We start from the raw sequence: 45,232 nt of genomic DNA on the forward strand, positions 1-45,232 counted from the left end.
TTGATAGGTCAGAGGTGGAAGCGTGGCGACATGTGTAGCTGACTGATACTAATCGATCGAGGACTTAACCAAACTTTTAAAAGCGTAAGCTTTACTCAGCAAACTGTTACCTAGTTTTGAGAGAGCAATCTCTTGTCTGGTGGCGATAGCGAAGAGGTCACACCCGTTCCCATACCGAACACGGAAGTTAAGCTCTTTAGCGCCAATGGTAGTTGGGACTTTGTCCCTGTGAGAGTAGGACGTTGCCAGGCCAATAAAAAGACTAGTCATTCAATGACTAGTCTTTTTTGTTTCTAAAAATTACAGCATGAATTTAACTTTTAAATTATGTTACACTATAGTGGATTCATTTAATTTTTGTTATAAAAGCTCTTTTTGACGCTGTAAGAAACTTTTTTCGAACTGGAGGCTGCATTTTGGGTAAGAAATCAAAAAAAGTACTGTATGAATTACAAGAAAATGAAACAATCGCAAGTTGTTTAGATCGGATGAAAAAAGATGGGTATATGCCTATTCGACGAATGGAAAAGCCTATTTTTGAAGAAAAAGAAATAAATGGTAAAAAGGACTATGTTCCGGTAAAGCAACAGATTGTTTTCGAAGGGAAAAGTCTCTAAATACGAACATTTTAATGATAAAAATAGTAAACATTCGATTTTTAGGTTGACTTTTTTCTAGTTTGGCTGTTATTATTAAGTTGTCAATTGAGATATCCGAAACCTCATATAATAGTGGGAATATGGCCCACGAGTTTCTACCCGATGACCGTAAATCATTGGACTATGAGGAGAGTACAATTACTAAATAGGTAAACATGATTCCTTTTCAAAAGGAATGTTGATACATGAAACCTAGGGTAGTTGTGGCTTTCCTTTAGTGAGCCATAACTTACCCTAGGTTTTTTTATAACGTGAAAAAGGAGCTTTTATTCATGAATGTAAAAGTTGCTGTTGTAATGGGCAGTCAGTCAGACTGGAGCACTATGAAATATGCGTGTGACATTTTAGATGAATTAAATATTCAATATGAAAAGAAAGTTGTATCAGCACATCGAACGCCGGATTATATGTTTGAATATGCTGAAACAGCGAAAGAACGAGGGATTAAAGTTATTATTGCTGGCGCTGGGGGTGCTGCGCACTTACCTGGTATGATTGCCGCAAAAACAATTTTACCTGTAATAGGAGTACCCGTTAAATCAAGTAACTTAAACGGTTTAGATTCACTTTTATCGATTGTTCAAATGCCAGGCGGCGTACCGGTAGCTACAGTAGCTATTGGGAAAGCTGGTTCTACGAACGCTGGCCTGCTAGCAGCACAAATCTTAGCAACACAGGATCCAACGTTAAGTGATCAACTTGAAAATCGTAGAGAGTCTATTAAATCATCTGTGTTAGAAAGTAGTGATCAACTTGTCTAATTTACTTATACCTCCTGGTAAAACAATTGGAATCGTAGGCGGTGGACAGCTAGGAAGAATGATTGCACTATCTGCTAAAGAAATGGGTTATTACATTGCAGTGCTTGAACCAACAGAAGATTCTCCTTGCGGTCAAGTAGCAGATATTAAAGTCATTGGCAACTATGATGATAGAAAAGCGGTTGAACAGCTTGCTGAAGTGTCAGATGTCATCACCTATGAATTTGAAAACGTTGATGTTGAGATGATGAAATGGCTAGAAACAAAATGCTACGTGCCACAAGGCAGTCATTTACTAGCCGTTACACAAAATCGTCGTTTAGAAAAAGAAATGATTACAAAGCTTAATCTAGACGTTCCTGATTACGCAATCGTTACGACTGAAGAAGAACTTTTAAAAGCTGTCGAAACAATTGGTTATCCATGTGTCGTAAAAACTTGCCGAGGCGGATATGACGGTAAAGGGCAAGTTCTAGTGAAAAATGAGAATAATATTCGTGAAGCAGCTGAGCTATTAGCACAGTCGGAATGCATTGTAGAACAGTGGATGAACTTAGATAAAGAAGTATCAGTTATTGTACACCGCAATGCAAAAGGCGAAACGGTATGTTTACCAGTAGCTGAGAACATTCATAAGCATCATATTTTGCACCAAACGATTGTTCCGGCACGTATTACAGCAGATCAAGAAGCGAAAGCTCTTCAATATGCGCAAGAAATAGCAAAAGGATTAGATTTAGTTGGTACATTAGCAGTTGAGATGTTCCTAACTGAAGAAGGTCAGCTTTATATAAATGAAATGGCACCTAGACCTCATAACTCAGGTCATTATTCAATCAATGCTTGTGATCTTTCTCAATTTCAGCAGCATGTAAGAGCCATTTGTAACTGGACCCTAGCACAGCCGACTTTATTAAAACCTGCTGTGATGGTTAACCTATTAGGGGAACATATTGAGAACACAATGGCAAAAATCGAATGTTTAGATGATATGCACTTACATTTGTACGGAAAAAAAGTTGCAAAAGAGAAGAGAAAAATGGGACATATCACGGTATTAGCTGATAAGATAGATGAGGCGATAGAAAAAGCCGAATCTCTAGGAATTTGGGAAAGAACGGAGGAAGTAACAACATGATTGAACGTTATACAAGACCAGAAATGGCAGCTATTTGGACAGAAGAAAATAAATTTAAAGCTTGGTTAGAAGTTGAAATTCTAGCTTGCGAAGCATGGTCAGAATTAGGACATATTCCGAAAGAAGATGTGAAGTTAATTCGTCAAAATGCATCTTTTGATATTAACCGCATCAATGAAATTGAACTAGAAACGCGTCATGACGTAGTAGCTTTCACTCGTGCAGTATCTGAAACGCTTGGTGAAGAGCGCAAGTGGGTACACTACGGTTTGACTTCAACTGACGTAGTTGATACAGCTCTATCTTATTTATTAAAGCAAGCTAATGAAATCTTGCTAAGTGACGTAGAGCGCTTTGTAGAAGTACTAAAGGAAAAAGCTCAAGAACATAAATATACGGTTATGATGGGACGTACGCACGGTGTACACGCTGAGCCAACGACATTTGGTTTGAAAATGGGATTATGGTATGAAGAAATGAAGCGTAACCTAGAGCGTTTAAAACGTGCTGCAGCTGAAGTGGAATTCGGTAAAATGTCAGGAGCAGTTGGAACGTTCGCTAACATCGATCCTTTCGTTGAAAAATACGTATGTGAGAAGTTAGGAATTTCACCAGCACCAATCTCTACGCAAACATTACAGCGTGACCGTCATGCACACTATATGTCAGTACTAGCGTTAATTGCGACATCTATTGAGAAATTTGCAGTAGAAGTTCGCGGTCTTCAAAAAAGTGAAACACGTGAGGTTGAAGAATATTTTGCAAAAGGTCAAAAAGGCTCATCTGCAATGCCTCATAAACGTAATCCAATCGGTTCTGAGAACGTAACGGGACTTGCTCGCTTAATTCGCGGCTATATGGTTACAGCTTATGATAATGTACCGCTTTGGCATGAGCGTGACATCTCTCATTCATCGGCAGAGCGTGTCATCTTACCTGATGCAACGATTGCTTTGAATTACATGTTAAATCGTTTTGCAAATATTGTTAAAAACTTAACAGTATTCCCTGACAACATGAAGCGCAACATGGATCGTACACTAGGGCTAATTTACTCACAGCGTGTACTTTTAACATTAATTAACAAAGGTATGGTACGTGAAGAAGCATACGACTTAGTACAGCCAAAAGCAATGGAAGCATGGGAAACGCAAGTTCCTTTCCGTTCTTTAATTGAAGGCGAAGAGCGCATTACTCGCCACTTATCGCCAGAAGAGATTGAAGATTGCTTCGATCATAAGCACCATTTAAAAAATGTAGATATGATTTTTGAACGTTTAGGTCTTTAATAAAAAAGGCAAGGCACGTCCTTGCCTTTATCTAAGAAAGTTTATCTGAATATTCTGTATGTAGAGGTGACAGCATGGAAAAGCAAGAGTTACTTTATGAAGGAAAAGCGAAAAAAATTTACGCTACTGATGAGCAAGATGTACTGTGGGTTGCTTATAAAAATGAAGCTACAGCATTCAACGGTCAGAAAAAAGCAGAGATTAGCGGAAAAGCACAGCTGAACAATCAAATTAGTAGTTTACTATTTTCAATGTTACATGAGCAAGGGATTACAACTCACTTTGTGAAGCAGCTTTCAGATCATGAACAGGCGGTTAAGAAAGTAGAAATTGTTCCGCTTGAAGTCGTTGTACGAAATGCTACAGCAGGAAGCCTTGCGAAGCGAATTGGCGTAGAAGAAGGTATTCGTTTTGAACAGCCAATCGTTGAACTTTACTACAAAGATGATGCGCTTGGTGACCCATTAATTCTTGCAGAACATGCGATTTTCCTTAAGGCTGCAACTCAAGAAGAGATTGATAGTTTAAAGGCACAAGCACTTCAAATCAACGAAGTATTATCGAAATTTTTCAAAGATAAAGACATTTTCTTAGTGGATTTTAAATTAGAATTCGGCCGTACTTCTCAAGGCGACATTATTTTAGCAGATGAAATTTCACCTGACACTTGCCGCTTCTGGGATGTTCATACGAACGAAAAATTAGATAAAGATGTATTCCGCAGAGACTTAGGCGGTTTAACAGAAGCATACGAAAAAATCTTACAGCGAATCGGAGGATAACCCAACCATGTATAAAGTAAAAGTATTTGTCACATTAAGAGAAAGTGTATTAGACCCTCAAGGAGTAGCCGTTAAAAATTCATTGCACCGTATGTCTTATGAAGAAGTTCAAGAAGTACGCATCGGTAAATTTTTAGAGCTAACAATCGACAGCACAGATTCATTAGATGAACGCGTAAAAGAAATGTGTGAAAAGCTTTTAGTTAATACAGTAATTGAAGATTACCGTTACGAGGTTGAGGAGGTTGTCGTACAGTGAAATTTGCTGTAATTGTTTTTCCAGGATCAAACTGTGACGTAGATATGTATCATGCTATCAAAGATGAGCTTGGTGAAGAAGTAGATTACGTTTGGCACGATACAGAATCATTAGATCAATATGATGGTATCTTGCTTCCAGGTGGTTTCTCATATGGAGATTACCTTCGTTCAGGTGCTATCGCTCGCTTCTCAAATGTAATGGATGCTGTAAAAAAAGCAGCAAGCCAAGGAAAGCCAGTACTAGGTGTATGTAATGGATTCCAAATTTTATTAGAAGCAGGATTACTGCCAGGTGCTATGCGCCGTAATGAAAACTTAAAATTCATCTGTAAAACAGTGAATTTGAAAGTAGCTAATAACGAAACAATGTTTACAAATGCTTATGGCAAAGATGAAGTAATTGCTATTCCAGTGGCACACGGTGAAGGCAACTACTATTGTGATGAACATACGTTACAAAACTTGATTGAAAACAACCAGATTCTTTTCCAATACGCAGGTGATAATCCAAACGGAAGTCTTCAAGATATTGCAGGGATTACGAACGAAACAGGCAACGTATTAGGAATGATGCCTCACCCAGAAAGAGCGGTAAGCGATCTTTTAGGAAGCGCGGACGGACTTAAATTATTTCAATCAATCGTAAAGCAGTGGAGGGAACAAAATGTCGTTACTTCTTGAACCAAATGTAGAGCAAATTAAAGAACAAAAGTTATATCGAGATATGGGATTAACAGACGAAGAGTTTGCGAATGTAGAGCAACTGCTTGGTCGTACTCCTAACTATACAGAAACAGGCTTATTCTCTGTTATGTGGTCAGAGCACTGTAGCTATAAAAACTCTAAGCCTGTACTGAAAAAATTCCCTATCACGGGTGAAAAAGTATTACAAGGTCCTGGTGAAGGAGCTGGTATCGTTGATATTGGTGATAACCAAGCCGTTGTATTTAAAATCGAAAGTCATAACCATCCATCAGCGATTGAACCTTATCAAGGAGCAGCAACTGGTGTAGGTGGCATCATTCGTGACGTCTTTTCAATGGGAGCAAGACCGATTGCACTTTTAAACTCTTTACGTTTTGGTGAATTAACATCTCCAAAGGTTCGTCATTTGTTTGAGGAAGTAGTAGCGGGAATCGCAGGTTACGGTAACTGTGTAGGAATCCCAACAGTAGGTGGAGAAATTCAGTTTGAAGCTTCATATGAAGGAAATCCGCTTGTTAACGCTATGTGTGTTGGTTTAATTAACCACGAAGATATTCAAAAAGGTCAAGCTAAAGGCGTTGGCAACACGGTTATGTACGTAGGAGCAAAAACGGGACGCGACGGTATCCACGGCGCTACATTTGCTTCTGAAGAGCTATCTGATCAGTCAGATGAAAAACGTCCTGCTGTACAAGTAGGAGATCCATTTATGGAAAAACTTCTTCTTGAAGCTTGCTTAGAGCTTATCAAGTGTGACGCTTTAGTAGGTATTCAAGATATGGGTGCTGCGGGCTTAACAAGTTCTTCGGCAGAGATGGCAAGTAAAGCAGGTTCTGGTATTGAAATGAACCTTGATCTTGTACCTCAGCGTGAAACGGGTATGACACCATATGAAATGATGCTTTCAGAATCTCAAGAGCGCATGCTCATCGTTGTTGAAAAAGGCCGTGAAAATGAAATCGTCGAAATCGTTGAAAAATACGGATTAGAAGCTGTTTCAGTCGGTCACGTAACCGACGATAAGCGCCTTCGTTTAACTCATAACGGAGAAGTAGTAGCAGATGTTCCTGTAGATGCATTAGCAGAAGATGCACCGGTATACCACAAACCATCTCAAGAACCAGCATACTATCGTGAGTTCCAAGAGCAGTCAGCATACGCTCCTACTGTTGAAAATCACAGTGATATGTTAGTAACGCTTTTAAAACAGCCTACGATTGCAAACAAAGAGTGGGTTTACAACCAATATGACTACCAAGTACGTACAAACACAGTTGTATCTCCTGGATCTGACGCGGCGGTTGTTCGTGTACGTGATACAAATAAAGCGTTAGCGATGACAACAGACTGTAACTCTCGCTATTTATACCTAGACCCGGAAGTAGGCGGCCGTATCGCAGTGGCAGAAGCTGCTCGTAACCTTGTATGTTCAGGTGCACAGCCTCTTGCGATTACAGACTGCTTAAACTTCGGCAACCCTGAAAAGCCAGAAATCTTCTGGCAAATTGAAAAAGCAACAGACGGTATGAGCGACGCTTGCCGTGAGCTATCGACTCCGGTTATCGGCGGTAACGTATCTCTGTACAATGAGACAAAAGGTGAAGCAATTTACCCAACTCCTGTTATTGGAATGGTTGGTCTAATCGACGATATCAACCATATTACAACTCAATATGCGAAGCAAAAAGATGACTTAATCTATGTTATTGGTAAAGCTGAAGCAGAATTCGCAGGTACTGAGCTTCAAAAAGTACTAGAAAACGGTACGGTATTCGGCCAGTCACCTAAATTAGATTTAGCGGTTGAAAAAACACGTCAAGATCAGCTTCTTCAAGCAATTCGTGAAGGTGCAGTTCAATCTGCTCACGATATTGCAGAAGGAGGATTCGCGGTAGCCCTAGCTGAAAAAGTGATGAACGGCAGCGGGTTAGGCGTAAACGTAACGGTAGACGGTGAAGCAACAGCAGAGCTATTCAGTGAAACACAATCACGCTTTGTCGTAACGGTTTCACCAGAGAATAAAGAAAAATTCGAAATGCTTGTACAAGATGCAACATTAGTAGGACGCGTAACAGAAGACGCAACATTAACTGTTAAACATCAAGAAAATGTTCTTGTTCAATTATCAGTTGAAGAATTAACTACTGCTTGGAAAGGAGCGCTTCCATGCTTGCTGAAATCAAAGGCTTAAACGAAGAATGTGGCGTATTCGGTGTATGGGGACATGAAAATGCAAGCCAGATTGCTTATTACGGTTTGCATAGCTTGCAACACCGCGGACAAGAAGGCGCTGGTATTGCTGTAACAGACGGAGAAAAAGTGACAGTGATGAAAGGCGTCGGTCTTGTTAACGAAGTATTTGGCCACGGAGAGTTAGAGCAACTAAACGGTAAAGCAGCAATTGGACACGTTCGTTATGCAACAGCTGGAGGCGGAGGGTTTGAAAATGTTCAACCCCTTCACTTCCGCTCTCATAGCGGAAGCCTTGCGTTAGCTCATAATGGAAACTTGGTTAATGCAAATGCATTAAAGCATCAGCTTGAAAACCAAGGGAGTATTTTCCAATCAACATCTGATACAGAAGTACTTGCTCATTTAATTAAACGAAGCGGCTATGAAGATATGAAAGATAAAGTGAAAAATGCTTTATCCATGGTTAAAGGCGCATACGCATTCGTTATTTTAACGGAAGATACGATGATGGTTGCACTTGATCCTCACGGACTGCGTCCATTATCAATTGGACGATTAGGTGATGCCTATGTAGTAGCTTCTGAAACATGTGCGTTTGATATTGTTGGAGCGGTTCATGAGCGTGATGTAGAGCCTGGTGAGTTACTTATTATTAATGATGAAGGTATTCAATCAGAGCGATTCACACTAAACGTAAACCGTGCTATTTGCAGTATGGAATATATTTATTTCTCAAGACCAGATAGTAATATTGATGGAATCAATGTTCACTCTGCTCGTAAAAACCTTGGGAAACAACTTGCAGTTGAGTCACCGATTGAAGCAGACGTTGTAACAGGCGTTCCGGATTCAAGTATTTCAGCAGCGATTGGTTTTGCAGAACAGTCAGGGATTCCATACGAATTAGGTTTAATTAAGAATCGATACGTAGGCCGTACATTCATTCAGCCTTCACAAGAATTGCGTGAACAAGGTGTGAAAATGAAGCTGTCTCCTGTACGTAAAATTGTAGAGGGTAAACGTGTTGTCATGGTAGATGATTCTATCGTTCGCGGCACAACAAGCCGTCGCATTGTTCGTATGCTTCGAGAAGCAGGAGCAACTGAAGTACATGTACGCATCAGTTCACCTCCTATTAAAAATCCATGTTTTTATGGAATTGACACATCGTCATCCTCTGAGTTAATTGCTGCTACGCGCTCTGTTGAAGAAATTCGTGAATTGATTGAAGCTGATTCACTTGTTTTCTTAAGCAACGAAGGTTTAGTAGACGCAATCGGCAGACAGTATGAAGGCAACGGCGGACAGTGTATGGCATGTTTTACTGGAAAGTATCCAACTGAAATTTATCCAGATACTGTACACCCTCATGAAAAGGTAACTTGTTAGTTTTAACGTAAAAAAGGAGTGACAACATGTCATATTCATATAAACAAGCTGGAGTTGACTTAGAAGCAGGATATGAAGCTGTTTCACGTATTAAAAAGCACGTAGAACGAACTGCTCGTGCAGGTATTATGGGAACAGTCGGTGGCTTTGGCGGAATGTTCGATTTATCTACATTGAATTTAAAAGAGCCTGTTCTTGTTTCTGGTACAGATGGAGTAGGAACAAAATTGAAACTTGCTTTTCAAATGGATAAGCATGACACAATCGGTGTGGATGCAGTGGCCATGTGTGTAAACGACGTTTTAGCACAAGGAGCAGAGCCTCTCTACTTCTTAGATTATATTGCTTGCGGGAAAGCAGTTCCTGAAAAAATTGAATCGATTGTAAAAGGAATTGCAGACGGCTGTGAACAGTCCAACTGTGCGTTAATTGGCGGAGAAACAGCTGAAATGCCAGGTTTATACGAAGAAGATGAATATGATCTTGCAGGGTTTACAGTAGGAGCGGTAGAAAAGTCAGAAATTATTACTGGAGATGAGATTAAAGCTGGACAGCTGTTGATCGGTATCTCATCTAGCGGTATTCACAGCAACGGCTACTCTCTTGTACGTAAAATTGTTGATGATCAAGGGTTAAATCTTCACGAAACTTACGCTGGTTTTAATGAAAAGCTCGGAGTTGAGTTATTAACGCCAACAAAAATATACGTGAAGCCGGTCCTAAAAGCATTACATGCAGCTAAGATTGCAGGTATGGCTCATATTACTGGAGGCGGATTTGTTGAAAATATCCCTCGTATGCTTCCTGAAGGTTTAGGTGTAGAAATCGATTACGGTTCTTGGCCAATTCCATACGTGTTTGATTTCCTTGAAGAGCAAGGCAAGCTAGACCGTAAAGAAATGTTCGAAGTATTCAATATGGGAATCGGATTTGTTTTAGCTGTTGAACCTGAAGATATGAATAAAGTCATTGAAGCAATTGAGAACGAAGGCGAAAAAGCATTTGTTATCGGACGTGTCAAAGAAGGAACAGGTGTTGAATTTGCTGGAGGGACGTTTGCATGATAAATATTGCAGTGTTTGCTTCTGGAAACGGCAGTAACTTTCAATCCATCTACGAAGCAACTCAGTCAGGTCGATTAAAAGCAAATATTGCGCTTGTTGTTTGTAATAAACCGGATGCATACGTAATTGAACGAGCAAAAGCATGTGGAATACCATGCTTTGTTTGTTCGCCTAAAAACTATGAAAATAAAGAAGCGTATGAAGCAGCAATTCTTGCAGAGCTTACATCAGCTAAAGTAGAATTTCTTGTTTTAGCAGGATATATGCGATTAGTTGGTTCGACGTTGCTTAAGCCATACAAAAATCGTATTGTTAATATCCACCCTTCGCTTTTACCTGCATTTCCTGGGATTGATGCTATTGGTCAAGCTTTTGATGCAGGAGTAAAAGTGATTGGAATTACCGTGCATTTTGTAGATGAAGGCATGGATACAGGACCAATTATTGACCAGCAGGCTATTCGCATTGAAAAAGGCGATACAAGAGAAACAGTTGAGGCCCGTATTCATGAAATTGAACATCAATTTTATCCCGCGGTACTGAATGAATTATTTGAACAAGCCGCAGTTAAATAAATAGGATGTAACCTTGTCAAAAAAGTTTTAATCCTTTACTATGGTAGAGTAGTAGTGGAAGAAAGATTTTAAATGAGAGATCGGATCAGGAGGAGTTTACAAAATGACAGCAAAACGCGCGCTTATTAGCGTATCTGATAAAGAAGGTATTGTTTCATTTGCACAAGAATTAAAGGACTTAGGAGTAGAAATTATTTCAACTGGCGGTACAAAGCGTACCCTAGAAGAAAACGGCATTGACGTTATCGGAATTTCTGAAGTAACTGGTTTCCCAGAAATTTTAGACGGCCGTTTAAAAACATTGCATCCTAACGTTCACGGTGCTTTATTAGCGTTACGCGATAATGAAGAGCATCAAGCTCAAATGAAAGAGCATAATATCTCGCCAATCGACTTTGTAGTTGTAAACTTATACCCATTTAAAAAGACAATTGAAAAAGAGGATGTAACGCTTGCTGAAGCGATTGAGAATATTGACATCGGTGGACCTACAATGCTTCGTTCAGCTGCGAAAAACTATCGTTCTGTCTCAGTTGTAGTAGATCCAAGCGATTACGCAACCGTAGTAGAAGAGTTAAAAGCAGATGGCAATGTTTCATTTGAAACCAACCAACGATTAGCAGCAAAAGTATTCCGTCATACGGCAGCTTATGATGCATTAATCGCTGAATACTTAACAAACATTACAGGTGAAACAACTCCTGAGAAATTAACAGTAACGTATGAGCGTGTTCAAGGCTTAAGATACGGAGAAAACCCTCACCAACAAGCTTCTTTCTATAAAAAGCCGTTAACACAAAAAGGTTCTATTGCAACAGCTACGCAGCTGCATGGAAAAGAGTTATCATACAATAATATCAACGATGCAAACGCAGCTCTTCAAATCGTAAAAGAATTCAAAGAGCCGGCTATCGTAGCGATCAAACATATGAATCCTTGCGGTGTAGGTGTGGGTGAAACAATTGCTCAAGCTTATCAAAAAGCATACGAAGCGGATCCTACATCTATCTTTGGCGGCATCGTAGCAGCTAACCGTCCTATCGACCGTGAAACGGCTATTCAGTTAAAAGAAATTTTCTTAGAAATTATCATTGCTCCTGCGTTCGATCAAGAAGCATTAGATGTATTAACAGCTAAGAAAAACCTTCGTTTACTAACGATAGAGCTTGATGAAAAAGCAGAAAAAGAAGCTTTCTTAACGTCTGTAAAAGGCGGCGTGCTTGTTCAGGATGAAGACGTATTCGGATTTGATGATGCAACGATTACTGTTCCAACGAAACGTGAGCCAACAGAAAAAGAGTGGGCAGATTTAAAATTAGCATGGAAAGTTGTTAAAAATGTTAAGTCTAATGCTATTGTACTTGCAAAAGATGACATGACAATTGGCGTAGGTGCTGGTCAAATGAATCGCGTGGGCGCTGCAAAAATTGCAATTGAACAAGCTGGTGAAAAAGCACAAGGTTCAGCTTTAGGTTCAGATGCTTTCTTCCCAATGGGCGATACAGTAGAAGCAGCAGCTAAAGCAGGAATCACAGCTATTATTCAGCCAGGCGGATCAATTCGTGATGAAGAGTCAATTGCAAAAGCAGATGAATACGGCATTGCAATGGTATTTACAGGCGTAAGACATTTTAAACATTAATGAGGTGAAGAACGTGAATGTTTTAGTTATTGGAAAAGGCGGAAGAGAGCATACAATTGCATGGAAAGCTTCAAAAAGTCCACTTGTTAACGAAGTGTTTGTAGCACCAGGAAACCCAGGCATGAGAGATGTGGCAACGATTGTACCAATCGATGAAAGCAGCCAAGAAGAGCTTGTGCAGTTTGCAAAAGAAAATAAGATTGGATTAACAATTGTTGGACCAGAAAATCTGCTAATTGAAGGCATTGTTGATCGATTCGAACAAGAAGGTCTTCCAGTCTTTGGACCGCGCAAACAAGCAGCGATGATTGAAGGAAGCAAAAGCTTTGCAAAAGAGCTCATGAAAAAGTATGATATTCCAACCGCAGCGTATGAAACATTTACGTCTTACGAGGAAGCAAAAGCATATGTGGAAAAGCAAGGCGCTCCAATTGTTATTAAAGCAGACGGCTTAGCGGCTGGTAAAGGTGTAACTGTTGCTTTAACAGTGGAAGAAGCTGTAGATACATTACGTGATTTTCTAGTTGACCAAAAATTTAAAGAAGCAAGTGCAAAAGTAGTTGTAGAAGAATTTTTGGATGGTGAAGAATTTTCATTAATGGCATTTGTACGCGGTACAAATGTATATCCAATGGTAATTGCACAAGATCATAAGCGTGCTTTTGACGGCGATCAAGGTCCGAACACAGGAGGCATGGGAGCTTACTCTCCTGTTCCGCAAATCAGTGATGCAGAAGTACAAGAGGCTGTAGAAAACATCTTACTTCCAATGGCTAAAGGATTAGCTGAAGAAGGCTGTGAGTATACGGGAATTCTATATGCTGGTCTGATTCAAACACAAAAAGGACCAAAAGTTATTGAATTTAATGCGCGTTTTGGAGATCCTGAAACACAGGTTGTACTGCCCCGTATGAAAAGCGATTTAGTCGATGTGCTTCTTCGCATTTTGAAAGAAGAAAAAGTAGAAATTGAATGGGATAACGAAGCAGCTATTGGAATTGTATTAGCAGCAGCGGGTTACCCAGAAGATTATCAAAAGGGTGCGCCAATTAACGGATTGGATGCGATCAGTGAAGACGCGCTTGTTTTCCACGCTGGTACGGCTTTAGAAAACGACACATACGTTTCGAACGGCGGCCGCGTTCTATTAGTAGGTGCCAAAGGAGCAACTCTTCAAGAAGCGCAGCAAGAAGTATACAAACAAATGGCTCATATCGATGTAGAAAAAGGCTTTTTCTATCGCAAAGACATCGGCCATCGTGCATTAGCAAAAGCAGCTTTAAAATAAAAAAGGAGAGCTCCGGCTCTCCTTTTTACCTTATGAAGGATTATACGTTTCTTCGTTTCCATTTGGATGGTGTTCATGTTCATCGTGTTTTTGACACGAATCATATGCGTACGTAAGGGGGCAAAAACGCGTGATGCCTTCTGCAACTTTTAAAGCTCCCATTAACCCTAAGAAGATGTATGAATCTTTGTACGGTCTGCGAGATAAACGAGATGTTGTCCAAGAAAGAAGGGTAAAGCCCAGTGTAAGTCGAATTAATGCGTTAACAATACCGATATTTGGTTTCATGTTTTATCACCTTTATTCATAAAATTAATAACAGTTTCTGAATGCGTTTACATCACGGATGTGTTACGATAAAAATACATAGTAAATTAGGGGGAATTTAGCATGCCGGAACAAAGATACCGCTGGAAAAGCAAACATATTAGACAGCAGCTCTTAGTATTAAACGGTCAAAAAGCACCAACTATTGTCTTAAAAGATGCAACATATTTGAACGCTCGAATGAAGCAGTGGAAAAAAGCACATATTTGGGTTTACCAAGATCGTATTGTATACGTTGGCTCAGAGATGCCTAAGCACACAGACGCTTCTACAGAGATTATAGACTGCAGTGATAAATATGTGGTTCCTGGGTATATTGAGCCGCATGTTCACCCGTTTCAGTTATATAATCCCCAGACTTTTTCCCAATATGCAGCCAAGCATGGAACAACGACTTTATTTAATGATAATTTAATTCTCGCTTTACAGCTTGAACAAAAAACGGCATTTTCATTGATTGAAGAAATGAAAACGTTACCACAATCACTGTACTGGTGGTGCAGATTTGATTCCCAGACGGAAATTGATGAAGAGGCTGACATCTTCTCACACACGAACATTACTTCTTGGCTACAAAATGAAGCTGTCTTACAAGGAGGCGAACTGACAAGTTGGCCGAAGCTTTTAGACGGAGATGATTTAATGCTTCACTGGGTTCAAGAGACAAAAAGGATGAGAAAGCACATTGAAGGACATTTCCCGGGGGCATCAGCATTTACCTTGGCAAAAATGAAATTGCTCGGAGCAGACAGCGATCATGAGTCTATGACGGGGGAAGATGTTGTTGCTCGGTTAACACAAGGTTATGACGTTGCTTTACGCCACTCTTCAATTCGGCCGGATTTGCCAAAATTGCTTCAGGAGTTAAAAGAGCTGCAGGTAGATTATTTTGACCATATTACGATGAATACAGACGGTTCTCCGCCTTCTTTTTACCAAAACGGCGTGTCAGATATGTTAATTACATTAGCTATTTCAGAAGGAGTTCCCGTGTTAGATGCTTATAATATGGTGTCTGTAAATATTGCCCGCTATTACAACATGGAACATTTACATGGGCATGTAGCAACAGGCTGTGTGGCTAATATTAATATTTTAGAAGATCCTATGCAGCCTACTCCAGTCTCTGTGCTAGCAAAAGGAAAGTGGATGAAAAAAGAAGGCAAAGAACAAGCATTAGCCTCAGCAGAATTTCCTTGGGAAAAGTTTGGTTTTTCCCCGTTAAAGTTGGACTTTGATTTAACGATGGACGATTTTCAATTTTCAATGCCAGTAGGCGTCAAAATGAAAAATGCTGTTATTATGGAGCCGTATTCAATTCACTTGAATGTGAGCGGAGATGTATTAGCCTCTGATCATGATGAAAGTTTTTTAGTGCTGGTGGACCGAGAAGGCAAGTGGCGGATCAATACCCTGTTAAAAGGATTTGCGACAAATGTATCGGGACTGGCGAGTTCATTTTCAAATACAGGTGATTTTATTTTAATTGGAAAATCAAAAAAAGATATGATGTGTGCATTTAAACGTATGAAAGAAATTGGAGGGGGTATTGTCATTACCGAAGATGAGAAAGTAGTATACGAACTGGATCTTCCGTTAAAAGGAGTCATGTCGAATCTGCCGATGGAGGAATTAAGTAAACGAGAGGTAGAACTCAAGAAAGTGCTGTGTGAGCGAGGATACAAACACGATGATCCTGTCTATTCACTGCTGTTCTTTTCGTCTACACATTTGCCTTATATTCGTATCACGCCAGTAGGAATTTATGACGTTATGAATAAAAAAGTACTTTTTCCGTCTATAATGCGTTAAAATATAAAAGTATCAAAGGAATTTGAAATTTGTATGAAATTGGCTGTCTTCATACAGAATGAATGTATGTGCAAATAAATATAGAAACTGTATTTTATAGATAGAAACAACTAGTAAAGAAAGCCAATGATAAAGGAGTTCGATACGATGCAAATCAACAAACTACGAGGAAAAGAATTAGATCAGCTATTTCAAGCGATTTTATCATTAGAAAACATTGAAGAATGCTATCAATTTTTTGATGACCTATGTACAGTTAATGAAATTCAATCATTAGCACAGCGCTTAGAAGTAGCAAGAATGCTAAGAGAAGGCAACACGTACCATAAAATTGAGACGGAAACTGGAGCAAGCACAGCGACTATTTCCCGTGTTAAACGCTGCTTGAATTATGGAAGCGATGCGTATCAAATGGTGTTAGAACGCCTTCAAGAAGATTCAAATCAAAAGTAAAGCGTATGGCTGAAGCAGCCATACGCTTATTTTTTTAATTAAAATTGAGTTGCTTCTTCAATGATATTTTTCAGGTCGCTAATTGCTACACGTTTTTGTTCCATTGTGTCGCGGTTACGAATTGTTACTTGATTGTCTTCTAATGAATCGAAGTCGAATGTAATACAGAAAGGCGTACCGATTTCATCATGGCGACGGTAACGTTTACCGATTGAACCAGCATCATCGTAGTCAATCATAAAGTGTTTTGCTAAATCTTCAAAGACAGCGCGCGCTTCGTTAGAAAGCTTTTTAGAAAGTGGCAATACAGCAGCTTTAAATGGTGCTAAAGCAGGGTGAAGCTGCATTACTGTACGAGATGAGCCGTCTTCTAACGTTTCTTCTTCATATGCATCAATCATATAAGCCAATGTTACACGGTCAGCACCTAAAGAAGGCTCGATGCAGTAAGGTACATAGCGTTCGTTTGTTTCTTGATCAACGTATTGGAAGTCTTCTCCAGAGTGTTCCATATGCTGCTTTAAGTCATAGTCTGTACGAGAAGCTACGCCCCATAGTTCGCCCCAGCCGAATGGGAATTTGTATTCAAAGTCTGTTGTTGCATTACTGTAGTGAGAAAGTTCATCATCATCATGGTCGCGAAGACGAACGTTTTCTTCTTTCATGCCAAGAGAAAGAAGCCATTTGTTACATGTTTCTTTCCAGTAGTTAAACCATTCTAATTCAGTGCCTGGTTTACAGAAGAATTCAAGCTCCATTTGTTCAAATTCACGTGTACGGAATGTGAAGTTACCAGGTGTAATTTCGTTACGGAAGCTTTTACCCACTTGGCCGATACCGAATGGAAGCTTTTTACGCATTGAGCGCTGAACGTTTTTAAAGTTTACGAAAATACCTTGAGCTGTTTCAGGACGAAGGTAAATTTCATTTGTTGATGTTTCAGTTACACCTTGGTGCGTTTTGAACATTAAGTTAAATTGACGAATTTCAGTGAAGTTAGCTGAACCACACTCAGGACATGTAATTTCATGTTCTTTAATTAAGTCAGCCATTGCATCAAATGAAAGGCCGTCTACGATCATTTCAATGCCTTTTTCTTGAAGCTTTTCTTCAATTAATTTATCAGCACGGTGACGAGCTTTACAATCCTTACAGTCGATCATTGGGTCATTAAAGTTTCCTAAGTGACCAGAAGCTTCCCATGTTTTTGGATTCATTAAAATCGCAGCGTCTAAACCAACGTTATATGGAGATTCTTGAATGAATTTTTTCCACCATGCTTTTTTAATATTGTTTTTTAATTCTACGCCAAGCGGGCCGTAATCCCATGTATTTGCAAGACCGCCGTAAATTTCAGAACCTTGAAATACAAAGCCGCGATGTTTGGCGTGAGATACGATTTGATCCATTGTTTTTGACATTCTAATTCCTCCTGTAAATGGTAGTAATTCAAGCGAAACAAAAAGAGCGGGTACAAAAAAACTCTCGTCCCTGGGCATATCAACAATATGCCCAGGGACGAGAGTTTTTCCCGCGGTTCCACCCTGGTTGATACAAAATGTATCCACCTTCGTCTGTATATACTCCAGATTGCCTTTTCCTTAAACCATTCTCTAGGCTCCCACCGTCCCTAGTTCGCTTTGTGAAGAGGATTTAAGTACTATTGATCCTTCAGCGTATATCATATGAATTTTAGTAGCTATATATTAGCATATCCTATGCAGAGAAACAATAACCTTGTGCAAAATGGGCTTTTTTTGTGATGTTTTCTTCCGGAATTTGAGGATAAAACCATATCTTTTATCCATATTTTTTGAAAACAAAAAACGTGATGAAAAGTTCGGTTTTCTTTTCATTTCACCCTCTTAGTTTTGTTATAATGAACAAATGGACGAGCGCGAACTTTTAAGTGTAAAGAAATGGAGGAACCTATATGTATGATATTAAAGAGTGGAGACATGTCTTTAAATTAGATCCTAATAAAGAAATTTCAGATGCAGATTTAGAAAAAATTTGCGAATCCGGCACGGATGCGGTTCTTGTTGGAGGATCAGACGGAGTAACTTTAGACAATGTGCTGCAGCTGCTAATGCGTATTCGCCGCTACACGGTGCCGTGTGCGCTAGAAGTATCAACAATTGACTCTGTAACGCCTGGTTTTGATTCTTATTTCATTCCGACCGTTTTAAACAGCAAGGATCCAAAGTGGATTGTTGACTTACATCATGCGGCGATGAAGGAATACGGTGAAATCATGGACTGGGATGAAATTTTTGTAGAAGGATACTGCGTACTTAACCCCGAAGCAAAAGTAGCTGCGCTGACGGAAGCGAAAACCGATTTGGATGCAGAAGATGTTGTAGCGTATGCTCGCATGGCTGAACGCATGTTTCATTTGCCCGTTTTCTATCTAGAATACAGTGGAACATATGGAGACCCTGCATTAGTGGCAGAAGTGAAAAATTCGCTAAATGAGACGAAGTTATTTTACGGCGGCGGTATTGAGACAAAAGAGCAAGCAAGTGAGATGGGAGAGCTAGCTGATACAGTTATTGTAGGAAATGTTATTTATACAAATTTATCGGAAGCATTAAAAACGGTAAAAGCGGTAAAAAAGAATATTGCACAGTGAAAAATAAATAAAGTAGAATAGAGAATATATGTTCGATATAGGCGGTGAAAACGTGAATTTTTTAAGTGAAAAATTATTAACAGGATTAAACCCTCAGCAGCAAGAGGCAGTTAAAACAACAGACGGACCATTATTACTTATGGCCGGTGCAGGAAGTGGAAAAACACGTGTATTAACGCATCGAATTGCGTTTTTAATGGCGGAAAAAGAAGTTGCACCTTGGAATATTTTAGCTATTACCTTCACAAACAAAGCAGCTCGTGAAATGAGAGAGCGTGTGGCAAGTATCGTTGGCGGAGTGGCAGAAGATATCTGGATTTCAACGTTCCACTCGATGTGCGTACGTATTTTACGAAGAGATATTGATCGTATTGGCTTTAATCGCAACTTTACGATTTTAGATTCAACGGATCAGCTGTCCGTTATTAAAAACATTTTAAAAGATCAAAACATCGACCCAAAAAAATTCGATCCGCGCTCGCTATTAGGAAGCATTAGTTCAGCTAAAAATGAACTGAAAGTAGCGGAAGAATTTGATAAAACAGCAGCGGGACCGTATGAAGAAGTTGTAAGTAAAGTCTATAAAGAGTATGAAAAGCGTTTAAAGAAAAACCAAGCGCTCGATTTTGATGATTTGATTATGACAACGATTCAGTTATTTAAACGAGTTCCTGAAGTGTTAACGTACTATCAGCGCAAGTTTCAATATATTCATGTGGACGAGTATCAAGATACAAACCATGCACAATATATGCTGGTTCGCTTGCTAGCAGCACGATTTGAAAATGTATGCGTAGTAGGGGATTCAGATCAGTCTATTTACCGCTGGCGCGGGGCTGATATTACAAATATCTTGTCATTTGAAAAAGATTACCCAAAAGCCAAAACCATTTTGCTTGAACAAAATTATCGTTCAACGAAAACGATTTTGGCTGCGGCAAACGGCGTCATTGCAAACAATATGAATCGTAAAGTGAAAAACTTATGGACGGAAAACGATGAAGGCCAGAAGATTTATCATTACCAAGCAATGAGTGAGCATGATGAGGCACAGTTTGTAGCACGTAAAATCAAAGAAGCAGTAGACAGCGGCAAACGTAAATATAGCGATTTTGCCATTTTGTATCGTACAAATGCACAGTCGCGTGTAATGGAGGAAGTACTGCTAAAATCCAATATTAACCATACAATTGTCGGCGGGATTAAGTTCTACGACCGCAAAGAGATTAAAGATTTGCTTGCGTACTTGCGCTTAATTGCCAACCAAGATGATGACATTAGCTTAGCTCGTATTGTGAACGTTCCAAAACGCGGAGTTGGAGCTACTTCAGTCGATAAAGTAGCCAATTACGGAAACGTTCATGACATTTCTATTTTCAAAGCGCTTGATGAAGTAGAATTGATGGGGTTAACGGGTAAAGCAACAAAGGCACTTCGTGATTTCCAATCAATGATTTCAAACTTAGCTCAAATGCAAGACTATATGTCTGTAACAGAGCTTGTGGAACAAGTATTAGAAAGAACAGGGTACCGTGAAGCGCTTAAAGTGGAAAAAACAATTGAAGCACAAAGTCGCTTAGAGAATATTGATGAGTTTTTATCTGTTACAAAAACGTTTGAAGAAGCAAGCGAAGATAAAAGCTTAGTAGCATTTTTAACCGATTTAGCGCTTGTTGCTGATATCGATAAGCTTGACGACGAGGAAGAAGAAGAGAACGAACAAGTGATTCTGATGACGCTTCACTCAGCAAAAGGTCTAGAGTTCCCGGTTGTTTTCCTAATGGGTATGGAAGAAGGCGTATTCCCTCATAGCCGATCGTTATTCGAAGATAATGAAATGGAAGAAGAACGACGCTTAGCCTACGTAGGGATTACACGTGCTGAACAAGAATTGTATTTATTAAATGCTCAAATGCGTACACTATTTGGTAAAACAAACGTCAATCCAAAATCGCGCTTCATTGGAGAAATCCCAAGCGAGCTTGTGGAATCTTTAAATGAAACGATGCGCAAGCCTGCTGCTGGTCGTTCAGGGGCTTCAGCTTCGCCGTTTGCAGCGCGCCGACAAGCGGCCGTGGCAAAAACGAAGCTTGTATCAACGGGCAGTGAATCGATTGGATGGAGCGTTGGAGATAAGGCCGAGCATAAAAAATGGGGAATTGGTACAGTTGTAAGTGTAAAAGGAGAAGGAGACTCAAAAGAATTAGACATTGCTTTTCCTAGTCCTACAGGTGTAAAAAGACTGCTTGCTAAATTTGCCCCGGTTACGAAAGTGTAATCGTGAAAAGGAGCTAGAATATGGAGTTTGAGACAGCAAAATCACGCGTTCAAGAATTACGTGACTTATTAAATCAATATGGTTATGAATATTATGTGTTAGATCAGCCATCTGTTCCAGATGCAGAATACGATAAATTAATGAATGAGTTAATTGAAATAGAAGAATCGTTTCCAGAATTAAAAACAGCTGACTCACCTACTCAGCGCATCGGCGGCCAAGTGCTCGATGCGTTTGAGAAGGTTCAGCATCAAACGTCTATGCTAAGTTTAGGAAATGCATTTAATGAAGAAGACCTTCGAGATTTTGATCGCCGAGTGCGCCAAGCCGTTGAAGACGAGTTTTCTTATGTATGCGAACTTAAAATTGACGGCCTTGCTGTATCTCTTCGCTATGAAGATGGATACTTAGTGCTGGGTGCTACGCGCGGAGATGGTACGACTGGTGAAAATATTACTGAAAACTTAAAAACAATTCGCTCGATTCCACTGCGAATTAAAGAACCGTTATCAATGGAAGTTCGCGGAGAAGCATTTATGCCGAGGAAATCATTCGAAGCACTTAATGAAGCAAAAATGGAAAGAGATGAAGTTCCGTTTGCTAACCCCCGTAACGCAGCTGCTGGCTCACTGCGTCAGCTAGATCCTAAAATTGCGGCAAAACGTAATTTAGATATCTTTGTATATGCCATGACTGATACAGGAGAATTAGAAATCGACTCTCACAGCGAAAGTTTGAATTTACTCGATGATCTTGGCTTTAAAACAAATAAAGAAAGACAGACGTGTGAAACCATTGATGATGTGATTGCTTATATCGAAAGCTGGCAAACGAAACGTCCAGAACTATCTTATGATATTGATGGCATTGTTGTAAAAGTAGATTCATTTGATCAGCAGGCTGAGCTTGGAACAACGGCCAAGAGTCCACGCTGGGCTATTGCTTATAAGTTTCCTGCTGAAGAAGTTGTAACCAAGCTTGTAAATATTGAGCTGACGGTAGGACGGACAGGTGTCATTACGCCAACAGCTATTTTGGAGCCGGTTCAAGTAGCAGGTACGACGGTACAGCGTGCGTCTCTTCACAATGAAGATTTAATTCGTGAAAAAGACATTCGCATCGGCGATTATGTCGTGGTGAAAAAAGCAGGAGATATTATTCCTGAAGTAGTGAATGTGATTGAAGAGAAGCGAACGGGAGAAGAGCAAGAATTTACGATGCCTACTCACTGCCCGGAATGTGAAAGTGAACTGGTGCGTTTAGAAGGAGAAGTAGCGCTTCGCTGCATTAATCCAAGCTGTCCTGCTCAAATTCGTGAAGGACTGATTCATTTCGTGTCCCGCAATGCGATGAACATTGATGGACTTGGTGAAAAAGTTATATCACAATTATTTCGCGAACAATTAATTAAAGATGTAGCAGATATTTATACGCTGACAAAACAGCAGTTAATCGAGCTCGAGCGCATGGGCGAGAAATCTGCTGATAATTTGATTGCGGCCATCGAAGCTTCTAAAGAAAATTCGCTTGAGCGTTTGCTTTTTGGTTTGGGTATTCGTCATGTTGGAGCAAAAGCTGCAAAGACGTTAGCTCAGCACTTTGAAACCATAGACAAGTTAACAAAAGCAACGTATGATGAATTAGTGGCAATTAATGAAATTGGTGCCAAAATGGCTGATGCTATTGTCGCTTACTTTACACAAGAAGAGGTTCAAGAACTTATACATGAATTAAAAGAGTATGGAGTAAACCTTACATACAAAGGACCCAAGCTTGTAAGTGTAGAAAATGTAGATTCTGTTTTTGCTGGTAAAACCGTTGTATTAACAGGTAAGCTTGAACAGCTATCTCGCAATGAGGCAAAAGCACAAATTGAAGCACTTGGCGGTAAAGTCACAGGAAGCGTAAGTAAAAAGACAGACCTTGTTGTGGCAGGGGAAGAGGCTGGTTCCAAACTGACAAAAGCTAACGAGCTTGAAATTGAAGTATGGGATGAGGCAAGGCTACTTACGGAATTAAATAAATAAGAGGTGTGTGTAGTTGAAAAAGATATTGTTACTTTCTCTTGCGGTCATGCTTGTAACTTCAGCGTGTGCACCGAACCTTTCGGACGATAAAGAGACTGTTCAACAAACCAACAACAAGAAAGAAAAAGCAGTTATTCCGAAGTATAGTATTTCAGATGATTATTACCGAACAATTCTTCCATTTAAAGCGGGAGTGGCAAGAGGCTTAGTCGCAGCAAACTTAAATAACCGCTTGGATGCGCAAGAATTTGAAACAGGCTTAATGCGCTTATCGACAGATAGCTATTCTCCGAAAAAATATGTGTATCAAGAAGGCCAGTACCTTGATAAAGATACCATTCGCTCATGGTTAAGCCGTAAGCTGAGTGATAAACAGTTTAAAGATCTTCAAAGCAAAGCAAAAGATGATACGGCGAAAAAGAAGCTTAAAAACAATGGGTTAAACCCAATTGATACAGAAAAAGGCGATTTGAAAACTCGTAACGAAACAAGTCCAATGTACTTAGCGAACATTACTGAGCAAGATTACCTTATTCAAGACGGAGACGATAAGGTGAAACTTGGAGGCGTCACAATTGGTCTGGCGATGAATTCTGTTCATTATTATACAGAGGAAAATGGTTATGCCCGTGAAAAACAACTAACCGATAAAAATATTGAAGAGCAAGGCAAAAAGATGGCCGATGAAATTGTGCAGCGTATGCGTAATATCAAGGGCTTAGAAAACGTTCCAATTCGAGTAGCACTATTCAAACAAAGTGCTAAGGCTTCTTTAACGCCAGGTAACTTCATGGCTGTCGGAAATGCAGGTTCAAATGATACGGCTGTTGGCAGCTGGGATAATTTAGATGAGAAATATTATTTATTCCCATCATCAGATGCAACAAAAGACCATCGAGACGATGCGATGAAATTTGATGAGTTTAAAGCGCAAATCGAAGACTACTTCCCGAACTTTACAAGCGTAGTAGGGAAAGGGTATTACAAAGATGGACAGCTTCAAAAAATGACGATTGATATTCCCGTACAATTTTACGGAAAAGGTGAAATTGTAGGATTTACTCAGTACGTTGCTGGTTTAATGCTTGATCATTTCCCTTCATATATGGAAACGAGTATCTCTATTAACTCAGTAAGCGGACCGGAAGCTCTCATTGTTAGAAAAGCAGATGAAGACAAGCCGTTCGTTCATATTTACGAAGAGTAAGCAAAAAAGACACTGCGAAAGCAGTGTCTTTTTCTAATTCTATGAAATTGCCTCCTATGAAGGAATGGCGTGAGAATTTTGTCTTGTAAACTTAGCAAGATAATAAGCAGCAAATGCAAATGCATCTTGTTCGGTTGTCCGCTCTTCATACGGGCGTTTTTTATCCAGCTCAAATTCTTTCTGATAATAAGGAATGTGATCTTGAATATGGTGACGCAGCTCGTGAAAGATGGTTTCAACAAGCGGAAGGTAGTCATCAAATTTAAAAATAAATATAATGCCGACTTCTCGCCAGTAAACACCTGAGGCAAACTGCAGGTATTCTGCTTCTTCTTCTCCAAGAGCGGAGACAATTTTATTGGCTTCACATGAATCACAAAAAATGATAGTAATATGAAAGGCTTTATTTAAACAAGCAAAAACATCTTTTTGCAAGGTGGACAAATCCCACTTGAATTCTTCATCTAATACAAACCATCTTCCGCTTTGCTGATACACAGGGCGCTGGTGGATGACTGACTGTATAAGTATTTTATTCAATTTTTATAGCACCTCTTTTACGGTAAAGTAGTTACTCGTTTTCTTTACTTTCCCAAAGACTAGTGAAATTAAAACATGATGGTGTGTTCTTCTAAAGCATGTTTCTTTTTCTATCTATCTTTTCTAAAAAGAAGGTTATTTTATACCTATGCAAGAGAGAAATATTTTATGACAAAGGAAAAGTATGGAATGTTGTTTGAATGAAATAGATTTGGTATAAAATAGAAGTGATAAATGTAAGCCCTGTCTTGTCTGGCGGGGTTTTTAATATTTTAGGAACTAGTCTCAGAAATGTTGCCTGTTGCTAGTGAAGTTTGGTATTATCAGTATATTGTAGTGGGACGAATATTCGGAGGTGAAGGAACATGTCAAGAATTTCTGTTGATCAAGTAAAACACGTTGCAAACTTAGCGAGACTTGCGGTGACGGATGACGAAGCAGAACTATTTACAAAACAATTAGATGCTATTATTACATATGCAGAACAATTAGATGAGCTAGATACTACAAATGTAAAACCAACTTCTCACGTATTGGATATGAAAAATGTGATGCGTGAAGATAAGCCAGCTAAAGGCTTACCAATTGAAGACGTAGTAAAAAACGCGCCAGACCACAAGGATGGCTACATTCGAGTACCAACTATTTTAGAATAAGGAAGGAGGCTTTACGATGTCTTTATTCGATCGTAAACTTTCAGAACTACATAGCCTTTTACACAAGAAAGAAGTACGTGTACAAGATTTAGTAGACGAATCATACAAACGTATTAATGAAGTAGATGATAAAGTAGGTGCGTTCTTAGCGCTTAATGAAGACAATGCTCGTGCTTATGCAAAAGAGCTAGATGAAGCATTACAAACAAAAGATGAATTTGGCCTATTATTTGGTATGCCGATCGGTGTAAAAGATAATATTGTCACAAAAGATTTACGTACAACTTGCTCTAGTAAAATTCTAGCAAACTTTGATCCGATTTATGATGCAACAGTTGTTCAAAAACTGCAGGCAGCTGAAGCAGTAACAATTGGTAAATTAAATATGGATGAATTCGCAATGGGTTCTTCAACTGAAAACTCAGGTCTTCAGTTAACGCGCAACCCATGGAATTTAGATTACGTACCGGGTGGATCTAGCGGTGGTTCAGCTGCAGCTGTAGCAGCAGGCGAAGTTCCGTTCTCTTTAGGTTCTGATACAGGTGGTTCAATTCGTCAACCAGCTGCTTATTGCGGTGTTGTTGGATTAAAACCAACGTATGGTCGCGTATCTCGTTACGGATTAGTGGCATTTGCATCCTCTTTAGATCAAATCGGACCAATCACAAATTCTGTTGAAGATAATGCATACTTACTTCAAGCAATTTCAGGCGTAGACCCAATGGATTCTACTTCTGCTAATGTTGATGTACCGGATTATGTATCTGCTTTAACAGGTGACGTAAAAGGCCTTAAAATTGCTGTTCCAAAAGAATACTTAGGCGAAGGTGTGGGCGAAGAAGCTCGCCAGTCTGTTTTAGATGCACTAAAAGTGTTAGAAGGACTAGGCGCAACTTGGGAAGAAGTATCGCTTCCACACTCTAAATACGCATTAGCTACTTATTATCTATTATCTTCTTCTGAAGCGTCTGCTAACTTATCTCGTTTTGACGGCGTTCGCTACGGATATCGTACAGATAATGCTGAGAACTTAATCGAAATGTACAAGCAGTCTCGAAGCGAAGGCTTTGGAAACGAAGTAAAACGCCGTATCATGCTTGGGACATTTGCGTTAAGCTCTGGTTATTATGATGCTTACTACAAAAAAGCACAGCAAGTACGTACGTTAATTAAGCAAGACTTTGAGTCTGTATTTGAAAACTATGACGTTATCATTGGACCAACTACACCAACTCCATCATTCAAAATTGGTGAGAAAACAGATGATCCATTAACAATGTATGCAAACGATATTTTAACAATCCCAGTAAACCTTGCTGGAGTACCTGGTATTTCTGTGCCTTGCGGCTTATCAAATGGATTGCCATTAGGGTTACAAATTATCGGTAAGCATTTCGACGAAAGCACAATCTATCGTGTTGCTCATGCATTCGAACAAGCAACTGAGCATCATAAAGCGAAACCAGCACTGTAAGGGGTGAGATAAAGATGAACTTTGAAACGATTATTGGTCTTGAAGTACACGTTGAGCTTAAGACAAAATCTAAAATTTTCTCAGCAAGTCCAAACGCATTTGGTGCGGCTCCAAATGCTAACACAAGTGTAATTGACTTAGGTTATCCTGGCGTACTACCTGTGTTAAACAAAGAAGCAGTTGATTTTGCAATGAAAGCGGCGCTTGCGCTAAACTGTGAAATCGCAACAGATACAAAGTTTGATCGTAAAAACTATTTCTATCCGGATAACCCAAAAGCTTATCAAATCTCTCAATTTGATAAACCAATTGGCGAGAACGGTTGGATTGAAGTAGAAGTTAAAGGTGAAACGAAGCGCATTCGTATCAACCGACTTCATTTAGAAGAAGATGCTGGTAAGTTAACGCATACAGGCGATGGCTATTCACTAGTAGACTTCAACCGTCAAGGTACACCTCTAATTGAGATTGTATCGGAAGCAGATATGCGTTCTCCTGAAGAAGCATATGCTTATTTAGAAAAACTAAAATCAATCATTCAATATACAGGCGTATCTGACTGTAAAATGGAAGAAGGTTCACTTCGCTGTGATGCCAATATTTCTTTACGTCCAGTTGGACAAGAAGAGTTTGGTACAAAAGCTGAGCTAAAGAACTTAAACTCATTTAACTATGTGCGCCGCGGTCTTGAACACGAAGAAATTCGTCAAGAAAAAGTGTTATTGTCTGGTGGCCTAATCGAGCAGGAAACACGCCGTTTTGATGAGTCTACGGGTGAAACAATTCTGATGCGTGTAAAAGAAGGATCTGACGACTACCGCTACTTCCCAGAGCCTGACTTATTAGAATTACACATCGACGAAGAGTGGAAAGAACGCGTTCGTGCTTCGATTCCTGAACTTCCAGATGCTCGTAAAAAGCGCTATGTAGAAGAGCTTGGCTTACCTGCTTATGATGCAATGGTATTAACGCTAACAAAAGAAATGTCTGATTTCTTTGAAGCAACACTTGCTGCAGGCGGAGATGCTAAGCTATCTTCTAACTGGTTAATGGGTGAAGTTTCTGCTTACTTAAACTCAAATCAAAAAGAACTTTCAGATGTAGCATTAACACCTGAAGGTCTAGCTGGTATGATTCAATTAATTCAAGAAGGCACAATTTCGTCTAAAATTGCGAAAAAAGTATTCAAAGAATTAATTGAAAATGGCGGAGATGCAAAGAAAATTGTAAAAGAAAAAGGTCTTGTACAAATTTCTGATGATGCAACTTTACGTAAATTCGTAACAGATGCATTAGATGCAAACCCTCAATCTATTGAAGATTTCAAAAACGGTAAGGATCGTGCAATCGGCTTCTTAGTTGGTCAAATTATGAAAGCTTCAAAAGGTCAAGCGAACCCACCGATGGTTAATAAAATTCTTTTAGAAGAAATTAATAAACGCTAAATTTGATAACTAAATGTGAGGTGGGCATCCATCTCACATTTATTATGAGTAAGGGCGATCGCGCTGAAGGTATGAATAAAAACCGAAACGTGAATATTGTATATCAAGGTTAATTTCTTTATAATATGTTTGTTCATGCCCCCTCTTGTTGATGATGTAATGTGAGGGGGCATTCTTTCACTGATAAAAGTAGGCAAAGATTTGTGACAAATTATCATTATTAGGATGATGAATATGAAAAGAGCGAGAATTATTTATAACCCGACATCGGGCCGTGAAATTTTTAAGAAAAACTTACCGGAAGTTTTGCAAAAGCTAGAGCAAGCAGGCTACGAAACATCTTGTCATGCTACAACTTGCGCTGGCGATGCAACAGAAGCTGCCAAAGTAGCAGTAGAGCGCCGCTTTGATGTTGTAATTGCAGCCGGTGGAGACGGTACCATCAATGAAGTGGTAAACGGTATTGCCGGACAAGACTATCGTCCGCAGCTAGGTATTATTCCTGTTGGAACAACCAATGACTTTGCTCGTGCCATTAATGTCCCGCGTACAATTGAAGGCGCTGTTAATGTTATTGTAGAAGGTGTAACGAAGCCAATTGATTTAGGCTGTGTAACAAACGACGGAGAAACGCATTACTTTGTAAATATCGCCGGAGGCGGCCGTTTAACTGAATTAACGTATGAAGTGCCAAGCAAGTTAAAAACAATGCTTGGACAGCTAGCTTACTATTTAAAAGGCATGGAAATGCTTCCTTCTATTAAACCAACATCCGTTGAAATTGAGTATGACGGAAAATTCTTTGGCGGCGAGATTATGTTCTTCCTCGTTTCCTTAACGAACTCAGTCGGCGGTTTTGAAAAGCTGGCACCAGACTCTTCTTTAGATGACGGCATGTTTGATTTAATTATTTTAAAGAAAGCAAATTTAGCTGAGTTTATTCGAATTGCGACACTTGCGCTGCGAGGAGAACATATCAATGATCCTCATATTATTTATACAAAAGCGAACCGTGTTAAAATTCATACGAATGATAAAATGCAGCTAAATCTAGATGGCGAGTACGGTGGGTTATTGCCTGGGGAATTTGTAAACTTATATCGCCATGTAGAAATCTTTGTTCCAAAAGCAACAGCTGAATTGATGGAAAAAAATGAGATCGCCTAATTGCGATCTTTTTTCATGCTTTCCTTTGTTTGGCTTTCGCTCTTATGGTACAATCAGTTCAGCATTTTCAAATGACTAAAAGGATGTAACGATAAATGGAAAAATTAAAACCACCTGTAGAAAAAAATGAATATATAGATGTTGCGTTTGAAGATTTAACGCATGACGGAGCGGGTGTAGCGAAAGTGAACGGATTTCCTATTTTCGTTCAAAATGCGCTGCCCGGCGAAAGCGGCCAAGTAAAAGTCATTAAAGTAAAAAAAGGCTATGCGTTTGGCAAGCTTATCAAGCACCATACAATTAGTGAGCAGCGTGTTGAAGCACCCTGTCCGGTATACAAGCAGTGCGGAGGCTGTCAGCTGCAGCATGTAAGCTATGAAGGACAGCTGCAATTTAAACAAAAGCAAGTAAAAGACGTCATGGCGCGAATTGGCCATTTACCTGACGTTCCGGTACATTCGACGCTAGGAATGAACGATCCTTGGCGCTATCGAAACAAAGCTCAAGTTCCCGTAGCAGAGCGAGAAGGCGGTTTGGTCGCTGGATTTTATCAGCAGCGAAGCCACGATATCATTAACATGGATGCCTGTTTGATTCAGCAGCAGGCAAATGATGATGTTGTTCAAGCTGTCAAATCAATCTGTGAAAAGCATGGGGTTTCTGCTTACCAAGAACAAAAGCATAAAGGCTCGCTTCGTCATATCATGGCGCGCTACGGACTTGTAACGGGTGAAATTATGGTTGTAATTGTGACTCGTACAGCTGAGTTGCCAAACAAAAAGCGTATTATAGAAGACATTATCGAAGCCGTGCCGAACGTGAAATCAATTGTTCAAAACGTCAACAGCAAGCGCACGAACGTCATTTTAGGGAACCAAACGAACGTACTTTGGGGAGAAGAATATATTTACGACTATATCGGCGACGTTAAATTTGCCATTTCAGCAAAATCATTCTATCAAGTAAACCCTGAGCAAACGAAAGTGCTTTATGACAAAGCGCTCGAGTATGCAGATTTAACAGGAGAAGAAACGGTCATTGACGCCTACTGTGGAATCGGAACAATCTCGTTATTTCTCGCTCAAAAAGCGAAAAAAGTATATGGCGTTGAAATCGTGCCTGAAGCGATTGAAGATGCAAAGCGCAACGCTGAGCTAAACGGTATTCACAACGCTGAATTCGAAGTAGGCGAAGCAGAGGTCGTCATTCCAAACTGGTACAAACAAGGCATCAAAGCGGACGTCATCGTCGTAGATCCGCCGCGAAAAGGATGCGACGAAGCCCTTTTAAATACCATTATCGAGATGAAGCCGAAAAAAGTTGTCTATGTTTCATGCGGACCAGCAACTCTTGCGCGTGATCTAGCTATTCTAGAAAAAGGCGGCTATGAGACGGTTGAAGTTCAGCCTGTTGATATGTTCCCGCATACGACGCATGTGGAGAATGTGGCGGTGCTTACATTAAAATAAGGAAATTGTTTGAAACACCACTATCATTAGGAATGGTAGTGGTGTTTTATATTGGCTTTTATTTTTAATACAGTACGGAATATACTAAAAGATTTATAGAGAAACAAATAAAAGCAATTATAAATGGGAGTAAAAAGATTCCTAAATATACATAAGGCAAAATGGAGGAAGCAAATTGATTACGTGGGAAACGGATGAAAAAGAGGTAAGTTTAGAAACCATTTTGAATGTAGAAAAAGTATGGGATGTATTGTTTCCAATCGACTTTATTGAATGTGTAACAAAGTATCATGGTGGAGAACCTTCAGCTGATGGATTTAATGTTGGACAGAGAGAATGTTCTTTTTACCACTTACTAAGTTTTAATCAGGAGAAAAAGGATTACATTTTAAACGTGTATCATGATATTAAATACCAGCTAGTTGATGGTATTTACCCATTTGGATATGACATAGCGGATAATCATGTATGTTTTGACTACCGTTCTAACTCTCAGCGGCCTATTATCGTTTTTATAAATCATGAACTAGCATATGAGAATCCTGAAAGCAGTATTTTTTTCGTCGCCCATTCATTTGAAGAATTTATTAATGGTTTATATGAAGAAGAATAAAATTAAAATAACTTTCCACCAAGAGGCTGGGACAAAAGTATTTTAACCCAAGTAAAAAACGAACCATTAATTAACATGTTTGATTCGTGGTTTATTTTTTTGTTAGGGCAAATAAGTGTCGTCTGTTTCGTTCCTTCTAGCAGTTGATTGGAGGGCAAGGCGAAGACTCCTGCGGGAAAAGCGGAACAGGTGAGACCCCGCAGGAGCGCAAGCGACGAGGAGGCTCAGCGGCCGCCCGCGGAAAGCGAAGTCTTGCACGGAAATCAACTGCGGTTCCATACAAGCTCATCTATACTAGTTGTTCGCCTTTAAATCAGATTCATTTCATTATGATGTCTCAACTTCTTTTAGGTTAAATAAGTACGGAAAAGGTAAAGTTAGCATTTTTATACCAAAAGCAGCAAAAGCTTGATATAAAAGCATTATCCGCTTGTATGTCCGTTTTATTTTGCCGTTTGTCCACCCCACCAACACAGCAAATTTCTGAATATACTTTTTTTAAGGTTTTCAATATTTTAGGAATTATAATAAAGAAGCAATAAATGAAAACATTATATTTGTGGTAAGAGGTGAAGGGACATCATGTATAGAGCAATTGCTATTATAGCAGGTTCTGTGTTAATTGGATTTGCATACAATTGGTTTTTAATCCCCCATAAAGTGCTAAGCAGCGGTATTAGCGGTATTGCTATGATTATAGGAATTTTAACGCCTGCAAGCACGGGAACAATGAATTTTTTGTTGAATTTACCCCTTTTAATTATTGGTTTTATGAAGTTAGGAAAGCGGTTTGTCTTACATACGCTGCTGTCCGTTGTGGCTTTATCAATTGCTTTATACGTGATTCCCTTGAGAACTGTTAGTACAGATCCTATTCTGTCAGCTGTTTTTGGAGGAGTTTTAACTGGAATTGGCGTAGGGTTTGTTTTTCGTCAATCAGCTTCGACAGGTGGATTTGATATTATTGCGATGCTTCTTACGCATAAAAAAGAATTTCCTCTTGGCGCTATATTATCAGCGATGAATGCCGTGGTTGTATTTGTTTCAGGTTTCTTTGTGAATTGGGACGCAGCTTTATATACGATGCTTTCGATTTTCGTCACAGGAAAAGTAGTGGATGCGATTCATACTCGCCACATTAAGCTCACGTTAACCATTATTACGAGAAAAGGCGAAGAAATGAAGCAACAGCTTCTTACGAATTTGGTGCGCGGTGTGACGTTAATGAACGGTGAAGGAGCTTATTCAAGAGAAGACCGTAAAATATTAATGACGGTGATTTCACGCTATGAGCTTGCAAACCTCAAGCAGTTAATTCAATCTGTGGATCCTGAAGCTTTCGTAAATATTACAGAAACGGTAGAAGTAATGGGGCTGTTTCGACGGGATGCCTATTAATATATTTGTTATTTCAGCGCCGATTTATGATAAATAGCCATTTTTATAGTATAAAAGTTATAAAAAAAGCCTTAAGAGTAGTTCTTGAGGCTTTTTTTGCGTAAAATATGAGTAAGAAAATATCGTGTATGAAAAGTATAAAAAAGGGAATTTGATAGAGTACATAAAATATTGACATCAAAAAGGAGAGACTATATGACGGTAGAATATCAGTTAACGAAAAAGAAATATTACGAAACGTTTATGCAAGAAAATGAAAATCAGCCGCCTGTAAAAGTCCTTGGACAAGCTTATTACGAAGAGCAGCAAAAAGAGTGGTACGACTTATCGCTCATTCGCTTAGCTCAGGGAGAAGTGTACTTCCACAATCAAGATTTTGAATCCGCGATTTTTAAGTGGGAGAATGTAAATGGCGAGTTTAAGCTGTGGGCGAAGAAAAATACAGCCGACGCACATTATGAATTGGGGTTGTCTACGCTCGCTGAAGAGCTTTACCTATCCATCGAAACGGATTCAAAAGTATTAAAAGCTGAAATAGCGCTAAAGCTGTTTTCGCTTTATACGGACCATAACAATATTGAACGAGCTTATGAAGTTATTAACGAGCTGGTTGCTTCTCAGCCGGATTATCCAAACGTCACGGCGATTGCGCGAAGATTTTATGAAGAGCAAGAAGATTTTAATAGCGCAGTGGAGCTTGCAGTAGATGAGTGTATTCGAACAGAATCGCTGAATTGGTTTGCGGTATTAAAGACTTACGTAGATAAAGGATATACAGCAAACTTTATCCCTAACTATTTTTATCAAGTGATGATTTCATTTTACAAAGTGGACCAAGTATATTTCAAACAGCTTGTCTCAGCTTTATGGAAACAATATAAGAGTCAGCCTCCTTATCTTGCTTGGATTAAAACCATCAATGATATTTTCTTGAATATTGAAGTGGGTCTCTATGATTATTGGCAAGAGATTTCAACTCTTTATCAAGAGACGTACACTGACTTAATGGAAAGTGATCATTCTGTAAAGGAATTGCATGAAGTCATTCCGAACGTATTAACAAACTGGCTTAAAATTACTAATAAGTCACGTGCGTTATTTCCGTCTGCGGCCGTGCTTTCATGGAATGAAAAGTTTCCGTCAACTATTGATACCATTACAATCGAAAATGCAGGCAGATTAATTTTTGAGGCGCGTAACGACATTGATGGTCTTGAATATCACTACAAACTTTGCCATGGCATTATTAAATGGGCTAATGAAAATGGTTTAGAAGTGGGGCACACCTTTAAATGGTGGGTAGACTTTTTATTAGATGCTCATACGACACACTTATTAATTACAGGAACAAATGCTGCAACGTCTTCATTTGTGGGATCGATTACAGAAGAAAAGGTACCGCAAAATCATGAAACAACCTTTGTGTTCATTCATGATGAAGAAGAATCTATCCAGCAAATCGCTGATCAAGAAATCATTCCGATGGAAACGATTGACGGAGCGGAGCAATCTTCTCACCAGGCGCTTGTAGAAGTGAAAAAACCTTTTGCGTTCCTTGATAAGCATAATTGTTCATGCATTGTTACGCCAAGCTTTACAGAACAAGAGGCGCGTGAGCAGGATGCATTTAAATATGCTCCTTTAGCAGATGGTTTACTGTTTGTGCTTGATGCAAAAGAATCGCTGCTTGATGAAGAAAGAGAATTATTGCTGGAGATTAAAGAATATGCGCCAAATACGCCAGTTCATTTTGTCATCAACAATATGGACAGTCTTTATAATCAAGCAACGATTGAGCGAATTACAAAAGAATTTGAGGCAAGCATTGGCGCTGATTTCCCACAGGCGCATGTATTAGCCTATACGCCTCACTACGTATCGAGTCAGCACCACGGAGACTTGGCTCAGTTTATTAAAGCTAATTTCTATTACGATCCAAACGACGTTGGAGTAGAAGAGCGTGCGCGCAGACTGCTGTTCTTTATTCAAAGCATGCTAAAGGGCTTAGTGGAGAAGAGAAATCACACAGAAAATCATTTGATTGAAAGTATTAAATGGAACGAAGATATGCTTGTGCGATTAAATGGCTTCTTGCATCGAGTGGATGACTTAGAACAAGAAAAAGCAAGTAGTATTGTTTCGGCTTATCACGGCATCAAAGAGGATATCAGCAAAAAGCTAAAAAATAAAATTCCTCGTTTACTCAAAAAGTCTTCAGAATTAGTGAAGGAAGACAGTGATTTTAGTACGGTTCATATTGAGCTGAATAAACAAATGAATATGCGCGTGGAAGAGCACTTGCAGCAAGATGTCCTACCTAAGTTCCGTATTTCTTTAAAGGACTGGATTGCTACATCAAATGAAGAGCTGATTGCGAGTCAAGTAGATATTGAAGAAGTAGCAGAGTCATTAAATAAGATGTACAATGAGCAAAAATTAACGTTAGCATGCGATTTTAAAGTGCTGGACGACTGGCGCCGCGACGTTAATCGGATGGCTAATCGGGTTCAGCTGGATGAAGAAAATATTTTACTTCGCGTTAATCCAGCGCAGCTTTTGTTAAAAGGAGCAGGAAAGCTGTTTTCTTCCATTCTTCAAAATCAAACGCTGCTTTATAATCAATATAAAAAGTACATTGAAAGTCAAGACTATCAAGATATCACAGAATCTATGCTGGCAAAGTTTTTTATGCAATTTAATTTATTTGAGAAAAATTTAGAAGTTGATATTGAACTATTCTTTGAAAAGCCAAAAGAGGTTCTAAAAGAAACAATTGAAGAAACACAGGCGCATATTAATGAAAATCAAGACGTATTAAGTCATATGAAAGCCAATCCTGAAGCTTACTATGATCCGTTAACATTATTCCAGCTTCGCTTGCGTCAGTATGAGTTAATGGTTAAAGCTACAGAAGAAGTACACTATAACGTCTAAAAGGTGGAGCAGGATGTATTTAACGATAAAAGAAGCAGCAGAGTATCTATCTTTTCCTGAAGAATATGTACAGAAATTGATTCAAGAAGGAAAAGTAAGGGCTATATTTGATGGTGAAAACTACTTATTAAATAAAGAGCAGTTTAACACCCATTTAGAGCAAATGGAAAAGTACAAAAAACAAATTGAAGAATACCTAAATGAGCCAATCCCTGAAGATATGGACGTAAAAGATGAAGATTGAAGGCCGAAGCAGAAAACAGATGTTTTCTGCTTTTTCTTTTGGAGTGAAAGTGTTAAAAAAGGTAAGATATGAAAGAAATGTCGAAAAAAGTTGGAATTTCGTTAAAGATGTAGTCTTTTTAGATGCTTTTTTTATATAATGAAAGTATGCTAAACAAAAAGGAGAAGGTCTATGCAACGATCAAGACAGTTAAGGCTGATTTTATTGCTTGCCCTGCTTGTTGTCGCTTCGTTTTTAATTATTATTGTTTCGAAAACACAAGGGATTATAAGTCAGCAAACGACAAAAAAAGTAGAAAACACAAGCGTTGCAATTCTCACCTCTGATGTACTGACAGATCAAAGCTGGGGCAGTCTAGCTTATAAAGGAAAAATCAACATCGAGCAGAAGTACCCCGTTTCGGCTCAAGTTATTAGCGAAGTAAATACGAACCAAAAAATGAAGGAAGCTGCTGAAAAAGTTATTCAAAATGGAACAAAAGTCGTAATTGGACATGGAAGAGAATTTTCTACCGTTTTTACAGAACTCGCTCCTAAGTATCCTCATGTTCATTTCGTCACCATTCACGGTACTTCAATGTATAAAAACCAAACTGTATATACATTTGATCAAACAAAAATAGAACATCTGGCAGGCACGGCAGCTGCCATGAAGACAAAAACGAAAAAAATTGGATTAATTGATGCATTTGAAGCACGCGAAAAAAATCCAGGGTTTGAAAAAGGCCTAAAAGCGTCTGATTCCTCAATTGCTTTTTATTATCGAGTTGTAAACAGCCGAGACGATGGAGCAAAAGCAGTAAAGCTGCTCCGCGAGTTAAAAGCTCAAGGTGTCGATATCGTCTATGCTAAAGGAAATTCGTATAATCAAGAAGTTATTCAAGAAGCGAAAACACAAGGAATGTACGTAATAGGATATTTAGATGATCAGGCGTACATGGGTAGGTCTGTTATTTTAACAAGTGTGATAAATGATGTTCCTCAAGCTTACAACGTGATTATGAAGAACTATTTTAGTAAAAAGGGTCTTCCATCTGGAGAAGTCAAACTTGGCGCCAGGGACGGTGTTTATAAACTAGCGCCTTTTGGACCGATGTACAGTAAACAAGAAAAACAAATTTTATATTCGAAAGTTAGAATGTCTACACAGCCGAAGTAACTATGAAAAAGAAAGAGATGATTATGAATCAATTATTTCGCAACATGTCATTCCGTAGCCAAATATTAACGATTCTTCTTTTGATTACATTCATGTTAAGCGGGTTCTCTTTAATTTTAGTGCATGCCGTTGATAAAATGAATCATGTAAGCAATGAAATTAAAGATGAAAATGTTCCTCAAATGGTGTGGCTTTCTTATTGGGAAGAGCAGCTGAACATAAAAGAATACATTGTGAAAAATAATCTAAAGAACCCCACTGTCTCTTTGATAGAAGAATATCAATCATATGATACACGAGTGATTGAAGACAATGAAAAGTATAAGCAGCCTGTACCAAAATCGTTGATTCCATTAAAGGAAAAAATTGATCTGCTGGATTTTAAGATTTCTAATAACGTGCAGGGACTGCTGAAGTACGGAGATGTAGAGGGAGCACAAGAGTATCTTAAGGGAAATTATTTGCCGGATCTGCATCAGATAAAAAAAGATATTAATAGTTTAAAAGAAGAGACGGTTGATTCACTAGATACACTATCAGATACACTGTCTGTTATTATTAAAGATTCATTAATTTTACTATTGATTTTAACAGTAAGTGCTATTGTCACTTCTCTTTATGTTTCTTATCGTATGAGTGCGAGCCTTACGAAACCAATTGAACAAATGATTGAAAAAGTGAATGACATTGCAGACGGAGAATACGGTCTTGTTCTTCAAGACACAAAGCAAATCGAGCTGAAGCAGCTTTCGACTTCTATCAATCAAATGTCGGTTAGTTTAGAAGATTCATTTTGGAAAATCATTAAAGATAAAGCGTATCGCCAGCAGATCTTAAATTCACTGCCTGTTGGAATTATCACAATAGAAGATGAGACAAATAGTATATTTGCTAATACCTCAGCAAAACAGTTTTTAGATCTAGATGAAAAGGATATTTGCCGGTATATGAAGGAATGTCCTGAATATAATACTGAATTTTGGAGCATGTTGAATTCGGGAGAAATTCACGAAAATAAAAAAGTATTATTTGGAACGAAAAAGACGTGCTATTGCTTTCTAGCCTCTCAAACGCAGCTGTTTAATGAGAAGAACGAAAGCATTGGAAGGATTTTTTATTTCATTGATATATCGGATACCGAAGAATTAGAAAAGCGAATGCATCAGTCTGAGAAACTTGCCTTGGTTGGAGAAGTGGCAGCCGGAGCTGCTCATGAGATTCGTAATCCTCTTGCCGTGATTCATGGATTTATATCTCTTATGAATCAGTCTCTTTCTGATGAGGAGAAAAAGCGTTTTTACCTGCCTCTGCTTATGAAAGAACTAGAGAGGATTAATTACATCATTGAAGAAATGCTGTTGTTATCAAAGCCTGGGACTCCGGTGATGAAAAAAGTCAGCATGCAGGATATCATTAATGAGTTATTGCCTTTGATTACTCACTCAAGCAAATTTACAGAAAAAGATAAGCTTATTTTTGATGTGAAATTGCAGCCGCATGTATTAAAGGTAGATGAAAAACAAATCAAACAAGTTCTTCATAATTTAATTCGAAACAGTATGGAAGCCATGGATGGAGAGGGAGTTATTACAATCTACTCGCAGGTTCATGAAGATAGCTACTGTTTATACATTGAAGATACTGGAAAAGGTATTCCAGTTCATATGCAGCAGTCGCTGTACCAGCCGTTTTCCACGTCAAAAGATAGTGGCACAGGTCTTGGTCTGCCCATTGCTCAGCGTATTCTAGAAAGCCACGGAGGACAGATTAAATTATTATCTACTTCTTCCCGCGGCACAGTTTTTGTTATTAAATTTCCTTTACATTAAGAAAACAGCCTCAAAAGGGCTGTTTTTTAATGTGCTGTTAAAATAAGAGGACCGTTTTTCGTAATCGCAAGCGTATGTTCAAATTGAGCGGATAATTTACCGTCTGTTGTACGAGCAGTCCAACCGTTTTTATCCATTTTAGAATGCCATGTACCAGCGTTTACCATTGGCTCAATTGTAATAACCATACCTTCTTTTAAACGTGTACCTTTGCCAGCTTTTCCGTAGTGAAGAATTGTAGGCGCTTCGTGCATGGTATTTCCAATTCCATGTCCTGTGAAGTCGCGTACGACAGAGAATTTTTCGCCTTCTACATAGCTTTGAATAGCGTGGCCGATGTCACCTGTACGGTTTCCTGGCTGTGCTTGCTCGATTCCTTTTAAAAGCGCTTCGTATGTAACATCTACTAGACGCTGTGCTTCGTCTGAAATGTCTCCAACGGTATGAGTCCATGCAGAATCTGCTAAGCCTCCGTTTAAATTTACAACCATATCAATGGTTACGATATCCCCGTCTTTTAACGGTTTAGTTGTTGGAAAACCGTGGCAAATTTCATCATTTAAAGAAGCGCACGTTGCATATTGATATCCTTTGTATCCTTTTTGTTCCGGCGTTGCTCCGTGCTTTGCTAAGTACTCTTCAACAAATTTATCAATTTGCATTGTTGTTATGCCTGGTTTGATCATTTTAGCGATTTCTTTATGACAAGAAGCTAATAATTTACCTGCTTCGTGCATTAAATTAATTTCGCGTTCACTTTTTAATGTGATCATTGTTGTTCACTCCTTTTTTGATGTAACTTTACGAAAAAAGTTGAGCAGCGGTTATAGCGATGGAAGTCGACTATTCATCAGTTCATTTTTCTTTATTTAAAAATCTAAGAAATACAGGAACCGTCTGCTATTGGGCGATATAAAATCATCCTTAATCATAACGCCCAATGGTAGGAAAATGCAAGATGCAGGCTTAAAAAGGAAGGGTTTGACGCTAGGCATGTAGGGAAAACTGATAAATGAACGTTGAATTGGAGCATTCTCTATAACAAATGCGGTATGATATAGTAAAATAAATGAAACAAAACAATTCTTTAGGAGGGGTATAGGAAAATGAGTGAACATGGAAAATTTATTGGATTTGCAGGTACATATACAAAAGCAGGCAGTGAAGGTGTCTATACATTTACGTTAGATACAAAGGCTAAAAAAATTGTAGAAGTAAAAGCCGTGGCTAAAATTGAAAATCCTACATACTTAAATGCGAGCAAAGACAATGAACATCTTTATACAGTTATTAAAGAAGGAGAAAAAGGCGGCGTAGCTGCTTTTAAGATTGATCCAAACACAGGGCAATTGAAATTTGTAAACAAACAGCTGCTAGACGGCGCGCCTCCTTGCTACGTTTCAGTGAATGAAGATAATACGCTTGTTTTATCTGCTAATTTTCATAAAGGGAGCGTTGAGACGTATTCTGTGAATGAAGAAACAGGAGAAATTGAATATGTAGCATCCGTAGTGGAACATCCTCATTCAGACCTTAAAAAAGGACAACAAGGAAAACCACACGTACACTATGCCGATTTTACTCCTGGAGAAAAACACGTGGCGGTTGTAGACCTAGGTATTGATGAAATTGTGACATATGAAGTGGAAGAGAATAAATTGAAGGAAGTCAACAGCCTTTCTACATCTGTTGGTTCGGGCCCTAGACATTTAACGTTCCATCCAAATGGCCGCTATGCGTATGCAATGACAGAATTCAGCTCCGAAGTTTTATTTTTAACGTATGACGAAAGCACAGGAAGCTTTACTCAACAACAAGCTACTTTAGCAATTCCGGCTGATTTTACAGAAAATAATCAAGGGAGTGCGATCCACATTTCTTCAGACGGCCGCTTTGTCTATGCAGGAAACCGCGGACATAACTCGATTGCAACATTCAAAGTAGATCAGGATTCTGGACATTTAACATTCGTAGAATGGACAGGCACTGAAGGCGACTGGCCGCGCGATTTTGTTTTGGATCCAACCGAACAATTTATTGTGGCGTCTAATCAAGAAACAGGAAACTTGGTGCTGTTTGAAAGAGACCAAGAAAGTGGAAAGCTAACGCTTCTTCAATCTAACGTTACGGTTCCAGAAGCTGTATGCGTAAAGTTCCTCCACTATAAGTAATCGATGTAGAAAGCCAGACCTGATCCAAAAACAATCAGGTCTGGCTTTCTAAACCTAAGCGGCTGTCACTCCCCTTTCGGGGTTAGTGCCATCCGCATAGGTGAACCTTTGAGGGAATAGTCAGGTAGTGCGCATTCCTAAGCGTCATTTATGATCCCAATTTTTGAAATGAGCATAATCTATATATGGAAGAAAAGCCCTTTTGGAGGGCTTTTTTTTTCTGGTGTTGTAGTAGAATGAAGAGAGAACGCATGAAGGGCTGAGGTGATAAGTGTGGAAAATATATGTGAGTATCCAATTGTACAAGCTCCTATGGCAGGAGGAGTTTCGACGCCTAAACTAGCTGCAGCGGTATCTAATAGCGGAGGGCTAGGGTTTTTAGCCGCGGGATATAAAAGTGCGCGTGAATTGGAGCAGGAAATTATAGAGATGCACTCACTTACGAAAAAACCTTTTGGAGTAAATCTGTTTGTTCCGACAAATGAAAAAGTAGCAGTTGAAGCGCTTGATTGTTATCAAAAAGAACTGTTAAAAGCAGCTGAATATTTGGAGTGTGAAGTTGGTATACCAAAGAATGATGATGATGAATGGAGTGCAAAGCTCGACATCATTCAAAAACATCGAGTACCTGCTGTGAGCTTTACATTTGGGTGCCCGGATCGAGAGATTGTAGCAAGCTTAAAGGGAATTGGAAGTCATATTTTCGTTACGATTACAACACCTCAAGAAGCCGAAGTGGCTTTGAGAGCAGGAGCAGATGCGCTGTGCTTGCAAGGAATTGAAGCCGGCGGCCATCGGTCTACTTTTTTAGAGAGTTCGGTGGACTTTTCGCTTATAAATTTGCTAAAAGAAGTCCGCTCAATCACTAAAAAGCCATTAATTGCTGCGGGAGGCTTGATGACGGGGTCTGACATTAAACGCGTGTTACAGGAAGGTGCTTCTGCTGCGCAGTTAGGTACGGCTTTTATTTGTTGTCCAGAAAGCGGAGCGAGTGCTCTTCATAAAGAAAGCATTCTTCAAAAGCGTTTTAATGAAACAGGTGTTACAAGAGCTTTTACAGGGAAACGTGCTAGAGGATTTGTGAATGCTTTTTTTATTTCCTATGATAAATCAGCACTATCCGCTTACCCTCATATTCATTACATGACAAAGCCTATTCGAACAAAAGCTACACAAATGAATAATCCAGAGTACACTTCTTTGTGGGCAGGAACTGGATTTACGCTGGCAAAAGAACTGCCTGCACATCTTATTGTGGAAGAGCTTGTACAAGAACTAAATGAATGATGAGAATTACGGTGTTGCTTGCTTTAAGTGCAAGCAGCTTTACATAAAGAAGGTGAACTTATAGTGCAAAACAAATTTACGATTGGGCAAATGGCCAGACTGCACGATATTCCAATTAAAACACTTCGCTATTATGATGAAATTGGCCTGTTCGAGCCTTATGAAGTTGATCCCCAAACCGGATATCGTTATTATACGTTAGAACAATTTAAAAAATTAGATATCATTGTCTATTTAAAGCTGATGGGAGTTCCGTTAAAAGAAATTAAAAGAAAGATAGAGCACAGCAGCTTGGACGAATTTATTGAAACCTTAGCGGAATATCAGAAGGTAACAAAAGAAAAAATTCGTCACCTTCAAAGAGTGAATGCGCAGTTAACAACTCGAATGAAGGAATTAGAACAGACGAGACATATTAACCAAATAGGAGCCCCGTTCATCAAACACCTTCCTTCTCGTGAAGTTGTGCAAGTAAAAGCAGAGGTAGGTACGTTAGACGGAACTGAAAGTGTTCTGCGTGATTTAAAAAAGAAAATCAGTCATATTACCCCGATTATGATTGGGAAAGTAGGGTTTATACTATCTGTAGAAAACACAAAAAAACAACAATTTACAGATTACGATGGCATTTTTTTATTGGTCGAAAGCGATGTTTCTTTTAAGCATGAACTCGTTACGTTAATACCTGAAGGCGATTACGCATCTATTTATATGAGAGAAAAGAGAGATACCACAGGAGTCTATTACGATACGTTACTGAACTTTATTAAAGCCGAAGGATACAAAGCAGAAGGGCCTTTTTTAATTCGGCGAATTGTAGATTCATTTATTTCTCATCATGAAGAAGAGCGGCTGACGGAAATTCAAATTCGAATTACGTCTTGACTATCCAGTTGCTGGAGGGTTTAAGATGAGACTATTGTAAAACTGCTGAAGGGAGAGACAACAATAGATGAATCAGCAAAGTATTTCCCAAGGAATGTCTTTAAGCCGAGGAAATCGCATTTTATTTATTTTAATTTTGGGTTCACTAAGCGCATTTGGACCGTTATCAATCGATATGTATTTGCCAGCGCTGCCGACTCTTGCTAAAGAACTGCATACGTCAGCTTCTTTAGCCCAGGTCAGTCTGACAGCTTGCTTATTAGGCTTGGCATTTGGGCAAGTGGTAATGGGGCCATTCAGTGATATCCGGGGAAGGAAAAAGCCGCTTGTAGCAGCATTAATCACCTATGCAGTTGCCTCTGTGTTATGCGTGTTTGCGCCTTCTATTTGGATTTTTATCGTTTTACGATTTATTCAAGGTATGGCGGGAGCAGCAGGAATGGTTATTTCAAGAGCAAGTGTGCGAGACTTGTTTTCAGGTTCGGATTTAACAAAGTTTTTCTCCATGCTTATGCTCGTAAATGGTTTAGCTCCTATTTTGGCTCCGGTTGCCGGTGGTCAGCTGCTGACGGTCATGTCGTGGCGCGGAGTATTTGGCGTGTTAGCTGTAATTGGTGCACTAATGTTTTTTGCCGTTTTATTTGGCTTAAAAGAAACGCTGCCGGCTGAACGCCGTAAAGAAGGTGGATTAACAGAAGTACTGCGTACATTTAGCGTATTGCTAAAAGATAGTGTCTTCGTGGGATATGCGCTGGCGCAAGGTTTTATTATGAGCGCTATGTTTGCTTATATTTCAGGCTCTACATTTGTCCTTCAAGACATTTACGGGCTGTCTCCGCAGATGTTCAGTTTTGTTTTTGCTATTAACGGTTTTGGTCTCATTATAGCTACTCAAGTGACAGGACGTTTAGCTGGTAAAGTAAAAGAAGCTACTCTTCTCATGTATGGATTGCTTCAAGCAGCCGTTGGAAGCGTGCTTTTAGTGGCTGTAATTGCTACTCACACGTCCGTTATTTTGGTCTGCATCTTGCTTTTCTTTGTTGTATCAAGCGTAGGAATTGTGAACACAAACGTTTTTTCACTTGCTATGCAAAATCAAGCTTCTAATGCAGGGAGTGCTTCAGCGCTTCTAGGATTGCTGCCGTTCTTGCTCGGAGCAGCCGTAGCTCCTCTTGTGGGACTTGGAGGAGGGCAAAATGCTCTGCCGATGGGCATTGTGATTATGGTCTGTGATTTATTAGCATTAGGTGTATACATGGCATTAGTGAAACGGAAAACTGCATCATAAAAAAGCTACTTGGCTCTCAACAGCCAAGTAGCTTTTTTTAGTTATTGAGCTTTGTGCTCGTTCTTTTCAAACGGCATTGTGACACCGAGTTTTTGAATTTCTTTTTTTGCATTTTCTAAAATGGTTTCGGCCTTAGCTTTTGTTTCAGCATCTAAACCATTTAGAAAATCTTTCTTTTTAGCAGGAAGATCT

Annotated in this window: 39 protein-coding genes, 1 rRNA gene and 1 riboswitch; of the genes, 36 read left to right on the forward strand and 4 right to left on the reverse strand. The window is 39.2% G+C overall.

What is annotated here, in order from left to right; all coding sequences use genetic code 11:
- The first annotated feature begins 135 nt into the window (after positions 1-135).
- From rrf to purD, 14 genes are all read left to right on the forward strand, one after another.
- Positions 136-251 (forward strand): 5S ribosomal RNA (gene rrf / locus ACH0CI_RS22910).
- A gap of 165 nt (positions 252-416) precedes the next feature.
- Positions 417-617, forward strand: coding sequence for an NETI motif-containing protein (locus ACH0CI_RS22915; RefSeq protein ID WP_028412534.1), 201 nt, complete (start codon positions 417-419; stop codon positions 615-617).
- Between the two features lie 84 nt (positions 618-701).
- A riboswitch (purine riboswitch) is annotated at positions 702-803 on the forward strand.
- 128 nt (positions 804-931) lie between these two features.
- Entirely contained in the window at positions 932-1,420 is a 489-nt protein-coding gene (gene purE / locus ACH0CI_RS22920) for a 5-(carboxyamino)imidazole ribonucleotide mutase (protein WP_028412533.1), read from the forward strand.
- Positions 1,413-2,558 (forward strand): 5-(carboxyamino)imidazole ribonucleotide synthase, encoded by a 1,146-nt coding sequence (purK, locus tag ACH0CI_RS22925; RefSeq protein ID WP_013081438.1) that lies wholly within the window; start codon positions 1,413-1,415, stop codon positions 2,556-2,558. Before purE ends, purK begins: the two co-directional genes overlap by 8 nt.
- On the forward strand, positions 2,555-3,847 hold the full coding sequence (purB, locus tag ACH0CI_RS22930; protein WP_013055036.1) for an adenylosuccinate lyase: 1,293 nt from the start codon (positions 2,555-2,557) through the stop codon (positions 3,845-3,847). Before purK ends, purB begins: the two co-directional genes overlap by 4 nt.
- 74 nt (positions 3,848-3,921) lie before the next feature.
- A complete protein-coding gene (gene purC, locus ACH0CI_RS22935; protein ID WP_028412531.1) occupies positions 3,922-4,629 on the forward strand; it encodes a phosphoribosylaminoimidazolesuccinocarboxamide synthase in 708 nt (235 codons plus the stop codon).
- Between the two features lie 7 nt (positions 4,630-4,636).
- The gene (purS, locus tag ACH0CI_RS22940; protein ID WP_014461938.1) at positions 4,637-4,888 is read left to right on the forward strand and encodes a phosphoribosylformylglycinamidine synthase subunit PurS; all 252 of its coding nucleotides are present in this window, start codon (positions 4,637-4,639) and stop codon (positions 4,886-4,888) included.
- Positions 4,885-5,571 carry a phosphoribosylformylglycinamidine synthase subunit PurQ gene (purQ, locus tag ACH0CI_RS22945; RefSeq protein WP_406902316.1) on the forward strand — a complete coding sequence of 229 codons (687 nt, stop codon included), beginning with the start codon at positions 4,885-4,887 and terminating at the stop codon, positions 5,569-5,571. Before purS ends, purQ begins: the two co-directional genes overlap by 4 nt.
- Complete coding sequence (gene purL / locus ACH0CI_RS22950; RefSeq protein ID WP_028412530.1) at positions 5,555-7,786, forward strand: phosphoribosylformylglycinamidine synthase subunit PurL; 2,232 nt, start codon at positions 5,555-5,557, stop codon at positions 7,784-7,786. Before purQ ends, purL begins: the two co-directional genes overlap by 17 nt.
- Positions 7,762-9,177 (forward strand): amidophosphoribosyltransferase, encoded by a 1,416-nt coding sequence (gene purF, locus ACH0CI_RS22955; protein WP_013055041.1) that lies wholly within the window; start codon positions 7,762-7,764, stop codon positions 9,175-9,177. The genes purL and purF overlap by 25 nt, the downstream gene beginning before the upstream one ends.
- A 26-nt stretch (positions 9,178-9,203) precedes the next feature.
- Entirely contained in the window at positions 9,204-10,241 is a 1,038-nt protein-coding gene (gene purM / locus ACH0CI_RS22960; protein WP_028412529.1) for a phosphoribosylformylglycinamidine cyclo-ligase, read from the forward strand.
- Complete coding sequence (gene purN, locus ACH0CI_RS22965) at positions 10,238-10,816, forward strand: phosphoribosylglycinamide formyltransferase (RefSeq protein WP_014461934.1); 579 nt, start codon at positions 10,238-10,240, stop codon at positions 10,814-10,816. The genes purM and purN overlap by 4 nt, the downstream gene beginning before the upstream one ends.
- Before the next feature lie 103 nt (positions 10,817-10,919).
- The gene (gene purH / locus ACH0CI_RS22970) at positions 10,920-12,458 is read left to right on the forward strand and encodes a bifunctional phosphoribosylaminoimidazolecarboxamide formyltransferase/IMP cyclohydrolase (protein ID WP_025752921.1); all 1,539 of its coding nucleotides are present in this window, start codon (positions 10,920-10,922) and stop codon (positions 12,456-12,458) included.
- 13 nt (positions 12,459-12,471) lie between these two features.
- A complete protein-coding gene (gene purD / locus ACH0CI_RS22975; protein WP_406902317.1) occupies positions 12,472-13,746 on the forward strand; it encodes a phosphoribosylamine--glycine ligase in 1,275 nt (424 codons plus the stop codon).
- 30 nt (positions 13,747-13,776) lie between these two features.
- Here the strand turns inward: purD and ACH0CI_RS22980 are convergent, their stop codons facing one another.
- The gene (locus ACH0CI_RS22980; RefSeq protein ID WP_016762773.1) at positions 13,777-14,034 is read right to left on the reverse strand and encodes a YgaP family membrane protein; all 258 of its coding nucleotides are present in this window, start codon (positions 14,032-14,034) and stop codon (positions 13,777-13,779) included.
- A 102-nt stretch (positions 14,035-14,136) separates the two neighbouring features.
- Here ACH0CI_RS22980 and ACH0CI_RS22985 point away from each other — a divergent pair, with 102 nt between their 5' ends.
- Positions 14,137-15,885 carry an adenine deaminase C-terminal domain-containing protein gene (locus tag ACH0CI_RS22985; protein ID WP_406902318.1) on the forward strand — a complete coding sequence of 583 codons (1,749 nt, stop codon included), beginning with the start codon at positions 14,137-14,139 and terminating at the stop codon, positions 15,883-15,885.
- 147 nt (positions 15,886-16,032) lie between these two features.
- Positions 16,033-16,338 (forward strand): YerC/YecD family TrpR-related protein, encoded by a 306-nt coding sequence (locus ACH0CI_RS22990; RefSeq protein WP_013055048.1) that lies wholly within the window; start codon positions 16,033-16,035, stop codon positions 16,336-16,338.
- Between the two features lie 38 nt (positions 16,339-16,376).
- Here the strand turns inward: ACH0CI_RS22990 and ACH0CI_RS22995 are convergent, their stop codons facing one another.
- On the reverse strand, positions 16,377-17,759 hold the full coding sequence (locus tag ACH0CI_RS22995) for a glycine--tRNA ligase (protein WP_028412526.1): 1,383 nt from the start codon (positions 17,757-17,759) through the stop codon (positions 16,377-16,379).
- 512 nt (positions 17,760-18,271) lie between these two features.
- On the opposite strand from ACH0CI_RS22995, the gene pcrB reads away from it, so the two are divergent.
- The 4 genes from pcrB to ACH0CI_RS23015 are packed head-to-tail and all read left to right on the forward strand — an operon-like array spanning position 18,272 to position 24,482.
- Positions 18,272-18,970, forward strand: coding sequence for a heptaprenylglyceryl phosphate synthase (gene pcrB / locus ACH0CI_RS23000; RefSeq protein WP_033580830.1), 699 nt, complete (start codon positions 18,272-18,274; stop codon positions 18,968-18,970).
- 52 nt (positions 18,971-19,022) lie between these two features.
- Positions 19,023-21,248, forward strand: a complete 2,226-nt coding sequence (gene pcrA, locus ACH0CI_RS23005) for a DNA helicase PcrA (RefSeq protein ID WP_406902319.1) — start codon at positions 19,023-19,025, stop codon at positions 21,246-21,248.
- A 20-nt stretch (positions 21,249-21,268) separates the two neighbouring features.
- A complete protein-coding gene (gene ligA / locus ACH0CI_RS23010; RefSeq protein WP_028412523.1) occupies positions 21,269-23,275 on the forward strand; it encodes an NAD-dependent DNA ligase LigA in 2,007 nt (668 codons plus the stop codon).
- A gap of 13 nt (positions 23,276-23,288) precedes the next feature.
- A complete protein-coding gene (locus ACH0CI_RS23015; RefSeq protein WP_394547667.1) occupies positions 23,289-24,482 on the forward strand; it encodes a CamS family sex pheromone protein in 1,194 nt (397 codons plus the stop codon).
- A gap of 54 nt (positions 24,483-24,536) precedes the next feature.
- On the opposite strand, the gene ACH0CI_RS23020 is transcribed toward ACH0CI_RS23015, so the two are convergent.
- Complete coding sequence (locus ACH0CI_RS23020) at positions 24,537-25,022, reverse strand: DUF3920 family protein (protein ID WP_335706959.1); 486 nt, start codon at positions 25,020-25,022, stop codon at positions 24,537-24,539.
- 365 nt (positions 25,023-25,387) lie between these two features.
- On the opposite strand from ACH0CI_RS23020, the gene gatC reads away from it, so the two are divergent.
- The 12 genes from gatC to ACH0CI_RS23080 all read left to right on the forward strand — a co-directional run bounded on the left by gatC (position 25,388) and on the right by ACH0CI_RS23080 (position 39,409).
- Positions 25,388-25,678, forward strand: a complete 291-nt coding sequence (gene gatC / locus ACH0CI_RS23025) for an Asp-tRNA(Asn)/Glu-tRNA(Gln) amidotransferase subunit GatC (RefSeq protein ID WP_013055055.1) — start codon at positions 25,388-25,390, stop codon at positions 25,676-25,678.
- A 16-nt stretch (positions 25,679-25,694) separates the two neighbouring features.
- A complete protein-coding gene (gene gatA / locus ACH0CI_RS23030) occupies positions 25,695-27,152 on the forward strand; it encodes an Asp-tRNA(Asn)/Glu-tRNA(Gln) amidotransferase subunit GatA (protein ID WP_013055056.1) in 1,458 nt (485 codons plus the stop codon).
- Positions 27,153-27,166: 14 nt separating this feature from the next.
- Positions 27,167-28,597 carry an Asp-tRNA(Asn)/Glu-tRNA(Gln) amidotransferase subunit GatB gene (gatB, locus tag ACH0CI_RS23035; RefSeq protein ID WP_013055057.1) on the forward strand — a complete coding sequence of 477 codons (1,431 nt, stop codon included), beginning with the start codon at positions 27,167-27,169 and terminating at the stop codon, positions 28,595-28,597.
- A gap of 234 nt (positions 28,598-28,831) precedes the next feature.
- Positions 28,832-29,764, forward strand: coding sequence for a diacylglycerol kinase (locus tag ACH0CI_RS23040; protein WP_335706960.1), 933 nt, complete (start codon positions 28,832-28,834; stop codon positions 29,762-29,764).
- A gap of 95 nt (positions 29,765-29,859) precedes the next feature.
- Positions 29,860-31,233: a 23S rRNA (uracil(1939)-C(5))-methyltransferase RlmD gene (gene rlmD / locus ACH0CI_RS23045; protein WP_047751760.1), complete on the forward strand. Its 1,374-nt coding sequence runs from the start codon at positions 29,860-29,862 to the stop codon at positions 31,231-31,233.
- 175 nt (positions 31,234-31,408) lie between these two features.
- Positions 31,409-31,846, forward strand: a complete 438-nt coding sequence (locus ACH0CI_RS23050; RefSeq protein WP_047751759.1) for an SMI1/KNR4 family protein — start codon at positions 31,409-31,411, stop codon at positions 31,844-31,846.
- 143 nt (positions 31,847-31,989) lie between these two features.
- The gene (locus ACH0CI_RS23055) at positions 31,990-32,202 is read left to right on the forward strand and encodes a hypothetical protein (RefSeq protein ID WP_080963428.1); all 213 of its coding nucleotides are present in this window, start codon (positions 31,990-31,992) and stop codon (positions 32,200-32,202) included.
- A gap of 226 nt (positions 32,203-32,428) precedes the next feature.
- Positions 32,429-33,244, forward strand: coding sequence for a YitT family protein (locus ACH0CI_RS23060; RefSeq protein ID WP_154990694.1), 816 nt, complete (start codon positions 32,429-32,431; stop codon positions 33,242-33,244).
- Between the two features lie 195 nt (positions 33,245-33,439).
- A complete protein-coding gene (locus ACH0CI_RS23065; protein WP_335706963.1) occupies positions 33,440-36,178 on the forward strand; it encodes a GTPase domain-containing protein in 2,739 nt (912 codons plus the stop codon).
- Positions 36,179-36,191: 13 nt separating this feature from the next.
- Entirely contained in the window at positions 36,192-36,422 is a 231-nt protein-coding gene (locus ACH0CI_RS23070; protein ID WP_013055062.1) for a helix-turn-helix domain-containing protein, read from the forward strand.
- 171 nt (positions 36,423-36,593) lie between these two features.
- Positions 36,594-37,580 (forward strand): BMP family ABC transporter substrate-binding protein, encoded by a 987-nt coding sequence (locus tag ACH0CI_RS23075; RefSeq protein WP_406902320.1) that lies wholly within the window; start codon positions 36,594-36,596, stop codon positions 37,578-37,580.
- Between the two features lie 23 nt (positions 37,581-37,603).
- The gene (locus ACH0CI_RS23080) at positions 37,604-39,409 is read left to right on the forward strand and encodes an ATP-binding protein (protein WP_406902321.1); all 1,806 of its coding nucleotides are present in this window, start codon (positions 37,604-37,606) and stop codon (positions 39,407-39,409) included.
- Between the two features lie 26 nt (positions 39,410-39,435).
- On the opposite strand, the gene map is transcribed toward ACH0CI_RS23080, so the two are convergent.
- The gene (map, locus tag ACH0CI_RS23085) at positions 39,436-40,182 is read right to left on the reverse strand and encodes a type I methionyl aminopeptidase (protein WP_025752900.1); all 747 of its coding nucleotides are present in this window, start codon (positions 40,180-40,182) and stop codon (positions 39,436-39,438) included.
- 333 nt (positions 40,183-40,515) lie between these two features.
- On the opposite strand from map, the gene ACH0CI_RS23090 reads away from it, so the two are divergent.
- From ACH0CI_RS23090 to ACH0CI_RS23105, 4 genes are all read left to right on the forward strand, one after another.
- A complete protein-coding gene (locus ACH0CI_RS23090; RefSeq protein WP_406902322.1) occupies positions 40,516-41,580 on the forward strand; it encodes a lactonase family protein in 1,065 nt (354 codons plus the stop codon).
- Positions 41,581-41,853: 273 nt separating this feature from the next.
- The gene (locus ACH0CI_RS23095) at positions 41,854-42,867 is read left to right on the forward strand and encodes a nitronate monooxygenase (protein ID WP_406902323.1); all 1,014 of its coding nucleotides are present in this window, start codon (positions 41,854-41,856) and stop codon (positions 42,865-42,867) included.
- 63 nt (positions 42,868-42,930) lie between these two features.
- A complete protein-coding gene (locus ACH0CI_RS23100) occupies positions 42,931-43,752 on the forward strand; it encodes a MerR family transcriptional regulator (protein ID WP_406902324.1) in 822 nt (273 codons plus the stop codon).
- Positions 43,753-43,819: 67 nt separating this feature from the next.
- On the forward strand, positions 43,820-45,040 hold the full coding sequence (locus tag ACH0CI_RS23105; RefSeq protein ID WP_406902325.1) for a multidrug effflux MFS transporter: 1,221 nt from the start codon (positions 43,820-43,822) through the stop codon (positions 45,038-45,040).
- The last annotated feature ends 192 nt before the right edge of the window (positions 45,041-45,232 follow it).

Origin of the sequence: Priestia sp. 179-F W1.4 NHS (assembly GCF_045369295.1) — a bacterium.
GTDB classification, from domain to species: Bacteria; Bacillota; Bacilli; order Bacillales; family Bacillaceae_H; genus Priestia; species Priestia zanthoxyli.

Bases quoted from the DNA above. Each gene is read 5' to 3' on its own strand.
- purE (WP_028412533.1), top strand. From the start codon at position 932: ATGAATGTAAAAGTTGCTGTTGTAATGGGCAGTCAGTCAGACTGGAGC.
- purB (WP_013055036.1), top strand. From the start codon at position 2,555: ATGATTGAACGTTATACAAGACCAGAAATGGCAGCTATTTGGACAGAA.
- purC (WP_028412531.1), top strand. From the start codon at position 3,922: ATGGAAAAGCAAGAGTTACTTTATGAAGGAAAAGCGAAAAAAATTTAC.
- purS (WP_014461938.1), top strand. From the start codon at position 4,637: ATGTATAAAGTAAAAGTATTTGTCACATTAAGAGAAAGTGTATTAGAC.
- purL (WP_028412530.1), top strand. From the start codon at position 5,555: ATGTCGTTACTTCTTGAACCAAATGTAGAGCAAATTAAAGAACAAAAG.
- purF (WP_013055041.1), top strand. From the start codon at position 7,762: ATGCTTGCTGAAATCAAAGGCTTAAACGAAGAATGTGGCGTATTCGGT.
- purM (WP_028412529.1), top strand. From the start codon at position 9,204: ATGTCATATTCATATAAACAAGCTGGAGTTGACTTAGAAGCAGGATAT.
- purN (WP_014461934.1), top strand. From the start codon at position 10,238: ATGATAAATATTGCAGTGTTTGCTTCTGGAAACGGCAGTAACTTTCAA.
- purH (WP_025752921.1), top strand. From the start codon at position 10,920: ATGACAGCAAAACGCGCGCTTATTAGCGTATCTGATAAAGAAGGTATT.
- ACH0CI_RS22980 (WP_016762773.1), bottom strand. From the start codon at position 14,034: ATGAAACCAAATATCGGTATTGTTAACGCATTAATTCGACTTACACTG.
- ACH0CI_RS22985 (WP_406902318.1), top strand. From the start codon at position 14,137: ATGCCGGAACAAAGATACCGCTGGAAAAGCAAACATATTAGACAGCAG.
- ACH0CI_RS22990 (WP_013055048.1), top strand. From the start codon at position 16,033: ATGCAAATCAACAAACTACGAGGAAAAGAATTAGATCAGCTATTTCAA.
- ACH0CI_RS22995 (WP_028412526.1), bottom strand. From the start codon at position 17,759: ATGTCAAAAACAATGGATCAAATCGTATCTCACGCCAAACATCGCGGC.
- pcrB (WP_033580830.1), top strand. From the start codon at position 18,272: ATGTATGATATTAAAGAGTGGAGACATGTCTTTAAATTAGATCCTAAT.
- ligA (WP_028412523.1), top strand. From the start codon at position 21,269: ATGGAGTTTGAGACAGCAAAATCACGCGTTCAAGAATTACGTGACTTA.
- gatC (WP_013055055.1), top strand. From the start codon at position 25,388: ATGTCAAGAATTTCTGTTGATCAAGTAAAACACGTTGCAAACTTAGCG.
- gatA (WP_013055056.1), top strand. From the start codon at position 25,695: ATGTCTTTATTCGATCGTAAACTTTCAGAACTACATAGCCTTTTACAC.
- gatB (WP_013055057.1), top strand. From the start codon at position 27,167: ATGAACTTTGAAACGATTATTGGTCTTGAAGTACACGTTGAGCTTAAG.
- ACH0CI_RS23040 (WP_335706960.1), top strand. From the start codon at position 28,832: ATGAAAAGAGCGAGAATTATTTATAACCCGACATCGGGCCGTGAAATT.
- rlmD (WP_047751760.1), top strand. From the start codon at position 29,860: ATGGAAAAATTAAAACCACCTGTAGAAAAAAATGAATATATAGATGTT.
- ACH0CI_RS23060 (WP_154990694.1), top strand. From the start codon at position 32,429: ATGTATAGAGCAATTGCTATTATAGCAGGTTCTGTGTTAATTGGATTT.
- ACH0CI_RS23065 (WP_335706963.1), top strand. From the start codon at position 33,440: ATGACGGTAGAATATCAGTTAACGAAAAAGAAATATTACGAAACGTTT.
- ACH0CI_RS23070 (WP_013055062.1), top strand. From the start codon at position 36,192: ATGTATTTAACGATAAAAGAAGCAGCAGAGTATCTATCTTTTCCTGAA.
- ACH0CI_RS23075 (WP_406902320.1), top strand. From the start codon at position 36,594: ATGCAACGATCAAGACAGTTAAGGCTGATTTTATTGCTTGCCCTGCTT.
- ACH0CI_RS23080 (WP_406902321.1), top strand. From the start codon at position 37,604: ATGAATCAATTATTTCGCAACATGTCATTCCGTAGCCAAATATTAACG.
- map (WP_025752900.1), bottom strand. From the start codon at position 40,182: ATGATCACATTAAAAAGTGAACGCGAAATTAATTTAATGCACGAAGCA.
- ACH0CI_RS23090 (WP_406902322.1), top strand. From the start codon at position 40,516: ATGAGTGAACATGGAAAATTTATTGGATTTGCAGGTACATATACAAAA.
- ACH0CI_RS23105 (WP_406902325.1), top strand. From the start codon at position 43,820: ATGAATCAGCAAAGTATTTCCCAAGGAATGTCTTTAAGCCGAGGAAAT.